At 68.0% G+C, this 57671-nt stretch carries 52 protein-coding genes and 3 tRNA genes (1 of these 55 running past the window's edge); 36 read left to right on the top strand and 19 right to left on the bottom strand.

The genetic code is table 11. From position 1 onward, the window contains the following. The first annotated feature begins 72 nt into the window (after positions 1-72). The 17 genes from dnaA (at position 73) to AC0LPE_RS00085 (ending at position 20433) form a co-directional block, all read left to right on the top strand. Positions 73-1761 (top strand): chromosomal replication initiator protein DnaA, encoded by a 1689-nt coding sequence (gene dnaA, locus AC0LPE_RS00005; RefSeq protein WP_419957103.1) that lies wholly within the window; start codon positions 73-75, stop codon positions 1759-1761. Positions 1762-2262: 501 nt separating this feature from the next. After that, complete coding sequence (dnaN, locus tag AC0LPE_RS00010) at positions 2263-3447, top strand: DNA polymerase III subunit beta (protein ID WP_026060921.1); 1185 nt, start codon at positions 2263-2265, stop codon at positions 3445-3447. A gap of 22 nt (positions 3448-3469) precedes the next feature. Further along, a complete protein-coding gene (recF, locus tag AC0LPE_RS00015) occupies positions 3470-4702 on the top strand; it encodes a DNA replication/repair protein RecF (protein ID WP_490605372.1) in 1233 nt (410 codons plus the stop codon). Next, a complete protein-coding gene (locus AC0LPE_RS00020) occupies positions 4699-5271 on the top strand; it encodes a DUF721 family protein (protein ID WP_016691072.1) in 573 nt (190 codons plus the stop codon). Before recF ends, AC0LPE_RS00020 begins: the two co-directional genes overlap by 4 nt. Positions 5272-5486: 215 nt before the next feature. Continuing rightward, complete coding sequence (gene gyrB / locus AC0LPE_RS00025) at positions 5487-7523, top strand: DNA topoisomerase (ATP-hydrolyzing) subunit B (protein ID WP_423659681.1); 2037 nt, start codon at positions 5487-5489, stop codon at positions 7521-7523. A gap of 350 nt (positions 7524-7873) precedes the next feature. Then, complete coding sequence (locus AC0LPE_RS00030; protein WP_490605373.1) at positions 7874-11539, top strand: sensor histidine kinase; 3666 nt, start codon at positions 7874-7876, stop codon at positions 11537-11539. Further along, entirely contained in the window at positions 11536-11952 is a 417-nt protein-coding gene (locus tag AC0LPE_RS00035) for a roadblock/LC7 domain-containing protein (protein WP_006550917.1), read from the top strand. Before AC0LPE_RS00030 ends, AC0LPE_RS00035 begins: the two co-directional genes overlap by 4 nt. Before the next feature lie 13 nt (positions 11953-11965). Then, the gene (locus AC0LPE_RS00040; RefSeq protein ID WP_006550918.1) at positions 11966-12340 is read left to right on the top strand and encodes a DUF742 domain-containing protein; all 375 of its coding nucleotides are present in this window, start codon (positions 11966-11968) and stop codon (positions 12338-12340) included. 13 nt (positions 12341-12353) lie between these two features. Next, complete coding sequence (locus AC0LPE_RS00045; RefSeq protein WP_016691076.1) at positions 12354-12908, top strand: GTP-binding protein; 555 nt, start codon at positions 12354-12356, stop codon at positions 12906-12908. Further along, positions 12908-13720, top strand: coding sequence for an MHYT domain-containing protein (locus AC0LPE_RS00050; protein WP_490605374.1), 813 nt, complete (start codon positions 12908-12910; stop codon positions 13718-13720). The genes AC0LPE_RS00045 and AC0LPE_RS00050 overlap by 1 nt, the downstream gene beginning before the upstream one ends. Positions 13721-13865: 145 nt before the next feature. Then, positions 13866-14705, top strand: coding sequence for an MHYT domain-containing protein (locus AC0LPE_RS00055; protein ID WP_423659676.1), 840 nt, complete (start codon positions 13866-13868; stop codon positions 14703-14705). 160 nt (positions 14706-14865) lie between these two features. Beyond that, positions 14866-15672 carry an MHYT domain-containing protein gene (locus tag AC0LPE_RS00060; protein ID WP_232622078.1) on the top strand — a complete coding sequence of 269 codons (807 nt, stop codon included), beginning with the start codon at positions 14866-14868 and terminating at the stop codon, positions 15670-15672. Between the two features lie 148 nt (positions 15673-15820). Further along, complete coding sequence (gyrA, locus tag AC0LPE_RS00065) at positions 15821-18325, top strand: DNA gyrase subunit A (protein WP_490605375.1); 2505 nt, start codon at positions 15821-15823, stop codon at positions 18323-18325. Then, positions 18326-19543, top strand: coding sequence for a DUF3566 domain-containing protein (locus tag AC0LPE_RS00070; protein WP_490605376.1), 1218 nt, complete (start codon positions 18326-18328; stop codon positions 19541-19543). Positions 19544-19618: 75 nt separating this feature from the next. Continuing rightward, positions 19619-19692, top strand: a tRNA-Ile gene (locus AC0LPE_RS00075). A gap of 137 nt (positions 19693-19829) precedes the next feature. Next, positions 19830-19902, top strand: a tRNA-Ala gene (locus AC0LPE_RS00080). Positions 19903-20001: 99 nt separating this feature from the next. Further along, positions 20002-20433 carry an SAM-dependent methyltransferase gene (locus tag AC0LPE_RS00085; RefSeq protein WP_490605377.1) on the top strand — a complete coding sequence of 144 codons (432 nt, stop codon included), beginning with the start codon at positions 20002-20004 and terminating at the stop codon, positions 20431-20433. 42 nt (positions 20434-20475) lie between these two features. Here AC0LPE_RS00085 and AC0LPE_RS00090 read toward each other — a convergent pair whose 3' ends face one another. Genes AC0LPE_RS00090 through AC0LPE_RS00100 form a run of 3 tightly spaced genes read right to left on the bottom strand, consistent with a single transcriptional unit; the run spans position 20476 to position 22884 of the window. Beyond that, positions 20476-21048: a TetR/AcrR family transcriptional regulator gene (locus AC0LPE_RS00090; protein WP_159417103.1), complete on the bottom strand. Its 573-nt coding sequence runs from the start codon at positions 21046-21048 to the stop codon at positions 20476-20478. A 31-nt stretch (positions 21049-21079) separates the two neighbouring features. Next, positions 21080-21757 carry an ABC transporter ATP-binding protein gene (locus AC0LPE_RS00095; protein ID WP_490605378.1) on the bottom strand — a complete coding sequence of 226 codons (678 nt, stop codon included), beginning with the start codon at positions 21755-21757 and terminating at the stop codon, positions 21080-21082. Then, a complete protein-coding gene (locus tag AC0LPE_RS00100) occupies positions 21754-22884 on the bottom strand; it encodes an ABC transporter permease (RefSeq protein WP_490605379.1) in 1131 nt (376 codons plus the stop codon). Before AC0LPE_RS00100 ends, AC0LPE_RS00095 begins: the two co-directional genes overlap by 4 nt. A 145-nt stretch (positions 22885-23029) precedes the next feature. Here AC0LPE_RS00100 and AC0LPE_RS00105 point away from each other — a divergent pair, with 145 nt between their 5' ends. The 4 genes from AC0LPE_RS00105 to AC0LPE_RS00120 all read left to right on the top strand — a co-directional run bounded on the left by AC0LPE_RS00105 (position 23030) and on the right by AC0LPE_RS00120 (position 26317). Further along, a complete protein-coding gene (locus tag AC0LPE_RS00105; RefSeq protein ID WP_490605380.1) occupies positions 23030-23533 on the top strand; it encodes a hypothetical protein in 504 nt (167 codons plus the stop codon). Positions 23534-23607: 74 nt separating this feature from the next. Beyond that, a complete protein-coding gene (locus AC0LPE_RS00110) occupies positions 23608-24114 on the top strand; it encodes a copper chaperone PCu(A)C domain-containing protein (protein WP_160877065.1) in 507 nt (168 codons plus the stop codon). Then, complete coding sequence (locus AC0LPE_RS00115; RefSeq protein WP_490605381.1) at positions 24107-25282, top strand: Dyp-type peroxidase; 1176 nt, start codon at positions 24107-24109, stop codon at positions 25280-25282. Before AC0LPE_RS00110 ends, AC0LPE_RS00115 begins: the two co-directional genes overlap by 8 nt. A 45-nt stretch (positions 25283-25327) precedes the next feature. After that, positions 25328-26317 (top strand): R2-like ligand-binding oxidase, encoded by a 990-nt coding sequence (locus AC0LPE_RS00120; RefSeq protein WP_120280958.1) that lies wholly within the window; start codon positions 25328-25330, stop codon positions 26315-26317. Here AC0LPE_RS00120 and AC0LPE_RS00125 read toward each other — a convergent pair whose 3' ends face one another. Beyond that, a complete protein-coding gene (locus AC0LPE_RS00125) occupies positions 26318-27427 on the bottom strand; it encodes a DUF7159 family protein (RefSeq protein WP_120280959.1) in 1110 nt (369 codons plus the stop codon). A 216-nt stretch (positions 27428-27643) separates the two neighbouring features. On the opposite strand from AC0LPE_RS00125, the gene AC0LPE_RS00130 reads away from it, so the two are divergent. Next, positions 27644-28936 carry a lipase family protein gene (locus AC0LPE_RS00130; protein ID WP_490605382.1) on the top strand — a complete coding sequence of 431 codons (1293 nt, stop codon included), beginning with the start codon at positions 27644-27646 and terminating at the stop codon, positions 28934-28936. A 73-nt stretch (positions 28937-29009) separates the two neighbouring features. Here the strand turns inward: AC0LPE_RS00130 and AC0LPE_RS00135 are convergent, their stop codons facing one another. Then, positions 29010-30965 (bottom strand): acyl-CoA dehydrogenase family protein, encoded by a 1956-nt coding sequence (locus AC0LPE_RS00135; protein WP_490605383.1) that lies wholly within the window; start codon positions 30963-30965, stop codon positions 29010-29012. 355 nt (positions 30966-31320) lie between these two features. Next, the gene (locus AC0LPE_RS00140) at positions 31321-31785 is read right to left on the bottom strand and encodes a hypothetical protein (protein WP_230824200.1); all 465 of its coding nucleotides are present in this window, start codon (positions 31783-31785) and stop codon (positions 31321-31323) included. A 103-nt stretch (positions 31786-31888) separates the two neighbouring features. Between AC0LPE_RS00140 and AC0LPE_RS00145 the strand changes: the two genes are divergently transcribed. Both AC0LPE_RS00145 and AC0LPE_RS00150 read left to right on the top strand, forming a co-directional pair. Further along, on the top strand, positions 31889-32416 hold the full coding sequence (locus AC0LPE_RS00145; RefSeq protein WP_016691095.1) for a peptidylprolyl isomerase: 528 nt from the start codon (positions 31889-31891) through the stop codon (positions 32414-32416). Positions 32417-32426: 10 nt separating this feature from the next. Continuing rightward, positions 32427-33353 carry a rhomboid family intramembrane serine protease gene (locus AC0LPE_RS00150; protein WP_160877057.1) on the top strand — a complete coding sequence of 309 codons (927 nt, stop codon included), beginning with the start codon at positions 32427-32429 and terminating at the stop codon, positions 33351-33353. Here the strand turns inward: AC0LPE_RS00150 and AC0LPE_RS00155 are convergent. Both AC0LPE_RS00155 and crgA read right to left on the bottom strand, forming a co-directional pair. Further along, positions 33338-33796, bottom strand: coding sequence for a PH domain-containing protein (locus AC0LPE_RS00155; protein ID WP_160877055.1), 459 nt, complete (start codon positions 33794-33796; stop codon positions 33338-33340). The genes AC0LPE_RS00150 and AC0LPE_RS00155 overlap by 16 nt on opposite strands. A gap of 107 nt (positions 33797-33903) precedes the next feature. Beyond that, positions 33904-34167, bottom strand: a complete 264-nt coding sequence (gene crgA, locus AC0LPE_RS00160) for a cell division protein CrgA (RefSeq protein ID WP_006550938.1) — start codon at positions 34165-34167, stop codon at positions 33904-33906. A 103-nt stretch (positions 34168-34270) separates the two neighbouring features. Here crgA and AC0LPE_RS00165 point away from each other — a divergent pair, with 103 nt between their 5' ends. Both AC0LPE_RS00165 and AC0LPE_RS00170 read left to right on the top strand, forming a co-directional pair. Continuing rightward, complete coding sequence (locus AC0LPE_RS00165; RefSeq protein WP_160877053.1) at positions 34271-34996, top strand: DUF881 domain-containing protein; 726 nt, start codon at positions 34271-34273, stop codon at positions 34994-34996. Between the two features lie 127 nt (positions 34997-35123). After that, positions 35124-35786 (top strand): aminodeoxychorismate/anthranilate synthase component II, encoded by a 663-nt coding sequence (locus tag AC0LPE_RS00170; protein ID WP_088896890.1) that lies wholly within the window; start codon positions 35124-35126, stop codon positions 35784-35786. A gap of 73 nt (positions 35787-35859) precedes the next feature. Here the strand turns inward: AC0LPE_RS00170 and pknB are convergent, their stop codons facing one another. The 7 genes from pknB to AC0LPE_RS00205 all read right to left on the bottom strand — a co-directional run bounded on the left by pknB (position 35860) and on the right by AC0LPE_RS00205 (position 45736). Beyond that, positions 35860-37764 carry a Stk1 family PASTA domain-containing Ser/Thr kinase gene (pknB, locus tag AC0LPE_RS00175; protein ID WP_160877051.1) on the bottom strand — a complete coding sequence of 635 codons (1905 nt, stop codon included), beginning with the start codon at positions 37762-37764 and terminating at the stop codon, positions 35860-35862. Continuing rightward, positions 37761-39329, bottom strand: a complete 1569-nt coding sequence (locus AC0LPE_RS00180) for a serine/threonine-protein kinase (protein ID WP_088896888.1) — start codon at positions 39327-39329, stop codon at positions 37761-37763. Before AC0LPE_RS00180 ends, pknB begins: the two co-directional genes overlap by 4 nt. A gap of 1 nt (position 39330) precedes the next feature. Then, positions 39331-40815, bottom strand: a complete 1485-nt coding sequence (locus tag AC0LPE_RS00185; protein WP_106200896.1) for a peptidoglycan D,D-transpeptidase FtsI family protein — start codon at positions 40813-40815, stop codon at positions 39331-39333. Next, entirely contained in the window at positions 40812-42260 is a 1449-nt protein-coding gene (locus AC0LPE_RS00190) for an FtsW/RodA/SpoVE family cell cycle protein (RefSeq protein WP_159417094.1), read from the bottom strand. Before AC0LPE_RS00190 ends, AC0LPE_RS00185 begins: the two co-directional genes overlap by 4 nt. Further along, positions 42260-43807 (bottom strand): protein phosphatase 2C domain-containing protein, encoded by a 1548-nt coding sequence (locus tag AC0LPE_RS00195; protein ID WP_160877049.1) that lies wholly within the window; start codon positions 43805-43807, stop codon positions 42260-42262. The genes AC0LPE_RS00190 and AC0LPE_RS00195 overlap by 1 nt, the downstream gene beginning before the upstream one ends. Then, positions 43804-44265 carry an FHA domain-containing protein FhaB/FipA gene (locus tag AC0LPE_RS00200; RefSeq protein WP_006550946.1) on the bottom strand — a complete coding sequence of 154 codons (462 nt, stop codon included), beginning with the start codon at positions 44263-44265 and terminating at the stop codon, positions 43804-43806. Before AC0LPE_RS00200 ends, AC0LPE_RS00195 begins: the two co-directional genes overlap by 4 nt. A 154-nt stretch (positions 44266-44419) precedes the next feature. Continuing rightward, complete coding sequence (locus AC0LPE_RS00205) at positions 44420-45736, bottom strand: FHA domain-containing protein (protein WP_490606396.1); 1317 nt, start codon at positions 45734-45736, stop codon at positions 44420-44422. A gap of 202 nt (positions 45737-45938) precedes the next feature. Here AC0LPE_RS00205 and AC0LPE_RS00210 point away from each other — a divergent pair. After that, positions 45939-46021, top strand: a tRNA-Leu gene (locus AC0LPE_RS00210). 106 nt (positions 46022-46127) lie between these two features. Here the strand turns inward: AC0LPE_RS00210 and AC0LPE_RS00215 are convergent. Both AC0LPE_RS00215 and AC0LPE_RS00220 read right to left on the bottom strand, forming a co-directional pair. Then, a complete protein-coding gene (locus AC0LPE_RS00215) occupies positions 46128-46817 on the bottom strand; it encodes a pentapeptide repeat-containing protein (protein ID WP_490605384.1) in 690 nt (229 codons plus the stop codon). A gap of 426 nt (positions 46818-47243) precedes the next feature. Then, positions 47244-47627 carry a MerR family transcriptional regulator gene (locus tag AC0LPE_RS00220; RefSeq protein ID WP_490605385.1) on the bottom strand — a complete coding sequence of 128 codons (384 nt, stop codon included), beginning with the start codon at positions 47625-47627 and terminating at the stop codon, positions 47244-47246. Positions 47628-47684: 57 nt separating this feature from the next. Here AC0LPE_RS00220 and AC0LPE_RS00225 point away from each other — a divergent pair, with 57 nt between their 5' ends. The 9 genes from AC0LPE_RS00225 to AC0LPE_RS00265 all read left to right on the top strand — a co-directional run bounded on the left by AC0LPE_RS00225 (position 47685) and on the right by AC0LPE_RS00265 (position 55084). Next, positions 47685-47927 (top strand): hypothetical protein, encoded by a 243-nt coding sequence (locus AC0LPE_RS00225; RefSeq protein ID WP_490605386.1) that lies wholly within the window; start codon positions 47685-47687, stop codon positions 47925-47927. Continuing rightward, positions 47885-48940, top strand: coding sequence for an MFS transporter (locus AC0LPE_RS00230; RefSeq protein WP_490605387.1), 1056 nt, complete (start codon positions 47885-47887; stop codon positions 48938-48940). Before AC0LPE_RS00225 ends, AC0LPE_RS00230 begins: the two co-directional genes overlap by 43 nt. 81 nt (positions 48941-49021) lie before the next feature. Further along, a complete protein-coding gene (locus AC0LPE_RS00235) occupies positions 49022-49663 on the top strand; it encodes a dihydrofolate reductase family protein (RefSeq protein WP_490605388.1) in 642 nt (213 codons plus the stop codon). 46 nt (positions 49664-49709) lie between these two features. Continuing rightward, positions 49710-49916, top strand: coding sequence for a hypothetical protein (locus tag AC0LPE_RS00240; RefSeq protein WP_006553307.1), 207 nt, complete (start codon positions 49710-49712; stop codon positions 49914-49916). 247 nt (positions 49917-50163) lie between these two features. Further along, positions 50164-50511, top strand: a complete 348-nt coding sequence (locus tag AC0LPE_RS00245) for a metal-sensitive transcriptional regulator (RefSeq protein WP_006553308.1) — start codon at positions 50164-50166, stop codon at positions 50509-50511. A gap of 40 nt (positions 50512-50551) precedes the next feature. Continuing rightward, positions 50552-50758 (top strand): heavy-metal-associated domain-containing protein, encoded by a 207-nt coding sequence (locus tag AC0LPE_RS00250; protein ID WP_019290442.1) that lies wholly within the window; start codon positions 50552-50554, stop codon positions 50756-50758. Further along, positions 50755-51732 (top strand): DUF8832 domain-containing protein, encoded by a 978-nt coding sequence (locus tag AC0LPE_RS00255; RefSeq protein WP_490605389.1) that lies wholly within the window; start codon positions 50755-50757, stop codon positions 51730-51732. Before AC0LPE_RS00250 ends, AC0LPE_RS00255 begins: the two co-directional genes overlap by 4 nt. 24 nt (positions 51733-51756) lie before the next feature. Then, positions 51757-54039 (top strand): heavy metal translocating P-type ATPase, encoded by a 2283-nt coding sequence (locus AC0LPE_RS00260; protein WP_490605390.1) that lies wholly within the window; start codon positions 51757-51759, stop codon positions 54037-54039. A 46-nt stretch (positions 54040-54085) separates the two neighbouring features. After that, positions 54086-55084 (top strand): MDR family oxidoreductase, encoded by a 999-nt coding sequence (locus AC0LPE_RS00265; protein ID WP_490605391.1) that lies wholly within the window; start codon positions 54086-54088, stop codon positions 55082-55084. A 75-nt stretch (positions 55085-55159) separates the two neighbouring features. Here AC0LPE_RS00265 and AC0LPE_RS00270 read toward each other — a convergent pair whose 3' ends face one another. Next, the gene (locus AC0LPE_RS00270; protein WP_160877031.1) at positions 55160-56821 is read right to left on the bottom strand and encodes a catalase; all 1662 of its coding nucleotides are present in this window, start codon (positions 56819-56821) and stop codon (positions 55160-55162) included. A gap of 164 nt (positions 56822-56985) precedes the next feature. Continuing rightward, on the bottom strand, positions 56986-57671 hold the 3' portion of the coding sequence (locus AC0LPE_RS00275) for a glycosyltransferase 87 family protein (protein WP_490605392.1). It continues 574 nt past the right edge of the window; 686 of the gene's 1260 nt are visible here — the last part of the coding sequence; the start codon falls outside the window, past its right edge; the stop codon is at positions 56986-56988.

Genomic DNA, 57671 nt, shown 5'->3' on the forward strand with positions numbered 1-57671 from the left:
GTGAGCGACGAGCCGAACGCGCTGGCCGATGTGTGGACGGACGTCGTATCCGAGCTGACCATCGACGACGGAATGCTGACGAAGAGCCAGAAGGCATGGCTCGCGCTGGTCAAACCGATCACGCTCGCACAGGGATTCGCCCTGCTCTCGGTGCCGTCGACCCTCGCCCAGCAGTCGATCGAACGTGATCTGCGCGAACCCATCCTCCGCACCCTCAACCGGCACCTCGGTCACCGGGTCGAGGGTCTCGGTGTGCGCGTCGAACCGCGGGAACGCGTGGACGACCCCGCCGAGGATCCCTACGCCGAACCCCGCGACACACTGCCTCTCGAGGGTCTCCCCGAAGATGCACAGCCTGTGAATCCGCGCACGGCGGAGGCCCGCAACCGTGACCCGCGCACGGTAGAGCCCCGCAGTCGTGATCTGCGCCGCGATCCTCCGATGCCCCGCGACGGCGTCGGACCGCGCGACGGCGCTGTGACCAGGGATCCTGCAGGATCCGGGGATGCCGTCGCCGCGCGGGACGGGGGATACCAGCGGGACGGAATGTTCCCCGGTGAAGGTGCCTATCGACGTCGCATGATCCCGTCGCGTGATCACGACATGCTCGAGGCGGACCACGGCGAACTCGAGGAGGTCGACGACGACCGGGAGGCGATGACCGCCGTCCGCGAGTCGTGGCCGTCCTATTTCACCCAGCCCCCGCCGCCCGAGACGCCGCCCATCGGTAGCAGCAGCCTCAACGCGAAGTACACCTTCGACACCTTCGTGATCGGTGCGTCGAACCGGTTCGCGCACGCCGCGGCGGTGGCGATCGCCGAGGCACCGGCCCGGGCCTACAACCCGCTGTTCATCTGGGGCGCCTCGGGCCTGGGGAAGACCCATCTGCTGCATGCCGCCGGCCACTATGCACAACGACTCTTCCCGGGCATGCGGGTGAAGTACGTCTCCACCGAGGAGTTCACGAACGACTTCATCAACAGCCTCCGCGACGACCGCAAGGTCGCGTTCAAGCGGCGCTACCGCGAGACCGACATCCTCCTCGTCGACGACATCCAGTTCATCGAAGGCAAGGAAGGTATCCAGGAGGAGTTCTTCCACACTTTCAACACCCTCCACAACGCCAACAAGCAGATCGTCGTCTCGTCCGACCGGCCGCCCAAGCAGCTCGCGACGCTCGAGGAACGACTGCGGACCCGGTTCGAGTGGGGCCTCATCACCGACGTCCAGCCCCCGGAACTCGAGACGCGCATCGCGATCCTGTCGAAGAAGGCGCGCATGGACGGCCTGAACGTGCCGCACGACGTGCTCGAGCTGATCGCGAGCCGGATCGAACGCAACATCCGCGAACTCGAGGGTGCCCTGATCCGTGTGACGGCCTTCGCGTCGCTCAACCGGCAGCCGCTCGATCTCACCCTCGCCGAGGTCGTGCTGCGTGATCTGATGCCGGATTCCTCGGCTCTCGAGATCAACGCCGCCACGATCATGGCCGTGACCGCGGAGTACTTCGGAACGTCGATCGACGACCTGTGCGGGCCCGGAAAGGCACGGCCGCTGGCGCAGGCACGTCAGATTGCGATGTATCTGTGCCGCGAGCTCACCGATCTGTCGCTGCCGAAGATCGGGCAGACCTTCGGTCGTGACCACACCACAGTCATGTACGCGGACAAGAAGATTCGCAAGGAGATGACCGAGCGCCGCAAGGTCTACGACCAGGTGCAGGAGCTCACCGCGCGTATCAAGCAGCGGTCCAAGCGCTGATTCCTCGAGCCTCGAGTTTCCATCCACAGGGAGCGTCCACAGGGCGCTCCCTGTCCTATATCTCGAGAAGTTTCCGGTCCCCACACCTGTGGACAAGGGTGTGCAGAACGTGGGATCTTTGTGGACGAACGGTGGACAAAGAATGAACAGTCTCGAGGAATCCACATTCGTCCTCGAGAACTCCTCGAGTTCATCCTCGAGTTCGACCCCCTCGAGAACGTCGCCCCACCAGCCTAGACGGTCGTTCGTCCACAGATTCCACAGGCCCTATTACTACTTCTGTGAGTTCTCTTCAGAAATCTTCTTTCAAAACAGGTGTGTGGAGAGCGTCGGTCCACAGGCCCTCGAGTGAGGCTCACGCCTCGAGCCTCCCGGCTTTCCAAGCAGCGAGGGAAGGCATAACGTGGACCCGCATCCCCCGGCTCCGCCTCATCGGTGTCGGGGTTCTGTGACAGACTTCGTAGACTTGTCGAGACCACGATCGAAGGGATCCACCGGGCGATGGAGCTGGGAAGTATGAAGTTTCGTGTGCCTCGCGAGGACTTCGCTGATTCCGTTGCATGGGTTGCCCGAAGCCTTCCGTCGCGACCCCCTGTGCCCGTCCTGGGCGGTGTCCTGCTCGGAGCCGACGAGCGCGGGCTGACGGTCTCGGGCTTCGACTACGAGGTATCCGCGCAGGTCCACGTCTCGGCCGAGGTCATCACCCCCGGCCAGGTGCTGGTGTCCGGCAAGCTGCTCGCCGACATCACCCGCGCGTTGCCCCACAAGCCTGTGGATGTCGTGCTCGACGGCACCCGCGTGCTCATCACGTGCGGTAGCGCCAAGTTCTCGCTCCCCACCATGCCTGTGGAGGACTACCCGCAGCTGCCCGAGCTCCCGCAGCAGACCGGTGCGCTGTCCGGCGATCTGTTCGCCGAGGCCATCAGCCAGGTCGCGGTCGCCGCCGGCAAGGACGACACGCTCCCGATGCTCACGGGCATCCGGGTGGAGATCGAGGGCACCGACATGGTGCTCGCGGCCACCGACCGGTTCCGTCTCGCGGTGCGCAAGCTCGAGTGGATGCCCACCGCGGAGTCCACCAGCTCGGCCGTGCTCGTGCCCGCCAAGACCCTCTCCGAGGCCGCGAAAACCGTTGGCGGCTCGTCCAACTCCCCGGTCCAGCTCGCTCTCGGCAGCGGGTCGTCGGTGGGTGCCGAAGGTCTGCTCGGCATCGTCGCCGAGGGTCGCCGCACCACCACGCGCCTGCTCGACGCCGAATTCCCCAAGTTCCGCCAGTTGCTCCCCAACGAGCACACCGCGATGGCGACCGTGGAGATCGCGCCGCTGGTCGACGCGATCAAGCGTGTCGCGCTGGTCGCCGAGCGCGGTGCGCAGGTCCGACTCGAGTTCACCGAGGGCAGCGTGATGTTGTCGGCCGGTGGCGACGACGCCGGCCGCGCCGAGGAATCGCATCCCGCGGAGTTCTTCGGTGAGCCGCTGATCATCGCGTTCAACCCCGGCTACCTGCTCGACGGCCTGACGTCGCTGCACACCGACAAGGTCTCGTTCGGGTTCACCACCTCGAGTCGTCCGGCCGTGCTGCGGCCGGCGCTCGACGAGGAGCCCGTGCCGGATTCCTCGGGTACGTTCGCCGCTCCGGACAGCGATTACACCTATCTGCTGATGCCGGTGCGCCTGCCGGGCTGACCGGCCCCGAGACTGGACCCCCGTGTACGTTCGCACCTTTTCGCTGCGCGACTTCCGATCGTGGAGAACGGTTTCCGTCGACCTCGCTCCGGGGGCGACGGTCTTCGTCGGGCGCAACGGACACGGGAAGACCAACCTGCTCGAGGCCCTCGGATATCTGTCGACGCTGTCGTCGCACCGAGTGTCCTCCGACGGTCCGCTGCTGCGGGCCGGCACGTCGCGGGCGTTCGCCGGGGCGCTGGTCGTCAACAACGGTCGTGAGCTCGGCATCGACATCGAGATCAACGAGGGCAAGCAGAACCGGGCGCGGATCAACCAGTCGCCGGCCCGGCGTCCTCGAGAGATCCTCGGCATCCTCCGCACGGTGCTCTTCGCCCCGGAGGATCTGTCGCTCGTGCGAGGCGACCCGGGTGACCGTCGGCGGTTCCTCGACGAACTGCTCAGCACACGTTTCCCGCGGATGAGCGGGGTGCGGGCCGACTACGACAAGGTGCTGCGTCAACGATCCGCCCTGCTCAAGACGGCGGGTGGAGCACTGCGGCGCGGGAGCCGCTCGAGCGACGGGGCGAGCGCTCTGGCGACCCTCGACGTGTGGGACGGCCATCTCGCCGCCCATGGAGCCGAGTTGCTCGCCGCGCGCATCACGTTGCTGCACGAACTGGCCCCGCACGTCTCCGAGGCGTACCGGTCGATCGCGCCCGAGTCGCGTCCGGCGAGCCTGCGTTATCGCAGCAGCCTCGCCGACGCGCTGCCGCCGGAGTTCTCCGACCCGGCCCGGACACCGGCGCCGGACGACCGGGAGTTTCTCGAGACCGTCTTCCTCCACCGCCTCGCGGAGGTGCGGTCGAAGGAGATCGAACGCGGTGTCTGCCTCGTCGGACCCCACCGCGACGATCTCGACCTGATGCTCGGTGCCGAACCCGCGAAAGGCTATGCGAGCCACGGCGAATCGTGGTCCTTCGCGCTCGCGCTGCGGCTCGGCGCGTTCGCCCTGCTGCGTACCGACGGCACCGACCCGGTCCTCATGCTCGACGACGTCTTCGCCGAACTCGATCGACGACGCCGCTCCGCCCTCGCCGAGGTGGCCGCGACGGCCGAACAGGTGCTGATCACGGCGGCCGTGCCGGAGGACGTGCCGGCCGAGCTGAACGGTGCCCGATTCCCCGTGCATGCCGAGGACACCGAAGATGGTCGTATCTCTGTGCTGGGATCGGTGCAACGGGAGACGGACCCGATCACCGGGGAGGTCGGATGAACGACGAACATGCAGGTCCCGAACGCGGTGCCGAATCGGAGCGCAGTGCGGGCGAGCCGGAGCTGAAGGGCATCGATCTGGCCCGCCGCGCGCTCGAGGAGGCTCGGGCTGCCGCGAAGGCGAGCGGCAAGGCCGTCGGCCAGGGACGCGCGTCGCGTGGCCCGCTGCGCCCGAAACGCCGACGTCGTGGCTGGTCGGGGCCCGGCCCGGACGACCGCGATCCCCAGACCCTCGGGTCGCTCGCGCAGTCGCTGTCCAAGCAGCGGGGCTGGTCGGCGCACGTGTCCGAGGGCACCGTCATGGGAAGCTGGGCGCGGGTCGTCGGCGACGACATCGCGAGCCATGCCCAGCCGACCACACTGCGCGACGGGATCCTGCACGTCTCGGCCGAGTCGACGGCCTGGGCCACGCAGCTGCGGATGATGCAGTCGCAGATCCTCGCCAAGATCGCCGCGGCCGTGGGGCACGGGGTGGTCAAGGAACTGCGGATCACCGGCCCGACGGCGCCGAGCTGGCGGAAGGGCGAACGCCACATCCGCGGCCGCGGACCACGCGACACCTACGGGTGATCCCGGGCTCGCTCCCGGGCCGTACGAGGGGCGAAAATCGGAGCGCGTAGGAAATCACGCTGTCCGGGTCGCAAAGGGGCCGCTACGGGGACGTCAGCGGTGCGGAACGCCCGCTTTCGTGTCCACCCCGGCACAAGGCTCACGGGCACGTAGGATGGACAGGAATGCGTCGCGCGCGTGCGCGGGGCCGATCGGAGAAGGAGAGCTACCCACCCGTGGCTGCCCAGAAGTCGAACAACAACAAGAGTGAGTACGGTGCGTCGTCCATCACCGTCCTCGAGGGTCTCGAGGCGGTGCGCAAGCGCCCCGGTATGTACATCGGTTCCACCGGAGAGCGTGGCCTGCACCACCTGATCTGGGAGGTCGTCGACAACTCCGTCGACGAGGCCATGGCCGGTTACGCGTCGAAGGTGGAGGTCACCCTCCTCGCCGACGGCGGCGTCCAGGTCGTCGACGACGGTCGCGGTATCCCCGTCGGTATGCACGCCTCCGGCGCCCCCACGGTCGAGGTCGTCCTCACCCAGCTCCACGCCGGCGGCAAGTTCGACTCCGATGCCTACGCCGTCTCCGGCGGTCTGCACGGTGTCGGTATCTCCGTGGTGAACGCCCTGTCCACGACCCTCGAGGTCGAGATCGACAACGACGGCTACCACTGGGAGCAGACGTACACCGCCTCGAAGCCGGGCGAGCTCGTCCGCGGCGAGGCCACCAAGCGGACCGGTACCACCGTCCGCTTCTGGCCGGACCCGGAGATCTTCGAGACCACGACGTTCAACTTCGAGACCGTCGCGCGTCGCCTGCAGGAGATGGCGTTCCTCAACAAGGGACTGACCATCACCCTCACCGACGAGCGTGTCGCGCCCGAAGAGGTCACCGACGAGGACGTCCCGGAGACCGCCGAGGCACCGAAGACCGCCGAGGACCAGGCCGTCGAGGCCGCCGAGCCCGAGGTGCACAAGGTCAAGGTCCGCACCTACCACTACCCGGGTGGTCTCGAGGACTACGTGCGCCACATCAACCGCACGAAGACGCCGATCCACAACTCGGTCGTCGGGTTCACCGCCAAGGGCACCGGTCACGAACTCGAGGTCGCGATGCAGTGGAACTCGGGTTACTCCGAATCCGTCCACACCTTCGCCAACACCATCAACACCCACGAGGGCGGCACGCACGAGGAAGGCTTCCGTGCGGCGCTGACCACGGTCGTCAACCGTTACGCGAAGGACAAGAAGCTCCTCAAGGAGAAGGATCCGAACCTCACGGGCGACGACATCCGCGAGGGTCTCGCGGCCATCATCTCCGTCAAGGTCGGTGAGCCGCAGTTCGAGGGCCAGACGAAGACCAAGCTCGGCAACACCGAGGTGAAGTCCTTCGTGCAGAAGGCGTGCAACGAGCACATCTCGCACTGGTTCGAGGCCAACCCGGCCGATGCGAAGACGATCGTCACCAAGGCCGTGTCGTCGGCGCACGCCCGCGTCGCCGCCCGTAAGGCGCGCGAGCTCGTCCGCCGCAAGAGCGCGACCGACATCGGTGGTCTGCCCGGCAAGCTGGCCGACTGCCGGTCGAAGGATCCGAGCAAGTGCGAGATCTACATCGTGGAGGGTGACTCCGCAGGTGGGTCCGCCAAGTCGGGTCGCGACTCGATGTACCAGGCGATCCTTCCGTTGCGCGGCAAGATCATCAACGTCGAGAAGGCCCGTATCGACAAGGTGCTCAAGAACGCCGAGGTCCAGTCGATCATCACGGCGTTCGGTACCGGCATCCACGAAGAGTTCGACATCGCGAAGCTGCGCTATCACAAGATCGTCCTGATGGCCGACGCCGACGTCGACGGTCAGCACATCGCGACGCTGCTGCTCACGCTGCTGTTCCGCTTCATGCGCCCGCTGGTCGAGGAAGGTCACGTCTTCCTGGCGCAGCCGCCGCTGTACAAGCTCAAGTGGCAGCGCAGCGAGCCGGAGTTCGCGTACTCGGACCGTGAGCGCGACGCCCTGCTCGAGGCGGGCCTCGCCGCGGGCAAGAAGATCAACAAGGACGACGGTATCCAGCGTTACAAGGGTCTCGGTGAGATGAACGCCAAGGAACTGTGGGAGACCACGATGGATCCGAGCGTCCGCGTCCTGCGTCAGGTGACCCTCGACGACGCCGCCGCGGCCGACGAGTTGTTCAGCGTCCTCATGGGCGAGGACGTCGCGGCACGACGGAGCTTCATCACCCGTAACGCGAAGGATGTCCGCTTCCTCGACGTCTGATCACGGCCGGCCCCGCCGGAGAACTGCATGCGAATCCCCGCTGTGTCGTACATCACGGCGAGGATTCGCATGTCGTGCGCCCGGAAGTGGGAAGGGCCGTTAGCCTTCTTCGTTACTCGTGAGTACACTCCTATCGGCCATCTGTACGTGTGGCTGCCGACGAGGGGGCCGGGGCAGCGCGGGGGTACGGGAAGAACTCACTCTTCCGTATCCGCTGTATGTCCCGATATGGTGCCCTCACCCGAAACGTCTCGTTCGACTGCACTCGATCGAAAACGCGCTCATCGGAGTGCAGTGCCGACTGGTGTTCGTCGCCCGGCGCGGACGGGGTGGAAGGAGAGCTGTGATCCATGAGTGACAAGTCGCCGCCCCAGCAGCGGTGGTGGAACATCGAGGGGTGGGGTCTTCGCAGGAAGGTCACCGCTGTTCTCGCTGTCCCCGTGACCGTGGCAATGGTCCTCGGTGGTCTTCGGGTCGAGAACGAGCTCAGCAACGCCGTCCACTTCTCGTCCGCAGCCGATCAGGTTGCGGCCGTGCCGGACATCGTCGATTTCTCGACGGCGTTCGCCACCGCCACCGCGGATGCCGCGGTCGGAACGGCGACCCCCGAGGAAATGGCGGCTCTCGGTGACGCTTTCGGCACGATCGCCTCGATCACGGAGAACCCCGAGCTCGATCCCGCCGTGACCGCCGACCTCAGCCGCACCGCCGCCACGGCCCAGTCGCTCTACACGAAGATCCAGGCGGGTCCGGTGCCGATCGAGGAGATCGGTGCCGTCACCAACGAGGTGCGCGACAGCCTCAACCGTATCGTCGAGGCCATCCTCGGCGAGGTCGAGGACCGCGAGATCATCGGTTACGGCGACCAGCTGATCAACGCGTGGTACTCGCAGCGCTACCTCTTCGGTCAGGTTCTCGGTCTGCTCCAGCTGATCGGCGACCCGACCCAGCCCGGCACCGCCCTGGTGTCGGCGTCCGGTGCCGAGCTCGCGATGCTCGATCTGCTCGCCCGCTCCTACCCCATGGCCGACGCGCAGATCGCGGAACTCCGGTCCGGCGTCCAGGAGCGCGCCGACATGGTCGACGCGGCCGGTTCGGGCCCGCTCCCGATTCTCAACCTCCGCGCGTCGTTGCTCAACAGTGTCGACATCTACGGCACCATCATCGAAGAAGCGTCGAACCAGGTCAGCACCACCATTCAGGAACGCGCGGCGGAAACCCGCTCGGCTGCGCTCCGCGATACCGCGATCGTGCTCGCGGCCCTGCTCGCGGCACTCGTGCTCGCACTGCTCGTGTCGCGTTCGCTCGTCGGGCCGATCCGTCGTCTGCGCTACGGCACCCTGAAGGTGGCGCGGCAGGAGCTTCCCGAGGCGATCGACCGCATCAAGGTCGGCGACAACATCGAGGACATCGAGTTCACCCGCGTCCCGGTGCACACCACCGAGGAGATCGGGCAGCTCGCTCGCGCGGTCGACGACATGCACGGGCAGGCTCTGCGCCTCGCCGGCGAGCAGGCCCACCTGCGTCTGCAGATCAGCGACATGTTCGAGACGCTCGCGCGTCGGTCGAAGTCGCTCGTGGAGCAGCAGCTCGGTCTCATCGAACGACTCGAGTACGAGGAGAAGGACCCCGCTCGACTCGAGAGCCTGTTCCGTCTCGACCACCTCGCCGCGCGTATGCGTCGTAACGGCGACAACCTGCTGATTCTCTCCGGTACGCGCATGCGTCGTGGTCACTCCGCGCCCGTTCAGCTCGGCGACATCCTGCGCGCCGCGATGTCGGAGGTCGAGGATTACCAGCGCGTGCAGATCGGCTCGACGCCCGACGGTGCTCTCAGTGGCGCGGTCGCGACCGACATCGTGCACCTCCTGGCCGAGCTGGTCGACAACTCGTTGCGTGCGTCACCGCCCGACAGCAACGTCACCTTCAGCTTCGCGCGTGCCGTCGACGGCGGTCTGCTCGTCGAGATCGCCGACCGCGGTATCGGTATCCCGGCCGACGAACTCGAGGTCATCAACCAGCGTCTCGCCAAGGGCGGCGAGGTCGGTCCCGACACCGCACGCCACATGGGTCTGTTCGTGGTCTCGCGCCTGGCCGAGCGGCACGGTCTCACCGTGCGCCTGCGCCCGACCTTCGACACCGCACGCAACCCGGGTATCACCGCGAGCGTCCACATCCCGGACGTCCTGCTGGTCTCGCCGCTGGCGTTGTCGCACACGGGTCCTCAGCCCCGCATCGAGATCGAGGCGGAGGAGTACTCGGCACCGCCGGCGCTCTCGGCGCCCGTCGCCCAGCAGGGCCTGCCCGCGGCCGACGACCAGCACGAGTACGCGACATCGCAGGCCGGCTCCGTCGACGACGTCCGTGCGGACGAGTCCGAGGATGCCTACGCCGACAACGGTTACGCGAACAACGGCTACGCCGACGATGTCGACGAGAGCGCTTCCGCTGTACGGGATACGGAGCCGTCCTACGAGGACGAGCGACGCGACGAGCCGCAGCGCGAAGCGGGACGGAACGAGTTCGCCCAGTCCGCGCAGTCCGCGTCGTCGTTCCAGGCACCGCCGTCCCGCGAGCCTCAGGGCCCGCCGCCGCGCGACCCGCAGGGACCGTCGCCCCGCGACGATCAGGCACCGTCGCCCCGCGACAATCAGGTACCGCCGGCATCCCGCGAGTTCGGTCCGTCGGGTCTTCCGCAGCGTCGCCCCGGTGGAACCCCGGGCCTGCCCACGCGTCAGCCGGGCGAGACGCCGGGTCTTCCGACTCCGCCCCGGTCGCCGCAGCCGCGCCGGATCGAACCGGATGCCGCAGCAGCCTTCGCGTCGTCACTGCCTCCGCGCGGTCCTCGTCGCGGACCGGACGAGACCAACGGTCACTCGTTCGACGGCCGCAACGGTGATGGACGAAACGGCGACGGCCGCATCGGTGCCGGTCCGCAACCCGACGCCGATCAGGGCCGCCGGGAAGGACTTTCGGGTCTTCCGCAGCGTCGCCCCGGTTCCACACCGGGTCTGCCGCCGACGGATTCCGCACCCACCCGCGACACGCGGCAGGACCAGCCGCAGGGACGGGACGCCCAGCAGGGTTCGGCGCATCGCGCACCGGCCCCGCCGCAGCGACCCGCGTCCCCCGGTCTTCCGCAGCGCCGGCCGGGTGCAACTCCCGGCCTGCCGGGACGGGCTGCCGGATCGTCCCCGTCCGTTCCGCAGAACCGGCTGCAGCAGCAGCCGTCGGCGGGACCGCTCGCAGGTGGCGACTCCGTGGGCCGGCCGGACGCACCGAACCGTCCCGACCTGCCCCAGCGCGCACCCGCGCAGGATGCACAGCGCGCACCCGCGCAGGACGCGGACCGCCGGCAGCAGGAACCCTCGTCGGGTCTCCCGCAGCGCCGTCCGGGCAGCACGCCCGGTCTGCCGCGTCGTCAGCCGGGGAGCACACCGGGGCTTCCGCAGCGACCCGCTGCGGCCACCAACGGTTCCGAACCCGATTCGGCCGCAACGGTCTCCGGTCCGAGCATCGCCGACGGCGGCTCCGTCTCGCCGCACAGCGATGCACAGCAGGCGGCCCGCCATCGTTACCGGACCAACTCGGCGAAGACGGCATCGTTCTTCCAGCCTCGGTCCGACCTCGCGTCGGCCCGTCCGCAGCCGGCGAACACCCCGATCTTCACCACGATGATGTCGGACTGGCTCGTCGACCCGACGAGTCTTCCGGAGGACCGCAGGAAGCGGGAATGGCACTCCGCCGCGGACGCGGGATGGGAAGCCGCACAGCGTGCTACCGAGGCCCCCGTGGAGGAGCACACCACCGCGGGTCTTCCGCGGCGCGCTCCCGGTGAACGTCTGGTGCCGGGTGCCGTTCGGGCACCGGCAACGGGTGAGCTGCCGAGGACCATTCGACGTCGGGACCCGGAAGCCATCCGGGCCAACTTGAGCCGCCATCAGCAGGGTGTCCGCAACGGACGCGCCTCGGCGAATTCCAGCAATCGCGAGAACGACGAACAGGGAGTTCGATGAATATTGATCATGGATCCGACGCAGCTCGTCCATTGGACTGGTTGGTTTCCAACTTCGCGCGCGAAGTCCCGGGTGTCTCGCATGCCGTGCTCGTGTCCGCCGACGGTCTGCTCATGGCCGCCAGCGCCCACCTCCCGGTGGATCGTGCCGAGCAGCTCGCTGCGGTGACCTCGGGTCTGGCCAGCCTGTCCAACGGTGTGTCGCAGCTGTTCGACGGTGGGGGTGTGCTGCAGTCCGTCGTGGAGATGCAGCACGGCTACCTGCTGCTGATGAGCGTCGGCGACGGCTCGCACCTGGCGGCTCTGACCGCCTCCGAGTGCGACATCGGACAGGTCGGTTACGAGATGGCGCTCCTGGTCGATCGAGTGGGTGCTTCGGTCGAAGCCACCCCGCGGGTCGGTCTAGGGTCCTGACGTCGAGGTGGCCATGGAATCGCGGAAGCCGGAGTCGGTGCCGGACCAGCCCAGTCTGGTCCGGCCCTACTCCCTGACTTCGGGACGTACGAGTCCTGCGGTCGAACTGGCGTTGGAGGCGCTCATCCAGGCCATTCCGGGAACCGACGATCGGTCCCGGGATCTGGACAACATCAACGCCACGATCCTGGAGCTGTGCAAGGAATCACCCTCCGTCGCGGAGATCGCCGCGCGCGTGGGGGTGCCGATCGGCGTGGCACGCGTGCTCGTCGCCGATCTCGTCGAAGCCGGACACGTACAGATCCTGGCCACGCTGAAAGACGATTCGAGCGACGCGGAGCGTCGTGAGCTGATTGAAAGGGTCCTCAGTGGACTTCGCGAACTCTAACGCCACGAAGCGCGTGACCTCGACCAAGATCGTGATCGCCGGAGGCTTCGGCGTCGGTAAGACGACTCTGGTCGGGGCGGTGTCGGAAATCGTGCCGCTTCGTACCGAGGCGCTCGTGACGAACGCCAGCGACGGCGTCGACAACCTCTCTGCGACACCGCAGAAGGCGACCACCACGGTCGCCATGGACTTCGGTCGTATCAGTCTGGCCGACGACCTCGTCCTCTATCTGTTCGGCACGCCCGGACAGCACCGCTTCTGGTTCATGTGGGACGACCTGATCCGCGGCGCCATCGGTGCGATCGTGCTGATCGATACGCGTCGCCTGGACGAGAGCTTCGCCGCCGTCGACTTCTTCGAGGCGCGCAATCTCCCGTTCATCGTCGCCATCAACGAATTCGACGATGCTCCCCGGTATCCGCTCGAGGACATCCGTCAGGCGATGGCGATCTCGGCGGACGTGCCGATCGTGTCGATCGACGCGCGCGCACGCGAGTCGGCGAAGCAGGCTCTGGTCACCGTCACCGAATACGCCCTGCGGAAGCTGCACCAGCCGGTGACCCAGTAATGGGGGAGGGCCTCGAACTCTTCACGATGGGCTCGTGGGTCACGGTCCTCGCCTATCTGACCTCGGCGATCGGGGTGTTCGTCGGGGTCACCGGTGCTCGACGGGTCCGCACCACCTCCAGTGACCGATTGCGTTCGTACTGGATGATTCTCGCGGCTCTGGTGAGCGGTGGCGTGGGTGTCTGGCTCGCCATGTTCCTGCCGATGGCAGGCTTCAACGTCGAGGACAGCGTGGTGCGGTTCGACACCGTCACCATCGTGTTCTCGATACTCGTCGCGCTGGTGTCGGTGTACGTGGCGCTGCTCGTCGCGATCCCGAACAACGCTCCCGCCACCCTCGTCCGGACGGTCACGGGTGCTCTCGTGCTGGGCGCCGGCCTCGCGGGCGTGCCGTTCTCGGTCCTCGCAGCGGTGCGGATCCAGGGGTCGCTGACCTTCGATCCGCTCTGGGTCGCCGCAGCGGTGGGGCTGGCGATCGCGACGGCCGTGGGCTTCCTGGCCCAGGTGAAGACCGCGGACACGTGGCCCAAGCGCCTGCTGAGCAGCGCGTTGGCCGGTGCCGCCGTGATCGCGGTGCACTTCCTCGCCGCCGCGTCGGTCCGTGTGGAGATCGACCCCGCCGTGGTGGTTTCCGGTGGGATCGAGGTCTTCTCGATTCTCTTCCCGCTCTTCGTCGTCGGCCTGCTGCTGCTGGCCGTTCCGATCGTCCTGGTGCTCCAGGCTCCGGATCGTCTTGCGGCGGAGCTGGAAGAGGAATCCGAGCGGTGGGCGGCGGACGGCCCGGCAGAACCCGTCGACGGTCGGATCTTCTGAATATCGTCAGAACATGTTGTAAGTCAACATATCTGGTTGAAATCCCGGAAGTGGAGTAACCTTCTGCGCAGCGTCGGGGGTCGCTGTCGGTCTACTCGGCACGACACGGACCGATGCGCCGTGCGTGCCGCTTCCTGGGGGCAACATGTCGCACGAGGTTCACCATTTCTCCATGGGCGGTTGGCTTTTCGCTCTCGCCTACATCACGTCCGCAGTCGGGTGCTATGCCGGTCTGTCCTGTGCGCGCAAGGCTGCGAACGCATGGACGCCGGTCGCCCGGACCCGATGGACACTCATGGCAGCCCTGTCCATCGGGGGCGTCGGAATCTGGTTGATGCACTTCATCGGGATGATGGGTTTCGACGTACCCGGTTCCGCCATCCGTTACGACCTCGGGCTGACGCTGCTGTCGGTCGCGCTCGCCGTGACGGCCACCCTGTTCGGACTGCGGATCCTCGACACCGACGTGCAGTGGATCCGCGCGTTGCCGTCGGACGTCCGGCTCCTCATCGGTGGCGTGATCATGGGCTTCGCCGTCGCCGGCATGCACTACAGCGGTATGGCCGCGGTACGGATCCAGGGCGAACTCGAGCAGGGGCGGTCGTACGTCGCGGCGTCCGTGGCGATCGGTGTCGTCGCATCGATCGTCGCGCTGTGGCTGTCGCGGGTCGCGGAACGGCCCGCCGTGCGGATCCCGGCCGCCGCCGTCATGGGATGTGCCGTGGTGGCACTGCACTACACGGGCATGGCCGGGATCGCGGTGGCCGTCGATCCGTCCGCTCCGAATCCGGAGGGGATGACCATCATGACCCTGTTGTTCCCCGGCTTCATCATCGGCGTCGCGCTGCTCGCGGTGCCGGTCGTGGCTCTGATGGCATCGGCGAGCACTCAGGACCTCGAGCAGGAGCGGGAAGTGGCGACCTGGCTCGGTGGGGACGGCCCCGAGACGGTCTCCCGTCCTCACGGGCGACATGTGAAACGGTGATGTGATGTGAACGCCCACAGTGCGATAAGGTCTCTTACGCTGCTGGACAGTCGGGGTGCAGCTCGCATCGGGTAGGTCGTGGCGCGCGCCCTCCGAGCGCGGTGGTGACAGCGCGCCGCTGTGAGGACCTCACGTGTCGCACGACGTACACCATATCTCCATGGGGATGTGGGTATTCTTCCTCTCCTACGCCACCGCCGTGATGGGCTCCTTCGTCGGATTGTCCTGCGTCCGGCGGTCGCTCGAAGAGCCGCGGCGCAGCGGCAACTGGTGGCTCCTCATGGCGTCGCTGTCCATCGGCGGCGTGGGCATCTGGCTCATGCACTTCATCGGCATGATGGGCTTCTCCGTGCCGGGTACGACCATCCGATACGAACTGGCACCGACGGTCTTCTCCGTCGTGCTCGCCGTCGTCGCGACGCTCGTGGGCCTGCGGATCGCCGACGTGCACGACGTCAGCAAGCACCGTGTACCCGAATCGGTGCGGTTGCTCATCGGTGGTCTGCTGATGGGCGCCGCGGTGAGCATGATGCACTACAGCGGCATGTTCGCCATCCGCATCCGGGGCACGATCTCACACGAGACGGGGTACGTGATCGCATCGGTGATCATCGGCGTCGTCGCCTCCACGGCCGCTCTCGCACTGGCCCGCCGCGCACGGCGTCTCGAGATCCGCGTCGTCGCGGCCTTCGTCATGGGATGCGCGGTCGTGGCACTGCACTACACCGGCATGGCCGGCGTGCGGGTCACCCTCGATCCGAGCATGGCCGCGCCGGAAGGCATGACCGTGATGTCGCTGCTGTTCCCGGCGTTCGTGCTCGGCATCATCGTCCTGGCCGTGCCGATCACCGCGCTGCTGCTCGCCTCCGACCCGGAGGACGCCGTGCGCGACGCCCGGCTCGAGCAGTGGGCGTCGGAGGTGGAACGGCAGGTGGACCGCGACCCGGTCACCGGATCCCACATGTGAGAGCTCGGTTCCGGACGGATCTCGGCATGTGAAGTGCCTGTCCTTCTCGGCATTGTCTGACCTGCACCTATAGACTCGTGTGGTTGCGAGACGTCCGTCGGGCCGAAGGCCGGAGCCGGGCGTGCGAGCCGAGTAGAAGAAGGAGCTCATGACCGACACCACGTTGCCTCCGGAGGGGCCGGGGCACGACCGCATCGAGCCCGTCGACATCCAGCAGGAGATGCAGAGCAGCTACATCGATTACGCGATGAGCGTGATCGTGGGCCGTGCTCTGCCCGACGTGCGTGACGGTCTCAAACCGGTGCACCGTCGCGTGCTCTACGCGATGTTCGACAACGGCTTCCGTCCCGACCGCGGGTACGTGAAGTCGGCGCGCGCGGTTGCCGAGACCATGGGCAACTACCACCCGCACGGCGACGCGTCGATCTACGACACGCTCGTGCGTCTGGCACAGCCGTGGTCGATGCGCTATCCGCTCGTCGACGGCCAGGGCAACTTCGGTTCCCGCGGCAACGACGGCGCCGCCGCCATGCGGTACACCGAGTGCCGGCTCACGCCGCTCGCGATGGAGATGCTGCGGGAGATCGACCACGAGACGGTCGATTTCCAGCCGAACTACGACGGCCGCACGCAGGAACCGACGGTTCTCCCCAGCCGTATCCCCAACCTGTTGATCAACGGTTCGGGCGGTATCGCGGTCGGTATGGCCACCAACATCCCGCCGCACAATCTCGGCGAGGTGGCGGAGGCCATCTACTGGGCGCTCGAGAACTTCGAGGCCGACGAGGAGACCACCCTCGCCGCCGTGATGGAGCGGATCAAGGGACCGGACTTCCCGACCGCCGGCCTGATCACCGGCTCGCAGGGCATCCACGATGCCTACACGACCGGTCGCGGATCGGTGAAGATGCGCGGCGTCGTGGAGATCGAAGAGGACTCCAAGGGCCGCACCAGCATCGTCATCACCGAGCTGCCCTACATGGTCAACCCGGACAACCTCATCACGTCGATCGCCGAGCAGGTCCGCGACGGCAAGATCGCGGGCATCTCCGACATCCACGACGAGTCGTCCGACCGCGTCGGCATGCGCATCGTCGTCACCGTCCGCCGCGACGCGGTGGCCAAGGTGGTTCTCAACAACCTCTACAAGCACACGCAGCTGCAGACGAGCTTCGGCTGCAACATGCTGTCGATCGTCGACGGGGTGCCGCGCACGCTGCGCCTCGACCAGATGATCCGGTTGTACGTCAACCACCAGATCGAGGTCATCGTCCGGCGTACGCGGTACCTGCTGCGCAAGGCCGAGGAACGCGCCCACATCCTGCGTGGCCTGGTCAAGGCCCTCGACGCGCTCGACGAGGTCATCGCGCTCATCCGCGCGTCGCAGACCGTCGACATCGCGCGTGCCGGCCTGATCGAGCTGCTCACGGTCGACGAGATCCAGGCCGACGCCATCCTGGCGATGCAGCTGCGTCGCCTCGCCGCCCTCGAGCGTCAGAAGATCGTCGACGACCTCGCCGAGATCGAGCGCGAGATCGAGGACTACAAGGACATCCTGGCCCGCCCCGAGCGGCAGCGTGCCATCGTCCGCGACGAGCTCAAGGAGATCGTCGACAAGTACGGCGACGAGCGTCGCACGCGGCTCGTCGCGGCCGACGGCGATGTCAACGACGAGGACCTCATCGCACGCGAGGACGTCGTCGTCACCATCACCGAGACCGGCTACGCCAAGCGCACGCGCACCGACCTGTACCGCTCGCAGAAGCGCGGTGGCAAGGGCGTCAAGGGTGCCGAGCTCAAGCAGGACGACATCGTCAAGCACTTCTTCGTGACGTCCACGCACGACTGGCTGCTGTTCTTCACCACCAAGGGCCGCGTCTACCGCGCGAAGGCGTACGAGCTGCCCGAAGCGAACCGCACGGCGCGTGGTCAGCACGTCGCGAACCTGCTGGCCTTCCAGCCCGACGAGCGCATCCAGGGCGTCATCCGACTCAAGACCTACGAGGATGCGCCGTACCTGGTGCTCGCGACCCGCAACGGCCTGGTCAAGAAGTCCCGCCTGTCGGACTTCGACTCCAACCGTTCGGGCGGCATCGTCGCGATCAACCTGCGCGGCGACGACGAGCTCGTCGGCGCGGTGCTGTGCTCCGCCGACGACGATCTGCTGCTCGTCTCGCACCAGGGCCAGTCGATCCGCTTCTCGGCCACCGACGAGGCGCTGCGTCCGATGGGCCGCGCGACCTCCGGCGTGCAGGGCATGCGGTTCAACGGTGAGGACAAGCTGCTCTCGCTCAACGTCGTCAAGGAGGGCACCTACCTGCTGGTCGCGACCTCGGGTGGTTACGCCAAGCGCACCCCGATGGAGGACTACCCGGTCCAAGGCCGCGGCGGTAAGGGTGTTCTGACCATCCAGTACGACCGCAAGCGTGGGAACCTGGTCGGAGCGCGCATCGTCGAGGACGACGACGAGTTGTACGCCATCACCTCGAGCGGCGGTGTCATCCGCACTGCGGCGAAGCAGGTGCGCAAGGCAGGCCGTCAGACCAAGGGCGTGCGGCTCATGAACCTGGCCGATGGCGATACATTGCTCGCGATCGCGCGCAACGCCGACGAGCCGGACGAAGCCGACGCAGCCGGAGCTAAGGAGTCGTAAGTGAGCACTCCCCAGGGACCGAACGGGGCCGATCGCGGGCAACCCGGTCGGAAGCCGGAGGACCGTACAGAGAACGAGGTGAAGCCCGAGAACAAGGGCACGCAGCAGGGCCCGGCCTCGGAGCAGAAACCGGCGCCGGAGAACCGGCCGTCGCAGGCGTCACCGGCCCAGCCTTCGCAGGCTCCTGGGGCACCGGCGGACCCGGCACCCGCGCAGGGTGCGGCCGACCGGCCGCCCGCAGCAGGGCAGAAGGCCGCCGAGCCGACGGCGAAAGCAGCGCAGGACACGCCTGTTCAGGGCGGCTCCCAGAAGTCCGGTGGTGCCTCGGCGGACGGCAAGAACGGGTCGGCTGCGGCCGATCAGCAAGCCACGGGTCAGCAGCGCACCACGCAGATGCCCCGCTCCGGCGGCCCGACCCCTCCCTGGCAGCGGGGAACGGCGTCGGCACAGTCGCAGTCGGGCGCTCCGCAGAACGCTCCGCAGACGAACGTTCCGGGTGTGGGTCCGGGTCTGTCCAAGCAGGCCGGCGCGCCTCAGCGTCCCGCTGCGGCCTCGGCCAAGGGTTCCGTGTCCGGAGGCCCGGCGCCGTCGACGCGTCCCGTCGTGACGGGTACAGCGGCTCCCAAGGCCGCCGGAGGGGCTCGCCCGGCCGGTGGCGCGGGCGATCGGGCTGCTGCGGCGAAGGCGAAGTCGGCGGTCATCGACGGCCCGACGCGGCACATCGAGCGCAAGGATCTCGCCAAGGACCTGCCGGATCTGTCCGCGGTGAAGCATCCGTCGGCCGGTTCGCCGAGCACGGGGGAGACCCCGCAGGTGAGTGCTCCTTCGACCACTGCGGTTCCCACGGCGATCCCCGCTACCGGACCGCTGCGGGCCACCGTGCAGATCCGCCGTATCGACCCCTGGTCGATGCTGAAGATCTCGTCGGTGATCTCGGTGTCGTTGTTCTTCGTGTGGATGATTGCCGTCGGCCTGCTCTACGGCGTGCTGGCCGGCATGGGGGTGTGGGAACGCCTCAACAGTGCGTTCACCGACATCGTCTCCGACGCCGGTAGCGGTGCGCTCGTCTCGGCCGGCCAGGTGTTCGGCTACGCGACGATCATCGGCATCGCCAACACGGTGTTGCTGACGGCTCTCGCGACCCTCGGTGCGTTCATCTACAACCTCTGCACCGATCTAGTGGGCGGCGTCCAGGCCACCCTCGCAGACCCCGATTGACCTGCAGGAACGCTGCCCCGCCGAGGCGATTTGTTTCCGGCGGCCCCGGTGGGGTAGTGTTCCATCTCGGTTCGAGGGCCTATAGCTCAGGCGGTTAGAGCGCTTCGCTGATAACGAAGAGGTCGGAGGTTCAAGTCCTCCTAGGCCCACTCCCGTGCCGGAAGGGTGATCGGAATGAAGGTTCTCGCACTCGTGGGAACCGGGATTCTGATCGTTCTCGGAATCGCTCGCATGCTTCGGAGCGAAGACGAATGGCACGCGGTTCCCAGTCGCTGACGCGGCGGACGGGGCCTTAGCTCAGTTGGTAGAGCGCTGCCTTTGCAAGGCAGATGTCAGGAGTTCGAATCTCCTAGGCTCCACAATCACATGAATACAGGTAAAGGGCGTTTCCGATATTTCGGAAGCGCCCTTTCTCTGTTGCTTCCCCGGCCCGTGTGCCCACATTCCACACTCGAAGGGTGACACCCCGCCTCTCTCCGCGACTCGCCGAGATCGTCGCCGCGCTGCCGCTGGAGCCGCACCTGCGGGTGCTGGAGATCGGGTGCGGTCCCGGTGCCGCAGCACGGGCCGTCGCCGAACGGTTGATCGCCGGACACATTCTCGCCATCGACCGTTCCCGCACGGCGATCGACCAACTGATCTCCTCGTCCGGCGACCTCATAGCGTCGGGGCGGTTGAGTGCGCGCTGCGTCACCATCGAGGACTTCGTCGTAGGGGAGGGGGAGGAGCCGTTCGACCTCGTCTTCGCGATCAGGGTCGGTGCACTCGACGGCCGGCATCCCGAAGCCGGCAGGATCGCTCTGGAGCGGATTGCAGCGGCGACACGGCCGGATGCGCGCCTGTTCGTCGACGGTGGTGCCCCCCTCCGGGAGCTTGGCATCCCGAGGTGATCGTGAACGGTCCCGAATCGACGGTCCGTTTCACGTGAAACATCAGGAGAGCGCGGTGGTGAGAACCCTACGGATCGAGGAGCGCACCTCGCCGAGTTCGCGGCCGGATTCGATCAGTTCCGTGCCCTTGTGCACGAGGGCGGTGACGAGTTCGGCGTCGAGTTCGGGATCCGCGACTCCTCGGGCGCGCAGCGCCTCGACGAGGGGGAGGACCAGGTCCTGGTGCATCGCGTGCATGCTCTCGTCGCTGAACGCCTGAGGTGTGAAGGTGGCGAGAGCACCGACGATCGCGTGTTCTCCTTCGGCGACCAGTTGCAGGTTGACGTCGATGTACGTCAGCACCCGCTCGGTCGGATCGGAGACCTTGTCCATCGCCTCGACCACGCGCTCGTTCCAGCGGGGGAACAGGTCGACGACGACTGCGTGCAGCAGGTCGTCGCGAGAATCGAAGTAGTTGTAGACGCTCGACCGTGCCAGACCGGCACGGCGGGCGACGTCGCCGAGGGAAGGTGCCTGTTCCGGCTTCTCGGCGAGGAGTTCGAGCGCTGCGTCGAGGAGGGCACGGCGCTGCGCGGCGCGATGCTCCGCGACCGTCGCTGCGGAAATCTTCGGCACCGCCGGCCCTCCTCGTTCAGCTGTCGATCACTCAGTCGTGTGGTCGAAGTCTTCCGTCGACCATCTCCAGCACGCGGCCGCAGTGCCGCAGGACTTCGTGGTCGTGGGTGACCATGATCGTAGCCACTCCGCTGGTGTGGGTTTCCCGTGCCAGCAGTTCGACGACCTCGTGGCTGCGTGTGCGATCGAGGGCCGCGGTGGGTTCGTCGACGAGCAACAGCGACGGTTCGGCCATCAGAGCACGTGCGATGCCGACCCGCTGACGCTCACCGCCCGAGAGCTGTCCCGGACGACGATCGGCGCGGTGCTCCATGCCCACCGAGGCGAGCAGTTCGGTGGGATTCCGCCCGTGCCGTCCGGTGATCTTCTCGACGAGGAGCAGCTGATCGCGCGCCGTGAGGGCGGGGAGGAGGTTGCCGGACTGGAACACGAAACCGATGCGTTCACGCCGCAGCTTCGTGGTGGCCTTCCGGTCGAGCTCGGTCAGGTCGATCCCGTCGACCTTCACGGTGCCGGAGGTGGGTCGGCTCAGGCCGCCCGCGACCGCCAGCAGGCTCGACTTGCCGGCGCCGGACGGGCCGACGATCGCGACGAGTTCGCCCGGCGCGACATCCAGGTCGACGTGGTCGAGGGCGTGGACCGTGCTGTCACCGTCGCCGAAGGACAGACAGACGTCGGCCAGGTCCAGACCCGTGGTGGTGACGGTCATCGATTCTCTCCCAGTGCTGCGAGCGGGTCGACGCGGACGATGCGGGTCACGGCGAGGGCGGCGCCGACGAGGCCGAGAACGACGAGCAGGACGGCGCCCTGCACGATCGGCCCGGTCTCGAGGACGAACGGCATGCCGCTGCCTTCGAGGCCCGATCCGAGACCGAGTCCGATGAGCACGCCGACGGCCACGGAGCCGACGAGCACGATCACGGCCTGCAGGAGCGAGTCGCGCAGGAGGAAGCCGGTGGAGGCACCCATCGCGCGGAGCACGGCGATCTCCCGGCTGCGCTGCACCGTCCAGATCGTGAAGAACGCTCCGACGACGAGGGCGGAGATCGCGTAGAGGAACGCGATGATCATCGACATCGTCATCATCTCGGCGCTGTAGCCGGGGGAGGCGTCGAACGATTCCTCGAGGGTCTTCGCGGCCGTACCGGCCTCGGCGTCGCCGGCGGCGAGGTCGGGCAGTGTTCCGCTGACGCCCTCGATCGCGACCACGCTGGCTTCGGTGTACGCGCTCGGGGGGACCTGTTCACCGAGACGGACGCCGGCATGGATCTCCTGCCAGGTGTTCAGGGGCAGGTAGGCGACGTCGACGTGTCCGAAGGTGCGCTTGTCGGAGGTGAAGCCGACGACGGTCAGCCGGGTGCCGAGACGATCGACGACGATGGTGTCGCCGAGTTCGACGCCGGTGTCGCGGGCGCTGTCGCTGAGGACGACGTCGGTGTCACCGCCGATCGGTGTCCCCTCGGCGACCGAGGGTTCGAGGAACGATCCCGGCCGGATACCGAAGAGGGTGAGGTCGACGGGGACCCCACTGTCGGTCTTCGCGTTGACGATGGCGTTGCCGAACAGTTCGGCCCGGGCGACGTCCGGGCGGGCACGCCAGGCGTCGGCCTGGTCCTCCGTGACCACGGATCGGGAGAACGCGGAGTCGGTCTTGGTCCCCTCGGCGAAGGCGAACGCCTGGACCGGTGTGCGCTGCAGGGCGGAGACACCGTCGACGACGAGACCGGACGACAGTCCGGACAGGATGACCATGAGGATCGATATGAGCGCGACGACCGCGCCCATCAACAGGAAGCGGGTACGCGCGAACCACAGTTCGCGCAGGGCAAGAAACATGCGGAGTCCTTCGTGGGCTGGACCGGACAGGTACCCCCGATCTTCTCGACGGCACGTCGATATCTTACCGACATGCTGTCGGCATCTTTACGTGACGGTTACTACATTAGGTAGTAATTGCAGGTGGCAGAAGTATTCTGACCCCATGGCCGTCGACGTGGAGACCGTGAGGCGCATGCGCGCGGTCTTCGTGGGCGCAATCTCGGTCACCCTGAGCATCGCCGCGCACGCTGTCGCGGGCGGTGCCGTGCCGCATCAGGACGTGCTGGTGTTCCTCGCCGGTCTCGCCGTCGCCTCCGGGATGCTCGCCGCGGAGACCCGTCTGCCGGTGCCGCTGCTCCTCGTCCTCGCTCAGGTGACAGGGCACCTCGTGCTCGGGCTGCACGACGGCCATCTGCACACCCCGACAGCCGGGATGCTCGTCGCCCACGTCGCCGCGGTCGCCGTGGCGGCTCTGCTCCTGCGCGGCGCCGAGAAGGGCTGCGAGGTGGCGCTCGCGGCCTTGCACGGGATGGTCCCCGAGCTGTTCCGCGCGCTGCCCGTGGCCGTCGCGGAACCCACCCGCATCGCCCACCGGCCCCGTGTGGGTCCGGGGATCCTGCTCGTCGGCGGGGTGGGAAGTCGCGGGCCACCCGCAGTTCTCCGCTAGGTCCCTCATTCGGTCGTCTCTCGACGACCGTTCGTTCGGCGTGCCCGTATGCCGCCACCGATCCACGGAGAATCATGAAGAAGACCCTGCTCTGCACCGCGAGCGTCGCCGTCGCCACCGCACTGTTCGCAACCGCCTGCGGATCCGAGACCACCACGACCTCGGCGGATGCCGTCGTCGTCGCCGATGCCTGGGTGAAGGCCTCCGACACCGGGATGACCGGAGCCTTCGCCGAGATCGAGAACACCGGAAGCGGCGACGTGCACATCGTGGGCGCGTCCAGCCCCTCGTCCGCCTCCACCGAACTTCACGAGATGGTGTCCGCGGAGGGCACCTCGATGGTCATGCAGGAGATGGGCGACGGGCTCGTCGTTCCTGCCGGGACCACCCACACCCTCGCTCCCGGCGGTGATCACCTCATGCTCATGGACCTCGCCGAACCTCTGAGGCCCGGCAGCACGGTGAGCTTCACGCTCGAGTTCGCGGACGGTTCCACCGAAGAGTTCACCGCCCAGGTCCGCGACTTCGCCGGTGCCCAGGAGGAATACGTGCCGGCCGACGGAGCGGCGCACGATGGCTAGGTTCACCCGACGCGCGTTGCTCGGGGGCGGTGTCGCCGCGCTGGGTGCCGCGGGACTCGGCGCGGTCGGAGGTGGGACGGCGGTCGCGTCCCGCATCCCCGAACCGATCGGCGCGCGGACCGTGGAGATCCACGGCACCCATCAGGCCGGTATCGACACCCCCGCGCAGTCGTTCGCGTCGTTCGTGGCACTGGACCTCGCCGAGGGTGTCGATCGTGACGGGCTCGTCGGGATCATGCGGGTGTGGGCCGAGGACGCCCGGCGGCTCACCACCGGGACACCGGCGTTGGGTGACACCGAACCCGAACTCGCCGTCGACCCGGCCCGGCTGACGGTCACCGTCGGCTACGGTCCCGCGGTCTTCGACGCCGCGGGCCTGACCGACCGGCGACCCGCGTGGCTGAAGCCGCTGCCGGCCTTCCCGATCGACCGGCTCGAGGAACGATGGTCGAGCGGCGACCTGCTGTTGCAGGTCTGCGCCGACGACCCGGTGACCGTCTCGCACGCGGTCCGCACACTCACCAAGAGCGTGCGATCGGTGGCGACGGTCCGTTGGATCCAGCGCGGATTCCGGCGTGCGGCCGGCACGCGACCCGACGGGACGACGATGCGCAACCTCATGGGGCAGGTCGACGGCACCGTCAATCCCGCGCCGCACAGCCCGGACTTCGACCGGCAGGTGTGGAATCCGGGCGACCCGCCGTGGATGGCCGGCGGCACCTCGCTCGTGCTGCGCCGGATCCGCATGGAACTCGACACCTGGGACGAGCTGGACCGTCCGGCTCGCGAGCTCGCAGTCGGCCGGCGACTGTCGAACGGTGCTCCCCTGACGGGTTCGGAGGAACACGACGACGCCGATTTCGAGGCGACCGACCGGTTCGGCATCCCGGTGATCCCACCGGAATCGCACGTCGCGCGGGCACGTCCCCGCACCGGCGACGAGCAGTTCCTGCGACGGGGGTACAACTACGACGACCAGGACGGCGCCGGACTGTTGTTCGCCGCCTACCAGGTGGACGTGGAGCGTCAGTTCGTCCCGGTGCAGCAGCGCCTCGCCGAACACGACGCGCTGAATCCGTGGATCACCCCGATCGGGTCGGCCGTCTTCCTCCTCCCGCCGGGTTTCGGGCCCGACGGCTATCCCGGCGACGTCCTGCTGGGCGTCTGAGACAAGTCCGCGACGGATGTGGAATCGAGGTCTAGCCTCGATTGTGTGACCGAGATTACACAGATACGTCAAGGCTTCGCGTCGCTGCGGGAAGGCGGTCTGAACTGGGACGCCTTCCCGCTGCGTCTGTTCGCGAAGGGCAACGCAGCACATTGGGACCCGATGGACATCGACTTCTCCCACGACGCCGACGACTGGTCCTCGCTCAACTCCGAGCAGCGCCGCAGTTCGACCTATCTGGTCGCGTTGTTCGTCGCCGGCGAGGAGGCCGTCACGCAGGACATCCTCCCGTTCCTCCGCGCGATGGAGGTGGAAGGGCGGCTGGGCGACGAGATGTACCTGACGCAGTTCTGTTACGAGGAGGCCAAGCACGTCCAGGTGTTCCGTCGCTGGATGGATACCGTGGGACTGACGTCCGACCTGCATCCCTTCGTCGCCGAGAATCCCTACTACCGGAAGCTGTTCTACGAGGAACTACCGCACAGCCTGCGCATCCTCGAGAGCGATCCGTCGCCGGCCAACCAGGTCCGCGCGAGCGTCACCTACAACCACGTCATCGAGGGCAGCCTCGCGCTGACGGGGTACTACGCGTGGCAGAAGGTGTGCACGAAGTTCGGGATCCTGCCGGGCATGCAGGAGATCATCCGGCGCATCGGCTCCGACGAGCGACGGCACATGGCCTGGGGCACGTTCACCTGCAGACGGCATGTGGCAGCGGACGATTCGAACTGGAACGTCGTGCTGCAGCGGATGGAGGAACTGCTTCCCCTCGCGACCGGCATGATCCAGTGGCAGAACGAGCAGTTCGACGAACAGCCCTACGGTCTCGACAACGACGAGTTCATCTCCTACGCGGCGGACCGGGCCCAGAGGCGGCTCGGCGCAATCGAATCCGCGCGCGGACGTCCGCTCGAGGAGATCGACCTCGATTACGCTCCCGCGGTGCTCGAGGAACGTTTCGGCGACGAGGACGCGGCCGCGCTCGCCGCGGTACCCACTCCCGATCGTGCCCCCGCGGAGCGAGCGGGGCAGTAGTCAGAGCAGCACGCCGACGACGAGCGCGATCAACACGAGAACGGCGACGACCCCGACGACCACCGTTCTCGTGTTGCCGCCGCTGCTGCTCTCTTCCTCGGTGTCGGCGGTGAGAACGGGAACGGGCGCGGACTCCTCCGCGGCGCCGCGCACGTCCGCGACGCCCTCGGCCTCGACACGCCGCTCCTCGAGTTCCCGCAGTCGCGCGAGACCACCGGTGAGAACGTCGGTTTCGTCGTAGGAGGGTGGTAGTCCGATCCGGGTCTTGTTGGTCTCCCGTGCCGGGGTGAACCCGGCCGCGAGGATTGCCGCGCCGAGCGCCGCGGTCTGCTCCGGGCCCGGCCCGACGAGGCTGCGCACCGTGAGCTTCGTGGCGAGGCTGTTCGCGATCTCCTGGATGTGGGTGCGGTCGCGGGCGACGAGACCGTCGCCCATGACGACGACGGCCTCGAGATTGTCCGGCATCCAGCCGAACGATCCGAGGGCCGTGGCGAGTTGGGCCGCCGGGGACGGAGCGCCCTGAGCGGGGGTGCGGTAGGCCTTGCCGGCGGGCACGCCCGAACGTACGAGGGTGACGGTCGAGCCGCCGTCGTCGAGATGGAAGACCCCCACGAGCTGTCCTGGGGTCTCGGATATCTCGGAGGCGTACCAGGCGGCGGCCGCCTGCGCGTCGGACACGAGGTCGACGTGGCGCAGATCCGCGTAGTCCAGGGCCGCGCGCAATGTCGCGATGGTGTGCGGATCCCAATGCGACGGGTAGGTCGCGGCGTAGCCGGGATCGCTGTCCCGATCCATGCCGCCGAAGGTCGGCAGCGGATGGCACTCCCGCAGCAGGCAGTGGATGGCGGTGGCCATCGCGTCCTCGGCGCGGTACATGCGACCGTCGCTCGCGGTGATGCCCGAGGCGTCGCCGACCCGCGTGAGGAAGCCCGCGATCGTGCGCGCTTCGTCCCCGTGCGCCACGCTGCCGAGCGACGTGTTGCCGTCGTGGTCGACGTGCAGGACGGAGTCGCGGGCGAGGACGACAGGGTCGGGAGTGCCGGGTTCGTTGGATGCGATGACCGCCGTGGACACGACTCGCCCGATCCGGAGGCCGACACCGATTGCCATGTCTTCCCTTCCTCGAGAGGCTGCTCGTCCGGTCTTGCTACCGAGGACCCGACTCGCTCCGGGTGCGCCGGACAAATGCACCGCTTCGGGCGCGAAGAACGATTGTGGCAGACAGGAAGGGAAGTGCCGATCTTACTTTCCGGTAAGTACGTGTTACAGTCCGTACCGCCGTGACGAGGAACACACGGCTCCGGTGGATCCAGGTGGAGGAACAACATGGTGGGGCGTGCTCGGAAGTGGATGGCCGCGGCGGTGACGTCGACGGTCCTCGTGGGCGGGCTTCTCGGAACCGCGACGACAGCGGGAGCCGAAACGGACTTCTATCTCCCGCCCGAACCGCTGCCGACGGGTGCCCCCGGCGACGTCCTGCGCACGGCACCGTCCGATCTGGCGCTGCGCGCTCCGGTCGCCGACGGCGTCTTCCCCGGTCAGGGCACCAAACTGCTGTATCGCAGCAACGACGCCAAGGGCGCGCCCAACGCGGTGAGCGGCACCTACATCGAGCCGTCGACGCCGTGGAACGGTCCCGGCGACCGTCCGCTCGTCGCGCTGGCCGTCGGCACCCACGGTCAGGGTGACCAGTGCGCACCGTCCCGCAATCTCGGGGCGCTCGTGAACTACAACCCGCCCCTCGACTTCTTCACCGAATACGAGGTGCTGTCGATCAACGCGCTGCTGCTGCGCGGCATCGCCGTGGTCGTCACCGACTACGACGGTCTCGGTACGCCGGGGCACCACACCTACGTGAATCGCGCCGCCGAGGCCCACGCGGTGCTCGACTCGGTGCGTGCGGCACTGAAGCTCGAGAACGCGTCGGTGACGGAGAACAGCCCGGTCGGCCTGTTCGGTTACTCGCAGGGCGGCGGCGCGTCGGGCGCTGCGGCAGAGCTCGCTCCCGAGTACGCCCCCGAACTGAACCTCGTCGGTGCCTACGTGGGTGCTCCGCCCGCCGACCTGGTGGCCACGCTGAAGCAGAGCGACGGCACGCTGCTCACCGGTGCCATCGGGTACACGATCAACGGCCTGGCCGACGCCTACCCGGAGATCCGCGACGAGATCGACGCCGAGGTCAGCGATCGCGGCCGCGAGATGCTCGCTGCCGTGGCGAACCAGTGCGTCCCGGAGACGGTCGCGAACTTCGCGTTCCAGCGCACCGGCGACTACACCCGCACGGGTGAGCCCCTCGACGTGGTGCTCGACCGCCTGCCGCAGGTCCAGAAGATCCTCGCGGAGCAGCGCATCGGCAACCGCACGCCGGCCGTGCCCGTCCTGCTCCAGCACGGCACACAGGACGACACCGTCCCCTACGGTCAGGGCCGTCAGCTGGCGCTGGACTGGTGCGACAAGGGCGCGACCGTGCAGTTCCTGCCCAACACGACGCCGCCGATCCTGCCCGGTTTCATCATCAACCACGCGGTGCCGATGATCGGCGGGCTGCCCGAGTCCGTCGCGTACATCGAAGCGCGACTGCGCGGTGAGCCCGCACCGTCGAACTGCGGAGCCTTCTGACGCTCCTTCGAATCCGCAGCCGATCCGGCCCGCACTCCCTTCCGGGGGTGCGGGCCGGATCCGTGTGCAGGGACTACACCGAGTGTCGGGTGTCGATGATCCGGCGCGCGACATTCGTCTCGGTCGACGGGCCCGGTTCCCAGCGGGAGATCCACGGGCCGGTGCCCTCGCTCGGATCGAGCACGCCGCGCTCGAGCCACTCGTATCTGCCCTCGAGAACGCCGGCCGCGGTGCGCCGGTCCTCGGCGTCGGTGTTCGTCCACAGGGCGTCGAACAATTTCTCCACGCGCAGCCGCGACTGCTTGCAGAAGGCGTCGGCCAGTTCGAAGGCTGCGTCGGCTCCCGGATGCCCGTCCACGCGTTGCCGTTCGGCGCGCACGCACACGGCGGTCGCGGCGAACAGTTCGCCTCCGATGTCGACGATCCGGCCGAGGAAGTTCTCCCGCTTCTCGAGTCCGGCCTGCCAGCGGGCCATCCCGTAGAAGGTCGAGCGGGCGAGCTTGCGCGAGCTGCGCTCGATGTACCTCAGATGCGGTGCCAGGGAAGCGAATTCGTTGTAGGTCCGCGGTAGTTGCCCCTTGCCGGCGACGAGCTTCGGGAGCCACCGGGCGTAGAACCTGCTCGCCCGCACCGCGGCCTGCGCCTTCTCCTTACCGGTCGAATCGGGGTCGGCAAGTTCGCCGGCCGCACGCAGGTGGGCGTCGACCGCCTCGCGGGCGACGAGCAGACGCATGATCTCGCTCGACCCCTCGAAGATCCGGTTGATCCGCAGGTCGCGGACGAGTTGCTCTGCGGGAACTGCCCGTTCGCCGCGCGCCGCGAGCGACTCGGCGGTCTCGTATCCGCGCCCGCCGCGGATCTGCACCAGCTCGTCGGCGATGAGGCATCCCATCTCGCTCGCCCACAACTTCGCCAGCGCCGCCTCGATGCGGATGTCGTTGCGCTGCTCGTCGTTCATCTGACCCGACAGTTCCACGACGGACTCGAGTGCGTAGGTGGTCGCGGCGATGAACGAGATCTTCGCGGCGACGGCCTCGTGCTCACCGACCGGCTTGCCCCACTGCACCCGCTCCGACGACCATTCGCGAGCGATCTTCAACGCCCACTTCCCGGCACCCGAACACATCGCGGGGATGGCGAGGCGACCGGCGTTGAGCGTCGTCAACGCGATCTTCAGCCCGTCGCCCTCACGCCCGATCAGGTTCTCCTTCGGAACCCGCACCTTGTGCAGCCGGGTCACGCCGTTCTCGATGCCGCGCAGACCCATGAAGGAGTTCCGGCGCTCGACGGTGATGCCGGGCGAATCCGCTTCCACGACGAAAGCGGAGATCCCGCCGCGATGGCCCTCGCTCTTCGGTATGCGGGCCATGACGACGAGCAGTTCGGCCACCACCCCGTTGGTCGTCCACAGCTTGACGCCCTCGAGTTCGTAGGCGCTGCCGTCCTCGACCGGAGTGGCGGTGGACGCGAGTCGCGCGGGGTCGGACCCGACGTCGGGTTCGGTGAGCAGGAAGGCCGAGATGGCGCCGCGTGCGCATCGCGGCAGGAAGCGTTGCTTCTGCTCGGGGGTGCCGGCGAGCTTCAACGGTTCCGGCACACCGATCGACTGATGGGCCGACAACAGCGCCCCGATGCTGGGGTGCACGCAGGCGACAACCGTCAGGGCCCGGTTGTAGGCGACCTGCGACAGGCCGAGGCCGCCGTACTCCTGCGGGATCTTCATGCCGAAACAGCCGAGCTCGGCCAGCTCACGGACGTATTCGTCGGGTATCCGCGCGTCGCGTTCGATGCGGCCGCCGTCCATCGAACTGCACGCCGCGCGCAAGCGCGCGAGGAACTCCTCGGTGCGGGAATCCTCGTCGGGTGTCGGTCGCGGGAAGGGGTGGACGAGGTCGAGGGTGAGCCGTCCGAGGAACAGTTCCTTCGCGAAGGACGGCTTGTTCCACTCGGATTCGCGGGCCTGCTCCGCTACTTCGCGAGCCTGCCGCTCGGTGACCTGTGGGGTTCGGACATCGGCGCTGTCTGCCATGACTGCCTCCGGGTCGCGTGCCTACTGGTGAGTATGCACCCGGATGTGTCGCTTATCACAGCTTCGGCCATGTCGATCATGAAGCGGCCGGGATGTGAAGGAGATCACTGACGCGGAGGTTGTCGGGGACGTGTCGGTACTCCCGGACACGCCTACGCTCGAATCGTCACCGACGACGTGCCCCGCCCGTCACTCGCCGATCCCTACGACGGATCGGAACGGAGGTGGCCATGGAATTCCTGGCCCTCGTCCCCGTCCTGCTCACCTTCCTCGGCGCGCTCTACCTCGCGGCGCGCCTCATCGTCGACCACGAGATCCGATCCGCGGAACGAGAATTCGGCACCGCGACCGGCGATCAGGCCTCCGAGGTGTCGGTGGACTCGGGGGAGACCGGCGTCGACGCGGCCTCGCCGGTCGTCGTCGCGGCAGATTCTGCCGGCCGCACACGCGGCGGTTCCGGAGCGATCGGAGGGTGAGCCGGACGGCGTCGCCGGTAGAACACGACCCCGCCTGCAGCCACGACGGCAACCGCGCCGGCGACGACGAGACCGACCCGCCTGCCCGTGCGCTCCGGCCGCGAGGACGACTTCGTGGCACACCGCTCGGCCGCGGCCCGCCGGGCCACCGAGAGCAGTCCGCCCGCGACGTCCAGACCCTTGCGCGCTGCGAACAGTCCGGCCGCACTCGAGCCCTGCGCGAGCGCTACCGCACCCTCGCCGGCCACGCGGAGAGCACCCGCGAGATTGCCGGATTCGTCGTGGCGTCGCACGAATGCCGGAAGCCACACGTCGTCGGTCTCGGCATGAATCAGCTTGCTCATGCGTCCACTCTTCCACACCACCCGGGACCTGCGGTCGTGACCGGAGGAGCGTGTCCCGCGCCGCCTGCCCTGCCCGGGAAGCGGGCAATGGCACCATGGTGGGGTGACTTCACCGCATCAGACAGCAACGGCCACGCTTCACACGAACCGCGGCGACATCGCGATTGCCCTCTTCGGCAACCACGCGCCGAAGACGGTCGAGAACTTCGTCGGCCTCGCTCAGGGCACCAAGGAGTACAAGACCCAGAACGCCAAGGGCGAGACCAGCGGTCCGTTCTACGACGGCGCGGTCTTCCATCGCGTCATCGACGGCTTCATGATCCAGGGTGGCGACCCCACCGGCACCGGCCGTGGCGGTCCGGGCTACCAGTTCGGCGACGAGTTCCACCCCGAGCTGCAGTTCGACCGCGGCTACCTGCTCGCGATGGCGAACGCCGGTCCGGGCACCAACGGCTCGCAGTTCTTCATCACCGTCGGCCCGACCCCGCACCTCAACCGTCGCCACACCATCTTCGGTGAGGTCGTCGACGCCGAGTCGAAGAAGGTCGTCGACGCGATCGCGACCACCGCCACCGACCGCGCCGATCGCCCGGTCGACGACGTCGTGATCAACAGCATCACCATCTCCTGAGAGAGTTCCCATGACGAACCCCGGCTGGGGCTCCGCGGCCGAGGGTGGTGGCCCGCAGCCTCAGCCGCGGTGCGTTCGCCATCCCGACCGCCCGACCCTGCTCGCCTGCTCCCGCTGCGGCCGGCCCGCGTGCCCCGAGTGCCTGCGCCCCGCCTCGGTCGGACAGCACTGCGTCGACTGTGTCGCCGCGGCCGAACGGTCGACACCGCAGGCCCGCACTATCGCGGGCGCACCCGTCCGCTCCGATCGGCCCTCGCCGATCGTGACGTACGTGCTCATCGCGTTGAACGTGCTCGTCTTCGGCATCACCGCCGCGCAGTCGGGCAGCGTGATGACCAACGAGCAGGGCTCGGCGTTGTTCCTCGACTGGGCGCTGTGGCCGCCCATCATCGCCGCGCACGGCGAGTACATCCGGATCCTCGGCAGTGGCTTCCTGCACTTCGGTCTGGTCCACCTGGCCGTCAACATGTTCGCACTGTGGGTGATCGGCCGCGACACCGAACTCGTGCTCGGGCGCGCCCGGTACCTCTCGGTCTACCTCGTGTCGATCCTCGGCGGGTCCGCCGCGGTCATGTTCATGGAGACCGGAGCGGTCACCGCCGGTGCGTCGGGAGCGGTCTTCGGTCTGCTCGGCGCACAGGCCGTCATCCTGCTGCGCCTGCGTCGCAGCCCGGCACCCGTGCTGACCATCGTCGGCCTCAACGTGATCATCAGCATCACCATCCCGGGCATCTCCCTGTGGGGTCACCTGGGTGGTCTCGTCGCCGGTGCCGCCGCGACCGCGGCCCTGCTCTACGCCCCGCAGTATCTCGGTGCCGGCACCGACCGGGACCGCATCGTGCGCACCGGCTGGATCGCGCTGGTCGCGATCGTGGTGGTGACGCTGCTTGCGATCGTGTTCGCCGTGGTGCGGCTACGCGATCAGCTGGGCGTCTGATCGGGCGCGAGATCGCGCACCGCCAGCGCGGCGTGCACGTTCCTCGGGTCGGTGCCCAGATCCCACCGGCCGAAGATCATCAGGTTCTCCGTGCCGGTCGCGGGGTCGATCGTGTCGACCTCGAGCATCGGCACGCGCCGCCCGAAGCGCGGGTACTCGACGATCCGCACGCGGTGCAACGCCGCGCGCGGGAACTCGCGACGACCCGTCAGCCGCATCGTCGCGATCCCTGCCCCGTCCGGTAGCACCTCGAGGCGCGGCCGCTGCCGCAATGCGAGCGCGACCGTCACGAGGACGAGCAGCGCCGCGAACCCCACCAGCACGCGACCGGCCGCGTCGGGAACCGCGACGGCGGCCGTCACGGCGAGGGCGATACCGGCGACCGACAACGCCGCGATCGCGGCGGGCGGTGTCGCCCACCGCGGCGGTGTGTCGTCGGGCATCTGCGTCCTCTTCCGATCCGTTCCCCGGGGACCTGCCGCGGGGTTGTGCACAGTGTTATCCCCAGGTGGGGATGAATAACATCGGTGTAACCCGAACGTGGGTGGGGTCAGCGCCAGTTCATCGTCATGATCAGACCGACCACCATGAACCCGAACCCGATCAGGAAGTTCCAGGCGCCGAGATCGTTCATCCACGTGATCTGCTCGGCCGCGAGGTAGTAGACGATCAGCCACAGCAGCCCGATGACCATCAGGGCGAGCATCACCGTCACGTACAACGTGCTCGACGGCGTGCCCTTGACCTTCACCGGTGTGCGGCTCACCGTCCGGGTCGCGGAGACGTCCTTCTTGCGAACCTTCGACTTGGGCATGGTGTCCTCGTTCTCACGTCTCCACCCGTCGCTTACGGATGGAGTGGTCGGTCAACTACCTGTTGAGATCACGCTAACGTAAGGCCAGGATCGGAGGTACGACGTGTCGGAACGACGACTGCGCGCGCCCGTGTGGGGTGTCGCGACCCTCGTCGTGTGCCTCGTGGCCGGTCTGCTCGTGGGCACCACCCGCGGAGTGTCCGAGGGTGACGAACTGCGCGCCGGCGACTCCCCGCGACTGTCCGATCTCGTTCGTGCCGCGCAGGAGAAGGCCGACGAACTGGCCGCCAGCCGCGACGATCTCACCGCCCGCATCGACGAACTCCAGGACCGTGCCGCGGTGAACGACGAGGACGTCGCCGCAGTGCTCGACGACCTGTCCGCGATCGAGGACCCGGCCGGACTCGTGGCCCGGAGCGGGCCGGGCGTGACGGTCACCCTCACCGACGCGCCCCGCGACGCCAACGGGCGCTATCCGTCCGGTGCCTCACCCGATGATCTCGTCGTGCACCAGCAGGACGTGCAGAGCGTGCTCAACGCGATGTGGGCCGGCGGTGCCGAGGCCGTGGCCATGCAGGACCAGCGGATCGTCGCGACGTCGGCACCGCGTTGCATCGGCAACACGCTGCTGCTGCACGGACGCACCTACTCACCGCCCTACGTCGTCACCGCACTCGGCGACCCGGCACGCTTGCAGGCCGCGCTCGACGCCGAACCCGGTATCCGCATCTACAAGCAGTACGCGGCCCGTTATCAACTCGGATACACGCAGCAGGCGTCGGAGGATCTGTCGGTCCCCGCCTACACCGGTAGTTCGTCCGCGCGTTGAGACGTGCCGGGGTCCATTGCCCGAATCGGACACCGGGCGGGTCGCCCTCTACCGAGCACCGGGCGGGTCGCCCTCTACCGAGCACCGGGCGGGTCGCCCTCTACCGACCACTGAGTACCCTCGTCTCATGCGTATTCTCGTCGTCGACAACTACGACAGCTTCGTCTTCAACCTGGTCCAGTATCTGGGTCAGCTCGGAACGACGGCCGACGTGTGGCGCAACGACGACGAGCGGCTCACCGCACCGGGTGCTCTCGCCCGGGTCGCGAAGGACTACGACGGCATCCTCCTCAGTCCCGGACCGGGCACGCCCGAACGCGCCGGGGCGAGCATCGACCTGGTCAAGGCATGTGCCGACAGCAGCACTCCGCTGCTCGGTGTGTGCCTGGGCCATCAGTCCATCGGTGTCGCGTTCGGCGCGACCGTCGACCGCGCCCCCGAACTGCTGCACGGCAAGACCAGCCTGGTCCGTCACAACGGTGCCGGTGTGCTCGCGGGCCTGCCCGACCCGTTCACCGCGACCCGCTACCACTCGCTGACCGTGCTGCCCGAGACCATGCCCGCCGAACTCGAGCCCACCGGCCACACGGAGACCGGCATCGTCATGGCCCTGCGCCACGCGGAGCTGCCGATCCACGGTGTGCAGTTCCATCCCGAGTCGGTGCTCACCCAGGGCGGTCACCGGATGCTCGCGAACTGGCTTGCGGCCTGCGGCGAGGCGCCGGACGAGACGCTCGTCGCGCGCCTCGAGGCGCAGATGGCCCGCGCGCTCGACGGCGGAGCCGCCTGACCCACACCCCGTATCCGACGAGAAAGGCGCCGGTCCCTTCGAGGACCGGCGCCTTTCGTCGTTGATGGCTCGCTCAGCGGATGCCGAGCACACCGACGCCCACGGTGATGGGCTGGTTCTTCGAGATCTCCGAACCCGGCGGCTGGGCCTGCGTGATCACGGTGCCGACGAGATCGACGTCGAGCGTCGCCTCACGCGTCTGCTGGAGCTGGGAGGCGTTGCCCGTCCAGCCGGCGCCGCGCAGGGCGGCGAGCGCATCGGAGACCGACCGGTTGGTGATGACGGGCATCTCGATGCGGTCGCCGTTGGACACCCGCACGGTCACCGTCGAACCCTGTTCGGTGGAGGCGCCACCGGCCGGGCTCGTCGACACGACGGTGCCTTCGGTCTCGCTGGAGTCGATGTTCTCGACGACGACCTCGAAACCGGCGCCCTCGATGTTGTCGCTCGCCACCTCGACGGTCTGGCCCACCACGTTGGGGACGCGTACCAGTTCGGGGCCGGAACCCAGCTTGATGGTGATCGCGCTGTCGCGGTCGACGCTCGCCCCCGCGCCGGGGGTCTGGTCGACGACGAGATCCTCGTCGTCGGCGGCCGAAGGCTGGCGACCGACATTCGGATCGAGCCGGAGTCCGACGGCGGACAGCTCCTGGGCTGCGCGTTCCTGCGTCATGCCTTCGAGCCGCGGGATCTGCACCTGTTCCGGTCCGCTCGACACCTCGAGGGTGACGGTCGAACCTTCCTCGGCCTGGCTGCCGGGTACCGGCCGGGTGTTGATGACGTTGCCGTTCGCGACGACGGGGTCGCTCTTCTGCTGGATCGAGACCCGGAAGCCCGCGTTCTGCAGCTGGCTCTCGGCGATCTCGGCGGAGAGATTGCGGACGTCGGGCACCGCGACCTGGGCAGCCGTCGAACCGGGTCCGAGCGACCACAGGAAGACGCCGACGATACCGACCACGGCGACCGCGGCGATGCCGAGCAGCACCTTCTTGAGCACCGAGCCGCTTCCGGAATCGTCTGCGGGTGCCCCGGCCGAGCCGACGGGCGCGACGCGGCTGTGCCGGCCCGTGTTGTTGTCGACGGAGTCGATCAGCGTCGTGCGGTCCTCGTCGGTCATCACCATCGGCGCGCTCGGACGCTGTCCGCTCAGCACGCGGATCAGGTCGCTGCGCATCTCCGCGGCCGACTGGTAGCGGTTCGCGGGGTTCTTCGCCATCGCCTTGAGGATCACCGAGTCGAGCTCGGGCGGCACCGACGAGTTCACCGACGACGGCAGCGGCGGATCCTCCCGCACGTGCTGGTAGGCCACCGCGACGGGCGAGTCACCCTTGAACGGAGGCTCGCCGGTGAGGATCTCGAACAGGACGCAACCCACCGAGTACACGTCCGACCGGGCGTCGACCTGTTCGCCGCGCGCCTGCTCCGGGGAGAGGTACTGCGCGGTGCCGATCACCGCGGCGGTCTGCGTCATGGGGCTCGCGGCATCGGAGATGGCCCGGGCGATGCCGAAGTCCATGACCTTCACCGCGCCGGCCTTGTTGATCATGACGTTGGCCGGCTTCACGTCGCGGTGCACGATCATGTTGCGGTGGCTGAAGTCCAGGGCCGCGCACACGTCGGCGATGATCTCCATCGCCCGCTTGGGGGTCATCGGCCCGTCGGCGCGCACGATGTCGCGCAGCGTGTCGCCCTCGACGTACTCCATGACGATGTACGGGAGCGGCCCGGCTTCGGTCTCGGCCTCACCGGTGTCGTAGACGGCGACGATCGCCGGATGGTTCAGCGCAGCGGCGTTCTGCGCCTCGCGCCGGAAGCGCAGGTAGAACGTGGGGTCGCGTGCGAGGTCGGCACGCAACACCTTGATGGCCACATCCCGGCCGAGCCGCAGATCCCGCGCGAGGTGCACCTCGGACATACCGCCGAAGCCGAGGATCTCACCCAGCTCGTAGCGGGAGGAGAGCTTGCGGGGTGTGGTCATGACGTTCCTTGATTGTTCGTACCGTTGCTGGTTTCGGATGAATTGTCGTCCCCTCCACCGGCGGCCTCGGGGTCGGTCTCGTTGTCGCCGTCACCCTCCGCGCCGCCTGTGCCGCCATCGCCGCCACCGGTGTCCTCCGCTGTGGTGGTGGTCGCTGCCGTCGTCGTGGTCGGGGCCGTCGTCGTGGTGGGCTGCTGCGTCGTGGTCGGCTCGGTCGTCGGTTCCGGCGTGGTCGTCGTCGGCTCCGGCGTCGTCGTGGTCGGAGGGGGAGTGAAGGTCTCCGGCTCGACGGGCGGCGGCAGCGGCACGAACGTCGTCGTGGTCTGCGGCGGACGCGTCGTCGTGGTGGTCGCGCGGGTCGTGGTGAGCTGCGTCGTCGGCGAGGGAGCGCGCGGGGTCTCCTCGTCGTCGCTGCTGAACAGCACGATTCCGAGGGTCACGAGGGCGAGCACCACTGCCGCACCTGCAGCCCAGGCCAGCGCGGTGGGGCTCGGCGACCGTCGTCCGTCGTCGTCGGCGGGCACTCCCGCGGTCGGCGGGCCTGCCACCGGCGGCCGGCCGGCCGTGGGCGGCTGGGCCGAGCGGGGAACCGACGAATAGGCCGTCTGGTCGTACTGCGTCGGGTGCAGGGCACGGGTCGAGGACGTGTGGGCCGTGGTCCCGGGAACGCCGGGCGGAAGCACCCGGTTGGCGCTGGTCACCGGCGGCACGTTGCCGGGCGGGGGCACGGGTCGTCCGGACCTCACCGCAGCGACGGCGTTGGCGAACTCGCCGCCGTTCGAATAGCGGTAGGCGGGGTCCTTCGACATCGCGATCTCGATGAGTTCGCGCACCTCGGGCGGAAGATCCGTCGGCAGCGGTGCCGGGGTCTCCTGGACGTGCTTCATCGCGACCGTCACGACGCTGTCGCCGAGGAAGGGGCGGCGTCCCGACAGCACCTCGTAGCCGACGACGGCCAGCGAGTACACGTCGCTCGCGGACGTCGCCTCCTGGCCGAGTGCCTGCTCGGGAGCGATGTACTGCGCGGTGCCCATCACCATGCCGGTGCGGGTGACCGGGGAGGCGTCGACCGCCTTCGCGATACCGAAGTCGGTGATCTTCACCTGGCCTGTCGGGGTGATGAGGATGTTGCCCGGCTTGACGTCGCGGTGCACCACGCCGGCGTTGTGGGCGGCCTGCAGGGCGCGTCCGGTCTGCTCGAGCATGTCGAGCGCGTGCGGTAGCGACAGGCGTCCGAGCCGCGACAGGACGGCGTTGAGCGGTTCGCCGTGCACGAGTTCCATCACCAGATAGGCGATGGACTGGCCCTCGGCGTCGGTGGTCTCGCCGTAGTCGAACACCCCGGCGATGCCGGGATGGTTGAGCTGGGCGGTGGTGCGGGCCTCGAAGCGGAACCGGGCGAGGAAATCCTCGTCGCCGGACAACTCGGCCTTGAGGACCTTCACCGCGACCCGCCGGTCGAGCCGGGTGTCGAGTCCTTCCCACACCTGACCCATTCCGCCGGTCGCGATGAGTCGCTGGAGACGGTAACGGTCGGCGATCATGGCGCCGCTGCTCAGAGCCATGTCAGCCTCCCTGTAATCCGGCCGAGATGACGGCCCGTCCGATCGGGGCGGCCACCGAGCCGCCGGTCGCGGCGAGAGCTCGGTCGCCGCCGTCCTCCACGATCACCGCGACGGCGATGCGGGGTTGTTGTGCAGGTGCGAATGCGATGTACCAGGTGTGCGGCGGGGTGTTCCGCGGATCGTTGCCGTGTTCCGCGGTGCCCGTCTTCGACGCGATCTGCACGCCCTGGATGGCACCGCCACCGCCGGCATTGTTCTCGGCACCGATCATCAGGTCGGTGAGGGTCGCCGAGACCTCCGGCGAGATCGCCTGGCCCAGCGATTCGGGCTTGGTCTCCTCGAGCACCGTCAGGTCGGGTCCCTGCCGACGGTCGACGAGATACGGCTTCATGCGCACCCCGCCGTTTGCGATGGTCGCGGCGATCGACGCGTTCTGCAACGGAGTGAGGGCCACATCACGCTGGCCGATGCTCGACTGGCCGAGTGCCGCGCCGTCCGGGATGGGCCCGACGGTGCTCGCCGCGACGGGCAGCGGCACGTCGAGGGTCTCGCCGATGCCGAGCTTCTCGGCCTGCGAGACCAGGGCCTCGCGTCCGTCGTCGATGCCCATCTCGACGAAGGCCGTGTTGCACGACCGCGCGAAGGCTTCCCGCAGCGTCACCGTCGGTGCGTCGCCGCACGCCGCTCCGCCGTAGTTCTCGAGGGTCGTCGCGGTGTCGGGCAGGGTGATCTGCGGTGCCGCGGTGAACTGCGTGTCGGGGGTGACGCCGTTCTCGAGCGCCGCCGCCGTCACGACGACCTTGAAGGTCGAGCCCGGAGGGTAGGTCTGGGAGATCGCACGGTTGAGCATCGGCTTCTCGGGATCGGCGTTGAGCTCGTCCCAGGCCTGTGAGGTCGCGGCACCGTCGTGTCCCGACAACCGGTTGGGGTCGTAGCTCGGAGTGCTCACCATCCCGAGGATCCTGCCGGTGCTCGGTTCGATCGCGACCACCGAGCCCGTGTAACCCTTCGAGGTCAGCTCGTCGTAGGCCACCTGCTGAACGACCGGATCGATCGTGGACACGACGTTTCCGCCGCGCGGGTTGCGGCCCGACACCAGGTCGAACAGGCGACGTCCGAACAGCAGGTTGTCGGAACCGTTGAGCAGCGAATCCTCGGACCGCTCGAGTCCGGTGCTGCCGTACTGCATCGAGTAGAAACCGGTCACCGGCGCGTAGGCCAGCGGGCTCATCGGCTGGGTCGGCGGCGCCGGGTATTCGCGCAGGTACTTGTAGCGGCTGTCGGTGGGCACCGACACCGCGAGAGCCTGACCGGCCGCGACGATCTGTCCGCGCTGACGGGAGTACTCGTCGATCAGCACACGCGAGTTGCGCGGATCGGTGCGGAGATCGTCGGCCTTGATGACCTGCACGTAGGTGGCGTTTGCGAGCAGCGCGACGACCATGAACATCACGGCCATCGCGACCTTGCGGAGCGGACCGTTCATTCGCGCCCCATCATTTCCGTCTTGGCCTCGGCGATCGGCGTGGGCGCCTTCTTACGGGGGATCGCGGGTTGGCGGGCAGCGTGCGAGATCTTCATCAACAGAGCCAGGAGCAGATAGTTTGCGAGCAGCGACGAACCACCGTAGGACACGAACGGTGTGGTCAGGCCGGTCAGGGGGATCAACTTCGTGACACCGCCGACCACCACGAACAGCTGGACGGCGAGGGTGAACGACAGGCCGGCGGCGAGCAGCTTGCCGAAGCTGTCGCGCACCGCCAGCGCCGTGCGCATGCCGCGGACGACGAGGATCAGGAACAACAGCAGGATGGCGGCCAGACCGATCAGGCCGAGTTCCTCACCGATCGCGGCGACGATGAAGTCGGTCTTCGCGAACGGCACCTGCCCCGGCCGTCCGCTGCCCAGGCCGGTGCCGGCGACTCCGCCGGTCGCGAGACCGAACAGCGACTGGGAGATCTGGTAGCCGGTGTTGTTGTAGTCGGCGAGTGGATCGAGCCAGGTCTCCACACGCACCCGCACGTGACCGAACATCTGGTACGCCGCGTAGAAACCGACGGCGAGCAGCGAGAATCCGATGATCAGCCAGCCGACGCGTTCGGTCGCGATGTAGAGCATCACCAGCACGGTGGTGAACAGCAGCAGCGACGTGCCGAGGTCCTTCTCGAAGACCATCACACCGATCGAGATGATCCAGGCCGCCAGGATCGGGCCGAGATCGCGGGCACGGGGGAAATCCATCCCCAGGAAGTGCTTGCCCGCGGTGGTGAACAGATCGCGTTTCGCCACGAGGACCGATGCGAAGAAGATGATCAGCAGGATCTTCGCGAACTCACCGGGCTGGATGCTGAAACCGGGCAGCCGGATCCAGATCTTGGCGCCGTTGACCTCGGAGAACCTGCTCGGCAGCAGGGCCGGGATCGCGAGTGCGATGAGGCCGATGAGACCGAGCGTGTAGCTGAACCGCGCGAGCAGGCGGTAGTCGTGCAGGAACACGAGCACGACGATGAACAGCGCGATGCCGAGCGCCGTCCACAGCACCTGCTGCGTCGCATCGGGCGACGGCGGCGGCAGGCCCATGTAGCGGGCGTTCTCCTGGTCGGACAGGTCGAGCCGGTGGATGAGCACGAGTCCGAGACCGTTGAGCAGCGCGACGATCGGCAACAGCAGGGGATCGGCGTACTTCGCGAAGCGCCGGACCGCGAGATGCGCGGCGAGGAACAGCGCCGCGAAGGTCGCCCCGTACTTGAGCAGGTCGAGGGTCAGCGCCTGCTCCATCGAGACCTCGACGAGCATGAGCGACACGGTCGTGACACCGATGGCCGCGATGATCAGAGCCAATTCGGTGTTGCGCCGGGTCGACTGGACGGGAGCCGGGGCGAAACCTCCCGGAGGGCTCGGGAAGGCCCCCACACCATGGGACACCGACATCAGGCGCCCACCCTGCAGTTCTGACCGGGGATCTGGGGCGCGGGCTCGGGAGCCGGCTCCATGTTCGGAGCGGGTTCGCCGGGAGTCGGCTCACCGGGCTGTGGCTCACCGGGGAGCGGTTCGCCGGGCTGGGAGGCCGGTGCCGGTTCGCCCGGCTGCGGCTCACCGGGCGCCGGCGGCTGCACCGCGGGTGTCTCGGTGGGCTGGGTGCCGTTCGGTCCGGGAGCCGGCGTCGGCTCTCCCGGACCGGGGGCCGGTGTGCCGGGCGTGGGCTCGGGTTCCTCCGGGGTGCACACCGGCAGCAGGTCCAGTTCGGCGAGCCGCTGCATCTGTTCGCGGGTGTCGTCGAGCGACCCCGACGGAAGACCGGCACGAACCTGTTCGCGGGCGGCGGGCCACAGATCGTCGACGAGCATCACCCGGCACGACGCGCTGGCGGGGTCGACGAGCGTGAGGTCGCCCTCGTCGGTGATGCACCCGACGCGCGCGGGCTCCTGCAGGGAATAGCCGAAGACGTCGCCGGGGATGCCGCGCAGCACGGTCACACGACCGTCGTCGGCGCCGACGTAGTAGTTGTTGCGGATCAACTGACGGCCGACGAACAGACCGCCGACCAGCACTGCGATCACCACGATGGCGGCGACGGGCCACCACAGGCGGCTGCGCTTCTTCTTCGGCTCGGGCTCCGGGGCCTTGTTGATGACCCGCTTGGGGGTGGCGCGCGGCGGTCGCATCGCAGCGGCGCGACCCGCTGCGGTATTCGGCGGGGGAGTGTCCTCGTCGTCGTCCGCCGATGCCGCACCGGCAACGATGGGATGCGACTGGCCGTAGTCGAGATCGATCACGTCGGCGACGACGACGGTGACGTTGTCGGGACCGCCGCTGCGCAGTGCCAGCTCGATGAGCCGGTCGGCGCACTCGTCGTGCGTGCCCTGCCGCATGGTGTCGGCGATCGTCTCGTCGCTGACGACGTCGGACAGGCCGTCGGAGCACACGAGATAACGGTCACCGGCGCGGGCCTCGCGCACGGTGAGCGTCGGTTCTACCTCGCTGCCCGTCAGCGCGCGCATGATCAACGACCGCTGCGGGTGCGTGTGCGCCTGCTCGGGGGTGATGCGGCCCTCGTCGACGAGCGACTGCACGAAGGTGTCGTCGCGGGTGATCTGGGTGAGCTGACCGTCGCGCAGCAGATAGGCGCGGGAGTCGCCGATGTGCGCGAGGCCGAGCTTGCTGCCGGCGAACAGGATGGCCGTGAGCGTCGTGCCCATACCGTCGAGTTCGGGCTCCTCCTCCACCTGGTCGGCGATCGAGGCGTTGCCTTCGCGGACGGCCGCGGCGAGCTTGCCGAGAAGGTCGCCGCCCGGCTCGTCGTCGTCGAGGTGGGCGAGCGCCGCGATCATCAGTTGCGAGGCGACCTCGCCGGCTGCGTGGCCGCCCATGCCGTCGGCGAGGGCGAGCAGGCGGGCACCGGCGTAGACGGAGTCCTCGTTGTTGGAGCGCACGAGGCCGCGGTCGCTGCGGGCGGCATATCGGAGTACGAGGGTCACGGGCGGAGCTCGATCACGGTCTTGCCCACCCGGACCGGGGTTCCGAGCGGGACACGGACAGCGGTGGTGACCTTCGCGCGGTCGAGATACGTGCCGTTCGTCGACCCCAGGTCTTCGACGTACCAGTCGGAACCTCGCGGCGACAGGCGTGCGTGGCGCGTGGACGCGTAGTCGTCGGTCAGCACGAGTGTGGAGTCGTCGGCACGGCCGATGAGAACCGGTTGGGTGCCGAGTGTGATCCTCGTGCCGGCCAGCGCGCCCTGCGTGACCACCAGATACTTGGCGGTCTTGTTACGGCTCAGCGTCGGCAGCACCGACTGCTTGGGGGAGTAACGCGGGAGCGGTCGCGCGGCACCGGCGTAGATGTCGGACCGGAGCGTGCGCAACACCGCCCATACGAACAACCACAGCAGGAGGAGGAATCCCGCTCGGGTCAGCTGCAGAATCAGCCCCTGCACGGTGCATCCTCCTTCGGGGTAGTCGACCGGTCGTGTTCCTGGTCGTGCGGTCACTCACAATACGGACACCGGACGACTCCATGCAGCGTCCGACGCGCTGTCACACGCGTCGGACGGTATGAACGGGTCCGGTCGGTCCTTCGATACCGGCTGATCAGAGGATGCGCACGAGGATTTCGGAATGCCCGGCGCGAATCACGTCACCATCGGCGAGCTGCCAGTCCTGCACCGAGGCGCCGTTGACCGTCGTGCCGTTCGTCGACCCGAGATCGGAGAGCATCGCGACCTGGCCGTCCCAGCGGATGTCGATGTGGCGACGCGAGACGCCGGTGTCGGGCAGGCGGAACTGTGCGTCCTGGCCGCGGCCGATGATGTTGCTGCCCTCTCGGAGCTGGTAGTAGCGACCGCTGCCGTCCTCGAGCTGGAGCGTCGCGGTCAGCACCCGACCGGCAGTCGGAGACTGGTAGCCGGCCTGCTGGTAGCCCTGATCGTAACCGGGAGCCGCGGCGGCGTAACCCTGGTCGTAGCCGCCCTGCTGCGCGCCGTACTGCTGGTCGTAACCCGGCTGTGCGTAGCTCTGCTGACCGTAGGCCTGCTGGTCGTAGCCGCCCTGCTGGTAGCCCTGGTCCTGGTAACCCTGGTCGTAACCGGGCTGCGCGTAACCCTGCTGGCCGTACGCCTGCTGGTCGTAGCCACCCTGCTGCGGGTAGTCGTGGCCGTAGTCCTGGCTGTACGCCTGCGGCTGGGCGCCCTGGGCACCGTAGGCCTGCTGGTCGTAACCGCCCTGGTCGTAGCCGCCCTGTTGGTAGTCCTGCTCGCTGTAGGCCTGGCCGTACGCCTGCTGGTCGTAACCACCCTGCTGGTCGTAGCCCCCCTGAGCCTGGTCGTAGCCGGCGTTGCCGTAGCCCTGGTTGTAGCGCTGCTCCTGGCCGACGTGCGCGTGACCGTTGCGTGCGTACTGCGGTTCCGCCTCGGCGGGGTCACGGCTGGGGTCGTAGCCGGGGTTCTGCGTCATTGGGCCAGCTCCTGGTTCAGAGGTCACGGGTGGGCGGTTCTGTGGGTTCCGCGGTGACGGAGCACGCGTCGCTGAGCGCCCCGCATCGGGATCTACCGAGCCGCGAGTCCGGAACTGCCCGGTGTGCAGTGCCGACGACGACTCGAAGACGACTTGGATCTCACCGTATGTCTGCCATCCCTGTTCTCGGATGAAGTCCTCAAGGTGACGGGAGAATGCCTTCACAGTCAAGTCCCGATCCGCTGCGAGGGCGTCGTGATCGGTTTCGCTGATCGTGATGACGTAGTGATTGGGGGCGAGCATGTGGCCCCGATCGAGCTGTTGGACGCCGTCCGTTGCCTCCTGCTGCAGCGCCGCCTCGACTTCCTGGGGCACGACGCCGCCGCCGAACACGCGGGCGAAAGCGTCGCCGATCGCGGCCTGGAGTTTGCGCTCGAAGCGCTGGGCGATACCCATGGCGACCCCCTTTCCGTACTCAGCGTGTCGCAATGCAGATCTCGTCACTGCATGGTATCCACTTTTCCCCGGATTCGACCCTGCGGTATTCGGCACGTCTCCGACGGATGTGCTCGGCGATCGTGCCGACGGGGCTCGCAGCCCTCTGACCAGGCGAATAGTTGTTTGGCTCCGGTGTGTGTTACTGTTTTCGGCGTTGCTCGGGCGAGTGGCGGAATGGCAGACGCGCTGGCTTCAGGTGCCAGTGTCCTTCGGGACGTGGGGGTTCAAGTCCCCCTTCGCCCACAGTGAGCAGTTCCACGAACTGCGACGGACGAGGTCACGAACTCTTCGGAGATCGTGACCTCGTCCTTTTCGTCGTGGTCTTCCGGGCCGTCGGCCCTCCGGCCGGTCAGTCGCTCGGGTGCCGATCCGCGGTGAGGTCGACACGGATCTGTGGTACCGGCACGCCCGTGGGTACTCGGGTCCGTCGGTTGCCGTGCGCGGCGGCGAGTTGCGGTCCGGTGAGATACAGAGCGAGGGACAGATCGGCGTTCTCCACCCGAGCGCCGCGGAGGTCCGCGCCGAGCAGGTCCGCTCCCGCGAGGTCGCATCCTCGGAGATCGGCGCCGATGAGCAATGCATTCCGCAGCTCGGCCCCGCACAACCGGCGGCCGCGCAGATCGGTGCCGGCGAGATCGGCGCCCGGGACCAGGTCCGGATGCATCCGCTCGTCGTCGGCGAAGTACGAAGCCCGCACCTCCGCACTGACCTCCATGAGGACCGGTCGAACGCGGGCACGTATCTCGCCAATGTCGAGGGATTCGAGTTCGCCCACGCGCCGGCGGGTCAGGGATACAAGGGATGCGACGAGTTCCCGCGCGGTGTCCGCGGTTTCCGGATCGTAGGTACGTTCCTGGGCCTCGAGCAGATGCCACATCATCTCGTGCAGCTCTTTCACGACGGCGAATGCCGAGAACATCCGGTCGCGGGTGTCGGGACGGTCCCGCCAGCTCACGCCGGCGAACAACCGCTGGGAGACCACCTGTCCCGCGCCGAAACAATCGAAGACCGTGCACCCGCGGAAACCGCGGGACGGCAACGTCTCATGGATGGTGCACGCGAAGGACGCATCGAGATGCCGGCACGGCGACCCGGCAGGCTTGTCCTCGGCGAAATCCGAAGACCTCGTGAAACCGAAAGCCGTACAACACAGTGCGAAACAACGGCTGCAGTCGCCCCGGAGGTCGGATCGATGAACGGTCGGCGACGGGGACGAGTGAAGCGATGGGGTGAACATGTGAACTCCGAGAGTCGATTCCGATGCACGGCGGGATCGGGGAACCCTGGCGCGGGTTCCCTCTCGGGGCACACGGAATCACCGCCGCCTGCAGGCGCGGTTCGCGGACGGCGCGGGACCTCTGTCTCACGGATACACGGTGCTGATCACTGGCCATGAAAATACCAGTCGGCACGCGCGGTGTCAGCGGGCCGGACGGCTGTCGTCGGACCTCGGGAAGACCCGCGTTCAGACGCTCGCCTCGCGCGACCCCACGTGCGTCAGAGTGAGGCGCAGCAACTCGCCGAGGGCGTCGCGACTACGCGTCAGGCACGCGATCCGGCCGTCGAGATCCTCGATCTCGCCGACGAGACGAGCGGCGAAATCCCTGTCGCACTTGCTCGTCCACGTGCCTTCCCGGTCGTCGCGCTGCTCGAGGACGATCGAGACCAGACGCGTGGGCACGCCCGAGCCGACGAGGTCGCGGATCAGTTTCACGCGTGCCACGTCGTCGTCGGTGTAGTCGCGGTAACCGTTCGCACCCCGTTCGGGATGGATCAGGCCTTCCTGTTCGTAGTACCGCAGCATCCGGGTGCTGAGGCCGGTTCGCCGGGACAGCTCGCCGATTCGCATGACTCTCCCCGTTTCGGGCTTGACCTTGACACCGATGTCAACGTTCAGCATGGTGCCATGACCGATACCGACGCTCGTGAACCGGCGAGAATTCCCACGGCGACGACGACGTCGAACGCTTCTTCGACCGGCCACGCACTTCGGTGGGCGACGCTGATCGCCCTGTCCTTCTCGACGTTCGCGACGGTGACCGTGGAGATGCTCCCGTCCGGCTTCTCCCGCAGATCGGACGTGGCCTGGGTGTCGAGCCTGCCGTCGTGGGAGGTCTGGTCACCGCGTGGGCGCTCACGATCGCCGTGACCAGCATGCCGCTCGTCCGGGTCACGCGGAACGTCCGCCGCACCCGGTTGCTCCCGGCCGCGCTCGCCGTGGTGGCCGCCGCGGTGCTGGCGACGTCGCTCGCTCCCACCTTCGAGATCGCCCTCGCCGGCCGGATCGTCTCCGCGGCCGCGCACGGTGTGTTCTGGGCGGTGATCGTCGTGTACGTCTCCGAGATCGTGCACCACGACCGGATCGGGAGGGCCTTGGCGATCGTGCTCGCGGGTCCGGCCGTCGCGGGACTGATGGGTCTTCCGATCGGGGCGGCGCTGGTCGACATCGTGGGCTGGCGCGGTGTCTTCGGTGGGGCATCGGCGGTTCTGGCGGTCCCCGCGATCGCCCTGGCACTGATTCTCACCGACCCCGGGAGGACCACCGGGAGTGAGGGGAGCTTCGGGGCGGACGAGCGCACCTCGGGCTCGGGCTGGGACCGCAGCGTGATCGCGTCGACGGGCACGGCACTGGCAGGAACACTGGTGCTCCTGGGACATTTCGTGGTGTTCACCTACATCTCGATGATCGTCACCGACGCGGCCCGGTTCGGATCCGGATCGCTGGCGATCGTCCTGGCGGTGTTCGGAGCGGCCGGCGCTGTCGGTGTCACCGTCTCGGGATGGCTGTCGGACCGCTGGCCGAGAGCAACCGTTCCCGCCACGGTCCTCGTCCTGCTCACGGCCTTCGTCATCGTGGCCGTCGCGCCGACCGTGCCGGTGTTGTTCGTGCTCGCGATCGTGCTGTGGGGACTCGTCTCCGGGGTGTTCCCGCCCGCGATGCAGGTCCGGGTCCTCCGACTGGCATCCGCGCGATTTCGCACGACCGCCGGCGGGGTCGTGGTCGCGACCTTCAACCTCGGTGTCGCCGCCGGTGCCGCTCTCGGGGGCGTGGTGGTCGGTTCCGGTGTCGACCGTCTGGCCCCGGTCGCCCTGGCCGTCACCGCGGTCGGTGCAGTCGCTCTCGTGCTCCTCGCCCGGACGGCGCCGGAACCGTCTGCGTGATCCGGGCAGCGGCCGATGACTTCGCGTGGTTCGCGGGGTCTTCCTCTTCGTACCGGTCGATCGGGATGTGAGGAGAAGAAAGTGGGCCAGTTGCTGCGAGTGCAGAACTTTTCGGTGTCGAGCGACGGTATCGGCGCGAGGGAGGACCAGAGTTTCGAGAGTCCCTTCGGTCTGGATCCGGGTCCGATGTTCGAGTGGGCCGGCGCCACGGCGAGTTGGCACCTGCGGACCGAACCCGGCGGGAGCCGCGGGCTCGACGACTACTTCATCCGGGACTTCTCCTGCAATATCGGTGCGGAGATCATGGGACGCAACAAGTTCGGTCCTCAGCGGGGCCCGTGGCAGGACCACGAGTGGCAGGGCTGGTGGGGTGACGAGCCGCCGTTCCACACCCCGGTGTTCGTGCTGGCCCATCACGAACGTCCGTCCTTCACCCTCTCCGACACCACCTTCCACTTCGTGAACGGCGAACCGGCTGCGGTGCTCGAACAGGCCCGCGTCGCGGCGCAGGGCAAGGACGTTCGCCTCGGAGGCGGCGTCTCCATCATCCGCGAGTTCCTCGACGCCGATCTGGTCGACACCATGCACGTCGTGGTGTCGCCGGTGCGGTACGGCACCGGTCTGAAGCTCTGGGAATCCCCGGACGAGCTACGGGACCGTTTCCACCTCGAGGCCGTGCCGAGCGCGAGTGGGGTGGTGCATCACCTGTTCTGGAGGAAGTGAACGCCCGCGGCCGGCGCATAATGGGAGGTGGGGGTAGGAGGTCGTCATGCGTGCTCTGAGTGGCCTGTTGGATGTCGTGCTCGGACTTCTCACCGCCCTGCTCGGCACCGTTCTGGGGATCGTCGCCGCCGTGGTGATGCTCCTGGGTGCGGTGTTGTGCGTGACGATCCTGCTGATCCCACTGGGCATCCCCGTCATCCGGCTCTCCCGCCGGCTGTTCACCCTCGCCGGGAAGATGATGCACGTGCCGTGACGTCCCGCGACGAATCGACGAGGCGCTCGACCGCCTCGTGAGGCGCTCGGGCGTCTCGTCCACCGGCCTGCGGAACCTCTTCGGATCGGCCCCGCATTCTCGAGGAATGCGGGGCCGACTCTTGTGTCCATCGCGGTGTCATGCGCCTCTACCTGCGCAAATAGTCTGAGCATCCGGTCGGTTGCCGTACATACCCTAGGGGGGTATGGTATCCGGCAGGACGACCGACGCGACAAGGACGACTCCGATGCCGAATACCCCGAGCGAGACGGTGCACGCCGATGCCGTCGCCCACGACGACGCACATCAGCACAGCTACATCGCCAACAACACCAAGGCCGACTACCTCAAGCGACTGCGTCGCATCGAGGGGCAGGCCCGCGGCCTGCAGCGGATGGTCGAGGAAGAGAAGTACTGCATCGACATCCTCACGCAGATCGCGGCGATGAAGAAGGCCCTCGAAGCCGTCGCACTCGGCCTGCTCGACGAGCACATGGCGCACTGCGTGGCCGGTGCCGTGCGCGCCGGAGGCGACGAGGCCGACCTCAAGTTGAAGGAAGCCAGCGACGCCATCGCGCGCCTCGTCCGCTCCTGATCGTCCAGACCCGTTCACGACCCGTATCCGAGGAGTTCCCATGAGCCAGACCAGCACCTACACCGTCACCGGCATGACCTGCCAGCACTGCGTCGCGTCGGTCACCGAGGAGGTCCAGGAGATCCCGGGCGTCGAGAACGTCGCGGTCGATCTGGCCACCGGTGCCGTCACCGTCACGAGCGCCGAGTCCCTCGACGATGCCGCCGTCGCGGCCGCCGTCGAGGAGGCCGGCTACAGCCTCGCATGAACACCCCGGCCAAGCTCACCGGCTTCGTCGCCGCCGTAGCCGCGGTCTTCGGTATCGCGCTGCTCGTCGGCGCGACCGTCGGCCCGGTGGAGGAGCAGACCGAGGATCCGACCGCGAGCGCCCACGACGCCGGTCACGGTGATGACACCGCCACCGGCAGTGCCGCGGAAACACCTGCCGCGGAAACACCTGCTGTGGAAGACATCCCGGGAGGTCTGATGACGTATCGGAACGGCTATGCCCTCGCGCTCGCCGAGACAAACCTCGAGTCGGGTGAGGGCAGGAACCTGACCTTCGCGATCAACGGACCCGACGGTATGCCGGTGACCGACTTCGACGTCACCCACGACAAAGAGCTGCACCTGATCGCCGTGCGCCGCGACTTCACCGGTTTCCAGCACGTCCATCCCGTGCTCGACGAGAACACCGGCATCTGGTCCGTCGACGTCGACCTCACGCCCGGCACGTGGCGGGTCTTCACCGACTTCACGCCCACCGGGGGAGAGGCGCTCACGTTGGGCACCGACCTCGCGGTGGCAGGCGAATTCGTCTCTGCCGCACCGGAAGCCGACAACCGCACCGCGACCGTCGACGGCTACGAGGTCACCCTCGACGGCGACCTGTCGTCGGGTAACGACGCGATGCTCACCCTCGCCGTGAGCAAGGACGGACAGCCGGTCGCCGACCTGCAGCCCTATCTCGGTGCCTACGGACACCTGGTGGCGCTGCGCGGCGGCGACCTCGCCTATCTCCACGTCCACCCGGACGGGACACCCGGCGACGGCACCACTCGACCCGGTCCCGAGGTCGTCTTCCACACCTCCGTCCCGAGTGCCGGCACCTATCACCTCTATCTCGACTTCCAGCACGACGGAGTGGTTCGCACCGCGGCGTTCACCCTCACCGCCGGAGGCACCGGCGAGGTGCAACCGGGGTCCGGCACACACGGTGACCACAGCCATTCCGGCCGCTGACGGCCCTTTTTCGAGGAGACACACATGACCACGCAGAGTCAGCCGGTCGCCGCCGAATCGATCGAACTCGCCATCACCGGCATGACCTGCGCATCCTGCGCCAATCGCATCGAGCGCAAACTCAACAAGCTCGACGGCGTCACCGCGACCGTCAACTACGCCACCGAGAAGGCGAAGGTCACCTACCCCGACGACATGACACCCGAGCAACTCGTCACGGTCGTCGAACAGGCCGGCTACGGTGCCGCACTGCCGCCACCACCCGCTCGGGCAACGGACCGGTCCGATGACGTGCCTGAAGCCGATCCTGTTGCGGCGCTTCGCCACCGACTCGTCGTCTCGGCGATCCTGACGGTGCCGGTGATCGCGATGGCGATGATCCCCGCCCTGCAGTTCACCAACTGGCAGTGGCTCTCCCTCACCCTCGCCGCGCCGGTCGTGGTGTGGGGTGCCTGGCCGTTCCACCGGGCGGCGTGGATCAACCTGCGCCACGGCACGTCCACCATGGACACCCTCGTGTCGCTGGGAACCCTTGCCGCCCTGGGCTGGTCGGTCTACGCCCTGTTCTGGGGCACGGCGGGTGAACCGGGGATGGTCCACCCGTTCGAGTTCACCATCGCGCGGGGCGACGGCAGCGGCAACATCTATCTCGAGGCCGCGGCCGGTGTCACAACGTTCATCCTCGCCGGACGCTACTTCGAGCAACGATCGAAGCGCCGCGCCGGCGCTGCCCTGCGTGCCCTGCTCGAACTCGGCGCCAAGGACGTCGCGGTCCTCGGACTCGACGGGACCACCGAGACCCGGGTTCCGGTGGAGCAGTTGGCGGTCGGGGATCTGTTCGTCGTGCGGCCGGGCGAGAAGATCGCCACCGACGGTGTGATCGAACGGGGCACGTCGGCAGTCGACGCGTCGATGCTGACCGGTGAATCCGTTCCCGTCGAGGTCGGTGTGGGCGACAGTGTCGTCGGCGGCACGGTCGACGTCGGTGGACGACTCGTGGTGCGCGCGACCCGCGTCGGCTCCGACACCCAGCTCGCGCAGATGGCGAAGCTGGTGGAGGACGCCCAGAACGGCAAGGCCCAGGTGCAACGCCTGGCCGACCGGATCTCCGGCATCTTCGTCCCGATCGTCCTGCTGATCGCCGCCGGCACACTCGGTTTCTGGCTCGGCACCGGCAACGGGCCCGCGGCGGCCTTCACCGCGGCGGTCGCCGTGCTGATCATCGCCTGCCCGTGTGCCCTCGGCCTGGCCACCCCGACCGCGCTGATGGTCGGTACCGGTCGCGGCGCCCAGCTCGGCATCCTCATCAAGGGACCCGAGGTCCTCGAATCGACCCGCTCGGTCGACACCGTGGTCCTCGACAAGACCGGCACGGTCACCACCGGCCGGATGACCCTGCGCGAGGTCGTCGCCGACGACGGGGAGAACGCCGACGACGTGCTGCGGTACGCCGGGGCACTCGAGTCGGCGTCGGAACACCCGATCGCACGTGCCGTCGGTGATGCGGCCGCGGACAGGTTCGGCGGTCTGCCCGAGGTCGAGGACTTCACGAACGTCGAGGGTCTCGGTGTCCAGGGAGTGCTCGTCGACGGCGACACGAGCCGCGCGGTGCTGGTGGGTCGTCCGACGCTGCTGGCCGACTGGTCGCAGCACCTCTCCGAGAAGCTGCAGCGGGCGTTCGAGCAGGCGCAGAAGTCCGGCGGCACGGCCATCGCCGTCGGCTGGGACGGGAAGGCCCGTGGCATCGTCGTCGTCGCGGACGCGGTCAAGCCGACCTCCGCGCAGGCAATCGCCGAACTGCGGAAACTCGGGCTGCGTCCGATCCTGCTCACCGGGGACAACGCCGCCGTCGCCCACACCGTGGCGGCCGAGGTCGGCATCGACGAGGCCGACGTGATCGCCGACGTGCTGCCCACCGACAAGGTCGACGTGGTCGAGCGACTGCAGCGCGAGGGCGCGGTGGTCGCGATGGTCGGCGACGGTGTCAACGACGCCGCGGCGCTCGCCCGGGCCGACCTGGGCCTGGCGATGGGCACCGGCACCGACGTCGCGATCGAGGCGAGCGACCTGACGTTGGTCCGCGGCGACCTGATGGTCGCGGTCGACGCCATCCGGTTGTCGCGCCGCACGTTGACGACGATCAAGGGAAACCTGTTCTGGGCGTTCGCGTACAACGTCGCGGCACTGCCGCTGGCGGCCGCGGGCCTGCTGAACCCGATGCTCGCCGGCGCGGCGATGGCGTTCTCGTCGGTCTTCGTGGTCTCCAACAGCCTGCGGTTGCGACGGTTCCGCGCCCACGCGGCCTGACCGCTTTCGGCTGCAGCGAGGAGGGCGGCCTGTCAGGATCGGATCCATGACACAGCCGTCCTCCTTCCGTGCCCTGGTCGTCGACGACACCGACGACGGCCAGGTGGCACAGTTCCGCGAACTGACCGATGCCGACCTTCCCGACCACGATGTTCTCGTCGAGGTCGAGTACTCGTCGCTGAACTACAAGGACGGTCTCGTGATCGCGGGGCCGCAGAAGATGGCGCGACGCACCCCGCTGGTCGCCGGAGCCGATCTCGCCGGCACCGTCCTCGAGAGCAGCAACCCCGACTGGAAGCCGGGCGACCGCGTCGTCGTCAACGGCTGGGGTCTGTCCGAGACCCAGTCGGGCGGGTACACCCGGCGCCAGCGCGTGAAGCCCGAGTGGCTCGTGCGCATCCCCGACGCCTTCTCCACCCGCGACGCCATGGCCATCGGCACCGCCGGCTACACGTCCGCCCTGTGCCTCGACGCGCTCGAACGGTACGGGATCGCATCCGACGCGGAACTGCTCGTCACCGGCGCGGCCGGTGGCGTCGGGTCGATCGCCGTCGCGCTCGCCGCTGCCGCGGGACACACGGTCGTCGCCGCGACCGGCCGTCCCGAGACCCACGACTTCCTGAGCGAACTCGGTGCGTCGTCGTTCGTCGACCGTGCCGAACTGCAGGGCAAGGGCCGGCCCCTGGGCAAGGAACGCTGGGATGCCGCGGTGGACGCGGTGGGCGGTTCGACGCTCGTGAACGTGCTGTCGCAGATCCGCTACGGCGGTGCGGTCGCCGCGTGCGGTCTCACGGAGTCACCGTCGATGCCCGATGCCACGGTGATGCCGCACATTCTGCGCGGCGTCGCGTTGCTGGGCGTCGACTCGGTGATGGCGCCGACTCCGCTGCGCTGGTCGGCGTGGGATCGTCTCGCCCGCGATCTGCCTGCGAGCACCCTGGATTCGCTGTCGCGGGTCGAACCGCTCTCGGACGTCCCGCGACTCGCAGAGGAGATCCTGGCGGGCAAGGTGCGCGGCCGGGTGGTCGTCGACGTCACCGCCTGAGAACGGTTCCGGAGAACGACCGGTGGGCAGCCACTTCGACAAGTGACTGCCCACCGGGGCCGAGACGGACGGACGCTACGAGGACGCGTGGACCTCGCGCTCGTTGGGCACGCAATGCGTCATCTGCAATCCGGTCACATCACGGGGACCGTTCTTGCCGAGATTCGCTGCGCGTTGCAGTTCGTCCTCATCGAGGGTCTGGCTCTGCAACGGCGGTAGATCCCGTACGTCGTCGGCACTGATACCGAGTCCGTCGCCGACGCGTTGTCCGAGCTCGTCGTCGCACATGAAGAAATGCCACACCATCCGCTCCTGCACCTCGCGGACGGCCTGCCCGATACCGCCGACGAGATTCTTCACCAGGTCGTCCTTCTCCCACTGCTCCATGAGCTGGTAGCGCTGGCCGGCCTGCTCGTAGTCGTTGGTACGCGGAATACGTTTGCGCGTGAGACGACCCCGGATTTCCGGCCCCTGATCGTCGTGAGTCGGGAACTCGGCTTCGCGCAGACCGCCGGTGATGGACGGTTCGTAGTTCACGTGCGGGTTGTCGCCGACATCGTCGACGCCGTATGCCATCGGTCCGCCCTGCTGATTGGTGGCCACGTGGGCGTTCTTCGCCGAGTTGACCGGAAGTTGCAGGTAATTGGGCCCCACCCGGTAACGCTGCGTGTCGGAATAGGAGAACGTGCGTCCCACGAGCATCTTGTCGTCGGAGAAGTCGAGTCCGTCGACGAGGACGCCGGTGCCGAAGGAGATCTGCTCGTTCTCGAGGAAGTGGTTCTCGACGTTGCGGTCGATCACCATTCTGCCGACCGGCATGGCGGGGAACTCGTTCTCCGGCCAGACCTTCGTGTCGTCCAGGGGATCGAAGTTCAGCTCCGGATGGTCGTCGTCGCTCATCATCTGTACGCGCAGTTCCCATTCGGGGTGGTCACCGCGCTCGATGGCCTCGTACATGTCCTTGCTGGCATGCCCGAGATCGTGCGCCTGAATGGCCGCCGCGTCGTCCTCGGTCAGGCTCTTGACACCGATCTTCGGAATCCAATGGTATTTCACGAGGTGTGTCACGCCCTCGGCGTTGACCCACTTGTAGGTGTTGACCCCGAAGCCCTGCTGAGTCCGGTAGTTGGCCGGAATGCCCCGGGGACTGAACAGATTCACCAGCATGTGCATCGCTTCGGGGGTCTGCGACATGAAGTCGAAGATGCGTGCGGGTTCCTGCCGGAAAGTGACGGGGTCGGGCTTCAGCGAATGGATGACGTCGGGGAACTTGATCGCGTCGCGAATGAAGAAGACCGCGAGGTTGTTTCCGACAAGATCCCAGTTACCGTCCTCGGTGTAGAACTTGACCGCGAAACCTCGCGGATCGCGGGCGGTTTCCGACGAGTCGCGTCCACCGATGACCGTGGAGAGCCGGATGGCGACGTCGGTCCGCTTCCCCGGCTCGGCGAAGAGTTTCGCGCGCGTGTAGTTCGTGATGGGTTCATCGCCCCATTTCCCGGTGGCTTCGAAATATCCGTAGGCGACGAAACCGCGCGCGTGCACCACTCTTTCCGGAATGCGTTCTCGATCGAAATGGCTGATCTTTTCGAGGAACTGATAGTTCTCCAGCGTCGCGGGTCCGCGTGGGCCCACCGTCCTCTGATTCTGGTTGTCGTATACGGGATGGCCCTGGCGGTTCGTCAACACACGTCGGTCGTCTCTCCGGGCCGGGCCCTGCGACGAAACATCGGTCACGGTGTTCTCCCCTCGGATGCAGTTGATGGGCTTTCTCGTAATCGAGTTGTCGACCGTCCTGTGCGGGGGCGACATCCTCTCACTATTACGTTCTTTCCGGGTTCTCGTCGGCCTTTCGCGAACAACAACCCGGATGCCCGACAACCGGCGCACCGTCTACACGATCAACTCGCGGTCTCCGCGTTCGGCAGTTGTTTCGGTGAGGCGGAGTCCGGATCGGTCCGCCGACCGAAGGCGAGCCAGAGCAGGAATCCGAATCCGGCCGTGACGTAGAGCGTGCCGAGCAGGTGCTGCCATGCGGCCCAGCCGAGTTCGAGATCGCCTCCCGTGGGGAACAGGTGGTGCGGGCCGATCAGGAAGACGAGCGTGACGCCGACGGCGATCGCGGTGAGTCTCTGCGCATCGGTTGCGCGCCCCGCCGCTAGTGCGAGGGCCAGCAGTGCCGGCGCGACCCACACCCAGTGGTGCGACCACGACACCGGCGACGCCAGCAGCACGGCCGTCGCGTTCGCCAACAGGGCGAGCACGAGATCGCCCTGCTCGAGGGCACGGCGGATGGCCACCACCGCGACCAGCAGCATCACCGCGACGGCGAGCAGCCACAGCACGGAACCCATGAGTTCGGGCGGTCCGAAGCGGGAGATCACGGCCTTGAAGGACTGGTTGGTGGCGAAGTACGCCGCGCCGATCCGGCCGGTGTCGGGCAGGGTGTCCAGCCAGTACTTCGCGGAGGTCGCGGGCATCACGGCGAACGCGAGGGCGGTGAACCCGAAGGTCGACGCGAGGATGGTGGCGCTGGTCCGCCGGTCGCGTCGCAGCAGGAAAAGCAGCAGGAACGCGATGGGCGTGA

It is taken from the genome of Rhodococcus sp. S3 (assembly GCF_058211795.1).

What these genes read in the sequence shown, in the direction of transcription:
- AC0LPE_RS00055 (WP_423659676.1), top strand. Translation starts at nt 13,866, where the DNA reads ATGTCGCACGAGGTTCACCATTTCTCCATGGGCGGTTGGCTTTTCGCT.
- AC0LPE_RS00105 (WP_490605380.1), top strand. Translation starts at nt 23,030, where the DNA reads ATGGCCGTCGACGTGGAGACCGTGAGGCGCATGCGCGCGGTCTTCGTG.
- AC0LPE_RS00095 (WP_490605378.1), bottom strand. Translation starts at nt 21,757, where the DNA reads ATGACCGTCACCACCACGGGTCTGGACCTGGCCGACGTCTGTCTGTCC.
- AC0LPE_RS00185 (WP_106200896.1), bottom strand. Translation starts at nt 40,815, where the DNA reads ATGAACGGTCCGCTCCGCAAGGTCGCGATGGCCGTGATGTTCATGGTC.
- AC0LPE_RS00115 (WP_490605381.1), top strand. Translation starts at nt 24,107, where the DNA reads ATGGCTAGGTTCACCCGACGCGCGTTGCTCGGGGGCGGTGTCGCCGCG.
- AC0LPE_RS00035 (WP_006550917.1), top strand. Translation starts at nt 11,536, where the DNA reads ATGAATATTGATCATGGATCCGACGCAGCTCGTCCATTGGACTGGTTG.
- AC0LPE_RS00135 (WP_490605383.1), bottom strand. Translation starts at nt 30,965, where the DNA reads ATGGCAGACAGCGCCGATGTCCGAACCCCACAGGTCACCGAGCGGCAG.
- AC0LPE_RS00240 (WP_006553307.1), top strand. Translation starts at nt 49,710, where the DNA reads ATGCGTGCTCTGAGTGGCCTGTTGGATGTCGTGCTCGGACTTCTCACC.
- AC0LPE_RS00180 (WP_088896888.1), bottom strand. Translation starts at nt 39,329, where the DNA reads ATGGCTCTGAGCAGCGGCGCCATGATCGCCGACCGTTACCGTCTCCAG.
- AC0LPE_RS00140 (WP_230824200.1), bottom strand. Translation starts at nt 31,785, where the DNA reads ATGAGCAAGCTGATTCATGCCGAGACCGACGACGTGTGGCTTCCGGCA.
- crgA (WP_006550938.1), bottom strand. Translation starts at nt 34,167, where the DNA reads ATGCCCAAGTCGAAGGTTCGCAAGAAGGACGTCTCCGCGACCCGGACG.
- pknB (WP_160877051.1), bottom strand. Translation starts at nt 37,764, where the DNA reads ATGACCACACCCCGCAAGCTCTCCTCCCGCTACGAGCTGGGTGAGATC.
- AC0LPE_RS00260 (WP_490605390.1), top strand. Translation starts at nt 51,757, where the DNA reads ATGACCACGCAGAGTCAGCCGGTCGCCGCCGAATCGATCGAACTCGCC.
- AC0LPE_RS00255 (WP_490605389.1), top strand. Translation starts at nt 50,755, where the DNA reads ATGAACACCCCGGCCAAGCTCACCGGCTTCGTCGCCGCCGTAGCCGCG.
- AC0LPE_RS00220 (WP_490605385.1), bottom strand. Translation starts at nt 47,627, where the DNA reads ATGCGAATCGGCGAGCTGTCCCGGCGAACCGGCCTCAGCACCCGGATG.
- AC0LPE_RS00110 (WP_160877065.1), top strand. Translation starts at nt 23,608, where the DNA reads ATGAAGAAGACCCTGCTCTGCACCGCGAGCGTCGCCGTCGCCACCGCA.
- AC0LPE_RS00020 (WP_016691072.1), top strand. Translation starts at nt 4,699, where the DNA reads ATGAACGACGAACATGCAGGTCCCGAACGCGGTGCCGAATCGGAGCGC.
- AC0LPE_RS00100 (WP_490605379.1), bottom strand. Translation starts at nt 22,884, where the DNA reads ATGTTTCTTGCCCTGCGCGAACTGTGGTTCGCGCGTACCCGCTTCCTG.
- AC0LPE_RS00265 (WP_490605391.1), top strand. Translation starts at nt 54,086, where the DNA reads ATGACACAGCCGTCCTCCTTCCGTGCCCTGGTCGTCGACGACACCGAC.
- gyrA (WP_490605375.1), top strand. Translation starts at nt 15,821, where the DNA reads ATGACCGACACCACGTTGCCTCCGGAGGGGCCGGGGCACGACCGCATC.
- AC0LPE_RS00170 (WP_088896890.1), top strand. Translation starts at nt 35,124, where the DNA reads ATGCGTATTCTCGTCGTCGACAACTACGACAGCTTCGTCTTCAACCTG.
- AC0LPE_RS00155 (WP_160877055.1), bottom strand. Translation starts at nt 33,796, where the DNA reads ATGCCCGACGACACACCGCCGCGGTGGGCGACACCGCCCGCCGCGATC.
- AC0LPE_RS00125 (WP_120280959.1), bottom strand. Translation starts at nt 27,427, where the DNA reads ATGGCAATCGGTGTCGGCCTCCGGATCGGGCGAGTCGTGTCCACGGCG.
- dnaA (WP_419957103.1), top strand. Translation starts at nt 73, where the DNA reads ATGCTGACGAAGAGCCAGAAGGCATGGCTCGCGCTGGTCAAACCGATC.
- AC0LPE_RS00130 (WP_490605382.1), top strand. Translation starts at nt 27,644, where the DNA reads ATGGTGGGGCGTGCTCGGAAGTGGATGGCCGCGGCGGTGACGTCGACG.
- AC0LPE_RS00050 (WP_490605374.1), top strand. Translation starts at nt 12,908, where the DNA reads ATGGGGGAGGGCCTCGAACTCTTCACGATGGGCTCGTGGGTCACGGTC.
- AC0LPE_RS00205 (WP_490606396.1), bottom strand. Translation starts at nt 45,736, where the DNA reads ATGGGTATCGCCCAGCGCTTCGAGCGCAAACTCCAGGCCGCGATCGGC.
- AC0LPE_RS00250 (WP_019290442.1), top strand. Translation starts at nt 50,552, where the DNA reads ATGAGCCAGACCAGCACCTACACCGTCACCGGCATGACCTGCCAGCAC.
- AC0LPE_RS00245 (WP_006553308.1), top strand. Translation starts at nt 50,164, where the DNA reads ATGCCGAATACCCCGAGCGAGACGGTGCACGCCGATGCCGTCGCCCAC.
- AC0LPE_RS00060 (WP_232622078.1), top strand. Translation starts at nt 14,866, where the DNA reads ATGGGGATGTGGGTATTCTTCCTCTCCTACGCCACCGCCGTGATGGGC.
- AC0LPE_RS00190 (WP_159417094.1), bottom strand. Translation starts at nt 42,260, where the DNA reads ATGTCGGTGTCCCATGGTGTGGGGGCCTTCCCGAGCCCTCCGGGAGGT.
- AC0LPE_RS00040 (WP_006550918.1), top strand. Translation starts at nt 11,966, where the DNA reads ATGGAATCGCGGAAGCCGGAGTCGGTGCCGGACCAGCCCAGTCTGGTC.
- AC0LPE_RS00225 (WP_490605386.1), top strand. Translation starts at nt 47,685, where the DNA reads ATGACCGATACCGACGCTCGTGAACCGGCGAGAATTCCCACGGCGACG.
- AC0LPE_RS00030 (WP_490605373.1), top strand. Translation starts at nt 7,874, where the DNA reads ATGAGTGACAAGTCGCCGCCCCAGCAGCGGTGGTGGAACATCGAGGGG.
- dnaN (WP_026060921.1), top strand. Translation starts at nt 2,263, where the DNA reads ATGGAGCTGGGAAGTATGAAGTTTCGTGTGCCTCGCGAGGACTTCGCT.
- AC0LPE_RS00150 (WP_160877057.1), top strand. Translation starts at nt 32,427, where the DNA reads ATGACGAACCCCGGCTGGGGCTCCGCGGCCGAGGGTGGTGGCCCGCAG.